Raw genomic sequence first — 41,895 nt, 5'->3', positions numbered from 1 at the left:
TTAGGCACGCCGCCAGCGTTCGTCCTGAGCCAGGATCAAACTCTCAGCTTCATTCCCTTACCTCTTCTACTTCTCCTCTTCTGCCTCACTGTTCATTTTTCAAGGTCCCTCTACCTGCTTCATCGCAGCCCCTCTATATTATCAAATATATCTCCTCTTGTCAAGCCTTATATCATGGAAATTTGTAACTAACAGATTGAATTTCTAAACAATAAATCGCTCTTGCGTGTATATACTATATCACAAATATATATCAATAACAACACTTAAAAATATTCATTAAACCCAAATAACAGCTATTTAATTGAATATATCTTATTATTGCATCATAATCCTCATTTTTATGAGTTTAAATCGGTGTAAACATTGTAGTAAAATAGAGCGGAGGCACAAGGCCTCCAAAAACTATTTTTTATTAGTAAGAACATTTTGTTGATTCTGCTGAGTTGCTTGTTGAGTAGCTTGAGACTGTTGATTAAGTTTGTTATGGTTATTTATATAATTTAACCTATTAGTGAGCATAGTAACATGTCTTTGCATATCTTGTTGCATCTGTTGGAACATTTGTTTTGCAGCAGGGTCCTCTGTGGAGCTTGCAAACTGCGCATAAGTTCCAAGGGCAGCTTGGGCTGTTGCAATAGCCTTTTCCATATCACTTTTGACAGTCATAAAAATCCTCCTTTTATTTGTTTTTCATAAATTATTATTTCAAAAAGGAGGATTTTTAAACTGTTTATTTTTGTATCAGCTTCAAGCAATATACTGAAGAATTATCAAAAGAATTATCCCAGGAATACCTAAAAAACCTGCAACAAGAGCAGTAACAGGATTTATAGCTATATATAATCCAATGGATTTTCCTAACAAATTTATAATTAACAAAATCAATCCACCAATAATTCCATTTATTATAATTTTTAACAAAAATTTTTTTGGCACAACTAATAGCCAACCTAAAAAGTAAAGGAGAAATAAGCCTATTAGATAAGCAATAATTATATTGTATTCAATGCTTATGTTCATATAAAAACCCCCTAAGAGTTCATACTGTTATATTTATACTTAGGGGAAGGACAATTTATGATAAAAGAGAGCTAAAATTATCAAAATTTATTCCCTCTTCTCTTGCTCTTTTTAACAAATATATGTACTTTCTCTTTAAACTCTCTAACCGATATATAGCATAATCTACTAAATCAGGGTCTGTAACATTTTGAAAATAAATTTCTGCATCTTTCAATTCTTTTATCGTTTGCTTTACTTCATTTACTAATTGATAGTTCTCGCTATTATAGTCATATATATTTTTTGTTACCGCTATTTCTTTTAAATAATCAAAAAGCATTCCCATAATATACCTCCTCAACCGTATTATTTCCTTAAATACGGTTGAGTATACATCAACACACTACTTCTTTTAAAATTTCTAAAGATTTTCTACTTACTTTGTTATTTTTTACTGATCTTGCAATAATATCTATAGCCTGTTTAGGTTCAAGACCTTTTCTATACGGCCTGTCTTCTGTCAATGCTTGATACATATCACATACTGCTATATGCCTATCAATCTCTCCAATTTCGTCGCCTTTTAATCCCTCAGGATATCCACTTCCATCTAATTTTTCGTGATGATTTGCAGCCCATTCGGCTATATCATCTATTCCTCCTATTTCTTTGAGTATTTTTTTAGTATAATAGGTATGAGATTTTATAACCATAAATTCTTCCTCAGTAAGCTTGTCCGGTTTGTCAAGAATAAAATTAGGTACAGCTAGCTTTCCAAGGTCATGGAGCAAACCTGCAATTTTTATTTTCCTTCTTGTTTCTTCATCATAGCCTATCACTTTAGCCATGTGATATGCTAAATCTGAAATACCTTTTGAGTGGTTATATGTAAATCTGCTTCTATTATCAATAATTTGCGCAAAAACCTCTGCTATATCTTCTAATTCATCAATTTCTATTGAAATCGTATCTTTAGGTTCAATTGTTTTTAATATACTTTTTATATCAAAATATTTATAATCAAGCCAAAATTTTTCTTGCCTTGTAAGCTCAAATAAAGCATTTGCAACCAAAGGATTGAACATTTTACCAGAACTATTTTTTATAAATTCTTTGATATTATTCCGAATATTATACTCCCTTTCTTTTCCAATCAATGATGTGTATCGTATATCCAATTGATCAGCTATAAAAATGATTTGGGCTCCTAACGGAATAGCATCTCCTTTCAGTTTAAAATATCCACTGCCATCGTAATTTTCGTGATGATATCTTATAATCTCTGAAAAATGTTTTCCAAAGGGAAGCTTCTTTACAACTTCACTGCCTCTCACGCTGTGTTTCCACCATTCATCCGTGTTAAAGTCTTCATATACATCTCCTTTTCCTATATCATGCAAAAAGGCAGAATAATATATTTTTTTTATATCTTCTTCATTTAAATTCAACATTTTTGCAATCCTTAAAGATATATAAGCCACTCTTCTTGCATGTCCCATGTTTTTATACTCTTGAACATCAAGAGCCAAGGATATGGCAGACAGGAGATCGTTATAATTTAAATTCACATTTTATTCCTCCTAACTGATATTTATTTTCTACTGATATCTATTATACACCAATCAAATTAAATTTCCCACACAATTTCCGATATAATATCCCACCACTCCTCCTATTAGCCCAAATACAATTGTTAAGGCCATATACTTAAAGGCTTGACAATATTTTTTGTTTTTAATTAAATCTATTGTCTCATGAGAAAAAGTTGAATATGTTGTAAAAGCACCTAGGAATCCTGTTGTTAAAAAAAGTTTAACATCATCGTCTAAATTTACATTTATTTTAGGACTTGATAAAAAATTTAATAAAAACGAACCTAATACATTTATAATGAAAGTTTCGATTGGAATAATTATCTGTCGCTTTTCTTTTATATGCCGTGATATTTCATATCTCAATATTGCTCCAAAAAATCCTCCAATTCCAACATACAATGTACTTTTAATCATTCCTTTTCCCTCTCCTCAAGAAACTCAAATATTTTGTCAGCAAATTCAAATCCTAAATAGGACATTAAAAGTCCTCCTATTATTGATAAAATCACATAATTTAAAGCAATATAAATTTCCCTCGCCTTTAATAAATTTATTGTTTCCATGCTAAAAGTAGAAAATGTCGTAAAAGCTCCAATAAATCCTGTTGTTATCGCTAACCTCAAATTAGTATTTATCTTGTATTTATCCATAGTAAAATTTGTGATAAAACTTAATAAAAACGAACCTAAAATATTTATCATAAAAGTTTCAATGGGAAACACCGTATGATGCATTTTTGTAAAGTAAATTGTTATTAAGTATCTGAGTACTGCTCCAAAAAATCCTCCAACCCCCATATAAATGTATTCCATGAAAATCTCCCTTTCTATTTACATTTTTAGACAATAAAAAACTCCTATTAGGCCTGTCATCCTAATAGGAGCCATTAGCGTTTCCGCATTTACGGCGAGCTCCATCGCCTTCTCAAATTTGTCATAATTTATTATAATAAACTACAAAGAAAAATGCAATACCCTTTACAATTCCCTTCTACCTTCTAAAGCCCTTGAAAGAGTCACAACATCAGTGTATTCAAGGTCACCGCCTACTGGCACTCCATGGGCAATTCTTGTAACCTTTACTCCTAATGACTTGAGTAGCTTAGCAATGTACATTGCAGTTGCTTCTCCTTCTATATCGGGATTTGTAGCAAGTATTACTTCTTTTACATTCCCATTTTTCACTCTGTCTAAAAGTTCTTTAATTTTTATATCTTCAGGTCCTATACCTTCTATCGGGGAAATAACACCATGAAGTACATGATACACTCCTTTATATTCTCGTATTTTCTCCATTGCCACAACATCCATAGGATGAGAAACAACACATATAAGAGAATTATCTCTTTCTTCATCATTACATATGTTACATACCTCTGTGTCAGTTATGTTGTAACAAATTTTACAATACTTTATTTTTTCTTTAGCATCTATAATCGATTGAGATAAACTTTTTACCTCTTCTGTCGGCATGTTTATTATGAAAAAAGCAAGCCTTTGCGCTGTCTTAGGACCTATACCAGGCAACTTTGACAATTCTTCTATAAGTTTTGCTAAAGATGCCGAATAATAGCCCATTTTTTCACCTCAAAACAGTCCAGGAATATTTAATCCTCCAGTTATCTTTGCCATTTCAGAAGCGATCATTTCTTCTGCATTTCTCAAAGCTTGATTAACCGCAGCTAATACAAGATCTTCCAGCGTTTCAACATCTTCTTTGTCTACTACATCAGGGTTTATTTCAATACTTACAAGCTCTTTTCTGCCATTAGCAACTGCTTTTACCATTCCACCACCGGCAGTAGCTTCCACCGTTTTTTGTACTAATTGTTCTTGCATTTTTTTTATTTCTTCTTGCATTTGCTGGGCTTGTTTAATCATATTATTTATATTAAACCCGCCCGGAAATCCTCCTTTTGCCATAATAATTTAACCTCCTAAAATTTATTCTAAAAACATTTATATGCTTTTTTGAATTATTTGTGAAAATTATATTATCTCTATATCTTCGCCAAAAAACTCTTTAACTTGCTGAACCAATAATTCTTCTTCATTTTTCTTTAATTCAAACTTTAAATGGATTGATTTACCAACCAGTTTTTTTACTATTTCTTCAATAAAACTCTTGTTTTCCGCTTTGTTCAATTCCTCTTTAAATAAAGCATTCTCTTCAGGATATTCTACCACAATTGTACCATTTTTAAAATAAGGAGTTCCTTTTTCTATAAAAGCGTACAAAGCTATTCTTTCTTTTTTTATCGTCTCTTTTACTTCATTCCAAACTTTTTCTAGATCTATATCCTCTTGTTCTATTATTTGTGTTGTTTTTTCTTTTTTTGGTAAAGTATTTCTCTCCTTATTTTCATCTTCTTCTTTTTCTTCTTTTAAAAAAAATTGGCCTTTTGTTAATTTATCCTCTATTTGCTCCACCCTTGATAACAAGCTCAACATATCATAAGAAATCTCCGGTTTTATCAACCTCAAAATAGTTATTTCTAAAAGAGTTAACGGAGATATAGCATATTTAATTTCTCGTTGGAGATTTGTGAATTTTTCTAAAGCATTAGTCAAAAAAGCAGTGCCAAAGTTTTGCACTTTTTCTTTTATCGTTTCTGCATTGCTATACAAAATTTCTTTTAATTCTTCTCCTCCTGTTTTGTAAAGGACCATATCTCTTAGAATATAAGTTAAAGACTTTAAAAAATTTCCTAAGTCTATTCCATAAGATAAAATTTTATCTAACTGTTTCAAAGAAGCTGCTACATCTTTAGCGTTTATATAATCTAAAAGGGAAAATAGCATTTCATCATTAGCTACGCCTAACATTTCACATACATCTTCATAAGTTATAAAACCTTCTTTGTAAGATATGCATTGCTCCAGTAGACTTATCGCATCTCGCATAGAACCATTTCCATAAAGGGCAATAGTTTTAAGTCCTTTATCTTCGATTTTTATTCCACTGTCATTACAAATTCTATCAAGATTTTGAGCAATTAACCGTGTAGGTATTCTTTTAAAGTCAAACCTTTGACATCTTGACAAAATAGTATCAGGCAATTTATCTGGTTCAGTTGTAGCAAGAATAAAAATCACATGAGAAGGGGGTTCTTCTAATGTTTTTAAAAGAGCGTTAAAAGCCCCTGTAGAAAGCATATGCACTTCATCAATTATATATACTTTGTACTTTGTTTGAGAAGGAGCATAAATTACAGACTCTCTTAACTCTCTTACATCATTTACACTGTTATTAGAAGCAGCATCAATCTCTAAAACATCCATAGTAGTGTTGTTATTTATAGCGTGGCAAATATCACAAGAATTGCAAGGCTCTCCCTCTGTATTATTTAAGCAATTAACTGCCTTTGCAAAAATTTTGGCTATACTGGTTTTTCCTGTACCTCTTGTACCTGTAAAAAGATAAGCATGCCCTATCCTATTAAGCTTTATTTGATTTTTTAAAGTTTTTACAATATGCTCCTGCCCCACTACCTCTTTAAAGCTTTTAGGCCTGTACTTTCTATATAAAGACTGATACATACTTTAACACCTCATTATCTTCAATTGTAACAAAAAAAAAGATATATTTCTATATCTTTTAAGAAGCATTTGAAAAAACTTGATTTTTTATCTCTTCTAATCTGTGCTTTTCATTCATGTAAAGAGAAATAAAAGCATCTACTACTTCAGGGTGAAATTGCGTTCCTTTATATTTTAAAAGCTCATTTATCGCTTCTTCAACATTCATTCCCTTTCTGTAAGACCTATCTGAAGTCATGGCATCAAAAGCATCCGCCACGCCAAGAATTGCTGCTTCTATAGGAATTTCCTCTCCTTTTAACCCATAAGGATAACCTTTCCCATCATATCGCTCATGATGCTTTGAAACAGCCTCTAATATCTCTTCTGGTAGATCTATAGGCATCAAAATTTTTCTTGATATCTCTGGATGGCTTTTAATTACTTTATATTCTTCATCTGTAAGTTTTCCCGCCTTCAAAAGAATAGCATCCGAAGTACCTATCTTTCCTACATCATGCAATATCCCAGCAATTCTAAGTTGTTCTATTTTTTCTCTTGAAAGCCCTATATATTCCCCTATCAACGCCGCGTATTGAGATACTCTCATTGAATGCCCTTTGGTGTAAACATCTTTCGCTTCAACTGCATAAGCAAGAGCTTCTATCGTTTTTATAAATAATTTTTTGACCTCATCATAAAGCCTAGAATTCTCAATTGCAACAGAAACTGCACTCGCTATCGACCTCAACAAGCTCATGTTTTTTACTGTTTTAGTAGAGGTCCATACAGTTAATATTCCAATTGTCTCATTTCTTGAAACCAAAGGAACAATAACAGCTGAAAAGACTTCTTTAGCAGCAAAAATAGGAGCTAAATTTTTATCATGTGGAAATTCCTCAACCCTCTTTATTTTTATTTCTTTCAAATTTATTAAATCATTCATATCCTCTCGTGGCAATTCTATTTCATTTAAAATAGGATAGTTTCTAAGCTTTCCCCCTTTTATAAGCAATATAAATTTTTGAGACTTTTTATCATACTCTCTTATAGTACACAGCGGTGAATTGAGCATATTTGCTACTTTTTCCACGATCGCATTTAACACTTCCTTCATGTCACTTCCTGATGTCAAAAGCTTTCCTACATCGTTAATGGCTAATATTTCATTGTTTTTTTCAGCTATTTGCTGTTTAACATGATAAACCTCTGTAATATCCCGGGAAATTCCTTGTATTCCTACTACCTCTCCATCAGTTTTAAGCCTTTTCACATGAGTTTCTGTTATGACCAGTAAGCCTTCTTTACTTTTAAAATTAATCTCCGAAAAATTGATTTTCCCTGCCATCATCTCTTTTAACGTCTCTTTACTTTCTTCATCCACAATCTCCAAAAGGCTTTTCCCTATTAACTCTTGAGGTGTATAATTTAAATATCTTACAACTCTCGAATTTACAAATTCAATAATAAAATTTTTGTCTGTCAACCACAGAATATCCCGAATATTATCAACTAACAATCTATACTTTCTTTCAGAAACTTCTAGCTCGTGAGCTAAAGCTTCTAATTGTTCATACGAAGCCTCCAACTCCGCATTAAATTCTTGCAATTCTTTGTTTTGACGCATTAAATTTTCAGTTTGCTCTTTTAGTTTTATATAACTTTGCGACAACTCCGTTGCCACAGAATTTAGATTTTTCGATAATTCTGCAAATTCTTTTGAGTTGGTAATATTTAAGCGAAAATTAAAATCCCCATCTGCTATTTTTTTTACCCCTTCATTTAATTTTTCAAGGGGTCGAGACAATACTTTAGACAAAATAGCAGATAAACCCATCGAAATTAATAAAATTACACCCCCAATGAAAATTTTATTTTCAAATCCTGATAAAAAATGTACAATAGATAATGCATAAACAGTCATCGAAAAACCAAATAAAACAAAAAATAACTTTTTATTATAATTACTAATCATAAAATCCCCCGTCTTTCTTCTTTTATAGAAAACGACTTTTTATATTATTTCGGATAAAAGCCATAAAAAGTTAAATAGAAATTTTGAGAAGAATTTTGTAAAATATGTATCCTAGAAAAATTATTAAGGTAGATAAAAACCCATAAAAAAATAATACACTCATTCTGAATAACTTTATAAAAACTCAGAATAAGTGCATTTCAAGCATCGGCACTTTTAAAGTCTTTAAAATATATAGGCAAAAATAAAAGGCCGTACACCCAGCTTCGACCTGCCACCATAAGCGTTACATAAGCAGTTGGCTCCACTCAAGCGCCCCTGCGGCACACGGAAGTGCTTGCTTACCGCTGCTTCCTTCCGGACCTGACGGGGTTCACAAGTTTCCGTTGCGCAGGACTCAAGTATCAACGCCACTTACCTATGCCAGACCTTACAATGGTCAGGCCTCAGCCTGGGAATTCAACCCTGCTATAGCGGATTGCAGGTTACAGGGCACCGCTACCTCCCCATCTAGTACGGCCCGAGTATTCCATCTTCCACTTTTCACACACTACTTGGCAATGATTGTGTTGTTTCTGTTTTTTTACCTAGACTTGTATTCAAACTGTAATAGACCATCCAATATAACACAAGATTCTTACAAAATGAAAATCGATAAAAATGGCGGAGAGAGAGGGATTCGAACCCTCGGTACCCCTTTTAGGGGGTACACACGATTTCCAGTCGTGCACCTTCGACCAACTCGGTCATCTCTCCACGTCTATTTTATGGCGGAGAGAGCGAGATTCGAACTCGCGAGGCGAAAAATTCGCCCACTCGCTTTCGAGGCGAGCGCTTTCGACCACTCAGCCATCTCTCCGCACTTATTCTCTTAAAGTCTTAAAGAAATTTTCTAAAAGCATCTTGCATTCATCTTCCATTATGCCAAAATATACTTCTGTTTTACTTCCTAAATCAGGATTGTTTAAAAGGTTTATGACTGTACCAGCAGCACCAGATTTATCACTTTCTGTCCCAATATATACTCTTTTTATACGTGCTTCTAAAATAGCTCCTGCACACATTGGACAAGGCTCTAAGGTGACATACATGCTACAGTCATCCAATCTCCAGCTGCCAAGAGTTTTACAAGCTTCTTTTATTGCCATTATCTCAGCATGAGCTGTAGCATCATTTGTAGCCTCTTTTTGGTTAAATCCTCTTCCAATTATTTGATCATCTTTTACAATAACAGCTCCAACAGGTACTTCTCTAAGTTGGTAACTTTTATTCGCCTCTAAAATAGCAGCTTTCATGAATTTATTAATCATACCACCAACCTACGGCCTTTATTTGTATTCTGCATAAAGGTATTTTACCAGAGAATTATTGTAGTGTCAAGTGCCTCTAAAAAGCTAGGTCCGTGTCAAAAAACCGAATAACAGGCAGTTTACAATACAATTTTAGCCCGGACTTGAACCGGGCTTTTAATATGGTCATCTTAATATGATAAAATTATTAATAGTGCTCAAAATCAGAAATAGGATCTTCAATTAAGGTAGCAAAAATGAATTCATGATAGTGATCATCATCAACAGTAGTTTTTCCTTCAACAAAGTGCACATGCTTATTATCCCCAACATCAATAGCAGGACCAGTTATTACGCCTATCTCATGATGATGATCCTCATAGAAGTCAGTACTGACCAATATTGCATGAACATGACTATCACCATCTGGTATAACTTGGCTGGTGACACCTGCAAAGCGATGATTGTGTTGTTCTTCTTTTCCCTCTTTTCTTTTTTTGTCTTCTGCTGCTAATTTTGTACTACCTAAAAACTCATGGTTATGAGTTTGACCATCGTCTTTTTTATTATTGAAATCAAAATAATTTTTAATTTCCTCAATTGATAGTTCCATATAGCTCAGCCTCCAATAATAATTTTTTTGACCAATAATATTATATGCTTAAGTAAAAAGATAAGTGTATAAAATGAAAAGATATTATAGCGAGCATAGTTAATCAACTTATTAGCTAGTTGATTTATAAAATTTCTAATAATTACATCAATTCTAAACAAAAGTAAAGGGCAGGTATTCAGAAAATACCTACCCTTCAATATATTCTATTTAGTGAGACTAATTCATAAGATGGCCCTTGTAAAATCTCTAAAATTAAAATTTTTTTTTTGCTAGTTTGGTTGCACACCTTCTATGATATCGAGACAATGCATACCATCAACTTCGTCTAAATTCTGGTGCGCCCGGAGGGACTCGAACCCCCAGCCTTTTGATCCGTAGTCAAACGCTCTATCCAATTGAGCTACGGGCGCTTAAGCTATAATATATAATAACACATTTTAATTTTAATTGCAATGTAACTTGCTTTATTTCCCTTACATTATTTTTTTACACTTTCATTTAATTCATTTAATATCTGCTTTAATTCATCCATGTATTTCCCAAAATCAGTCCAATTTCCATTCTTAACTGCTTCCATAGCGTTTTGATATGTTTCATGAGCCTTCTCTATAAGCTGCTTTTGTGTATCATTTGCTGTATTCGAAGGTACAGTTTGCTGAGATATTTGCTGAGCATTCAGGTTAAATAATTTATTCAAAGCATTTTTTAGAGTATCTTCCATTACAATCTGGTCTTTATAAGCTACTATCACTCTCTTTACTTCTGGCAACGCATTCTGATTTTGAGATTGTATATACAAAGGCTCTACATAAAGCATAGAATCATCAATTGGTATCGAAAGGAGATTTCCTCTATTGACTGTTGAGCCTTGTTGGTTCCACAAACTTAATTCTTTAGAAATATTAGGGTCTTGGTCAATCATGTTTTCTATTTGCAAAGGTCCATAAATAATGGTATTTTTAGGAAATTTATATACAATAAGTTTACCATAATTTTTTCCGTCCATTCTTGCTGCCATCCAAGCCACCATATTAGCTTTTGTGGCAGGAGTATAAGGTATCATTAAAATGTATTCCTCTTTAGTTTCTCCTGGCAGCTTCATTATCATATATTGAGATTCTTGATACTCTATTTTATCTTCAAATTTTTCTTTTGCAATATCCCATGCATCTTCTTTATTGTAAAACACTTGTGGGTCAGTCATATGATAATTTTTATAAACCTCTGCTTGAATGTCAAATAGAAATTGAGGATATCTTATATGTTGTTTCAAACCATAAGGCATTTCTTTTATATCTCTAAATAGTGTAGGGAAGATTTTGCTATATACTTTTACTAAAGGATCATTATTGTCTGAAATATAGTACTTAACATCCCCATTATAAGCATCTATAACTACCTTCACAGAATTTCTTATATAATTGATTCCCACACTTCCATAAGGCTGAGAATACGGATAATTAGTAGAATATGTGTAAGCGTCTATTATCCAATATAGTTTACCATTATCTATTACAATGTAAGGGTCATCGTCATAGAGCAAAAAAGGAGCTATTTTAGAAACCCTTTGCTCTATATTGCGATATATGAGTATCTTACTGTCTTTTGTTATATCAGCAGACAATAAAATTCTTGCATCCCCTGTATATATGCTAAAAAGAATTCTATTTATAAATGTCATAGGTATACCTGTAGTTCCTTTATAATTTGTCTGGACATTTTTGTCTCCAGAAGGATAATCAAATTCTCCAGTTTTCGTATTTACAATAGCATAATTGTTAGTAAGTTCTCCAAAATAAATTTCAGGCCTATCAATTTTTATATCAGTATTGGTAGAAGGTGGTACGTTTTTTATTATCATAGCCGGTTGGCCTGTTGGGGTAACATCATTGACTAGAGACATTACTACACCGTAGCCATGGGTATATTTTAAATGCAAATTTATCCATGTTTTTGCTTGAGGAGATAAACTCTCATGGTCCATCTCTCTTGCTGCTAAAAATACTTGCCTGTACTTTCCATTTATTGTATACCTATCTATATCAATGTCATTAAACTTGTAATAAAGTCTTATCGCTTGTAATTGATTATACGCCTGTTTAACTGGTCTATAGTCGTTAATCATTATATTATCAATAGTAGCCTTATTTTCTTCCAAAACTTTAGGAGTTAACTCTTTTTTCATATCATAATTTTTTTCTGTTACTCTATCTAACCCAAAAGCCTTTTTTGTGTATTCTATGTTATAGTTTATATATTTTTTTTCTTTGTCCAACTCATTAGGAGAAACAATTAAATTCTGAACGGCTGTTTCAGTGAGCACCATTATGGCTGCTAAAATTATTATAATAGCTGGAGCAGCAACTATATATTTTATATTTTTCCTATAAAATCCTACCAAAAGCAAAATTGCTGCTACAAAAGAAACTATTGCAAGTGCCCTGTAAAACTGCAGTGAAACGTGAATATCAGTATAAGTCGCTCCAAAAACTATACCTTTTGTAGAATACAAAAGTTTAAAAGTTTTTAAATAATACCCTATGCCCATGAGTACAAAAAAGATAAATCCTAAAAGTACAAGTTCTTTAAATGCTTTTATTAAAATGTCTTTGTTATAAATGGCTTTAAATAAATTTCCGTCTCTATCTGAAATTTCATAAAACCTTGTTTTGTCAGACAAGTATATTAGTCCATATGCAATTATTATGACAACTATCATCACAGGTATAAACACAATTAATAGATTATAAATATCATATAAAAGCGGTAACTTAAACATATAGAAGCTAATATCTTTATGAAATATAGGGTCAGTTTCATTAAAATTTACAGAATTTACAAAAAACAATAAATCATTCCACCAATTTGTTGCTGCATATAGTGTTATAAATAGTGCAGTTAATAAAGAAACAACAATACCCACTCTTCTATATATGTTAACATTCTTTTTAACGATTATATCCTGTGCAAAGTTAACATAATCTCTTATTATTTTGTCTGCATAAAAGTACAACACCATAAATACAAGAATGAAAATCGGCACACCCATTGTAAACTGAGTCAAAAATTTTTTAAAAAATACATCAAGATAATGCAAATCAGAAAACCATTGAAAATCTACGATGAAGTTTACCAAACTTACAATAATTCCTAAAATCGCAAAAATTAAAATGATCAAAGAAATTAAAAAGATATTAGGTTTTTTCAAACTTAGCACCCCTTTTTTTATAGCTTTTCTTTTTATTAATTATATCATAACCTTGACATGTATCTTTAAATAAAGAAAGTTAAATAAAGAAAGAAGAATAAAGTTAATAAATATTTAATAACTTGTAACATTCTATTAATTGACTTTTAATTTCTAAAATGCTATATATTCATTATATAAACAAAATATTGGTATGATAGTTATAGGAGGAAAAACCATGAAAAAAACATTGAAAATAATAATTTTTATTGTGATAGGTATCATCCTCTCCGTTGGTGTGGGAACTTATATATTTTATAAAAATATTCACGGCCTTGCTTCTCATGAAAAAGATACTTCTGCTGTCAACAAAAATAAATCTCAAAATAACAAAATAGAAAATATAAAAAGAAAAAATATTCTTTTTGTGGGCAGTGATGAAAATAATTTATCAGATACTATTTTAATAATAAATTATGACCCTTTAAATAAAAAAATAAATATATTATCAATTCCAAGAGATACATATTATCCAAGACCTGGATTTAACGCCCCAGAAGAGAAAAAAATAAATGCTGCATTTTCTGAAGAAAAAATAGATGGGTTAAAAAATGCAGTAGAAAATTTACTAAATATCAAAATTGATAATTATGTAATTTTAAATTATGAAGGTTTTAAAAAAATAATAGATACAATTGGAGGAGTAGAAGTTGATGTACCTTTTAACATGAAATACGATGACAATAGTGCAAATCCCCCTCTTCATATAGATTTAAAAAAAGGCAGACAAGTATTAGATGGAGAAAAGGCAATCCAGTTTATAAGATATAGACATGGTTATGTAGACGGTGACCTTGGAAGAATAAAGGCACAGCATCAATTTCTCGAAGCTTTATTGAAAAAAATACTGCAACCTTCAATATTACCAAAAGTGCCTTCTTTAGCAATAACAATAAGTCAATATTTGAAAACAGACTTATCTGCTTCTGAAATAACTCAATATGCTTATCAATTCATTAAAGATAAGCCTTCAACTATAGATGCAATTGCGCTTCCTGGAGAAGGGGGATATGAGGGCAATACCAGTTATTTCTTTGTAGATAGTATAAAAACTCAAGAAATAGTAAAAGAACTTTTCATCGATGAGGTCTCAAACTCAAATATTTCAACTACGTCTTCACTTGAAAATAAAAACATAAAAATAGAAATTTTAAACGGTGCAGGAATACCGGGACTTGCCACGAAATACGCTGAAATTCTAAAAAACGAAGGCTTCAATGTTGTGAAAATTGGAAATGTAGTCGGTATGACTTTCAATTCTTCTCGCGTATACGCAAGGACAGATGAAGAAAAAGCTAAAAAAGTTGCAAAAGCACTTTTTATAACTAATGTAGAAAAAGATATATCACCTGATGTAAAAGTAGATGTGACAGTAATACTTGGAAAAGACAAAAAATAATAAAATAGAGCAACCACATAATAAAATGGCGGAGAAGGAGGGACTCGAACCCTCGCGCCGGGTTATCCCCGACCTACAGTCTTAGCAGGACCGCCCCTTCACCATCTTGGGTACTTCTCCACACTGGTTGCTCATAAAAAATATTAATTTTATGGCGGAGAGGGTGGGATTCGAACCCACGGCCCCTTCTCGGGGTCACTGGTTTTCAAGACCAGCTCCTTAAACCACTCGGACACCTCTCCCTGCTGGGACGATATAAAGTATATCATACACCAGCAGTATTGTCAATATACATTTATTTCTTTATAATATCTACTCTCATGTAAGGTCTTAAAACTTCTGGTATGACAACTGAACCATCTTCTTGCTGATAATTTTCTAATATTGCAGCAAAGGTCCTTCCTACAGCGACGCCAGACCCATTTAAGGTGTGAACATATTGTGCTTTGCTTCCATCTTTAGGTCTGTACTTTATATTAGCTCTTCTAGCTTGAAAATCTTCACAATTGCTACAAGAGGAAACTTCTACATATCTTCCATAGCTTGGCATCCACACTTCTATGTCATATTTTTTTGAAGCAGTAAAGCCTAAATCACCTGTGCATATGGCCACCACTCTATAAGGAAGTCCCAACAGTTGTAAAACCTCTTCCGCATCTTTAGTCATTTTTTCTAATTCTTCATAGGATTTGTCTGGTTCTGTAAATTTGACAAGTTCAACTTTGTTGAATTGGTGCTGCCTTATAAGTCCTCTTGTATCTCTTCCCGCGGAACCTGCTTCTTGTCTGAAACATGCGCTATAAGCACAATGATATATTGGAAGCTTGTCACCATCTATTATTGTATCTCTGTACATATTGGTTACAGGTACTTCTGCCGTGGGTATCAAAAAATAATCAGTACCGTAAACCTTGAAAGCATCTTCTTCAAATTTAGGAAGTTGTCCTGTGCCAAGCATACTCCTTCTATGTACTATAAATGGAGGAAACACCTCAGTATACCCATGTTTTTCAACGTGTAAGTCCAGCATGAAATTTATAAGTGCCCTTTCTAAACGAGCCCCAAGACCTTTGTAAAAAGTGAACCTTGAGCCTGTTACTCTCGCTGCAGCTTCAAAGTCTAAAATATCCAGTTCTTCTCCTATTTCCCAATGAGATTTTGGTTCAAAGTCAAATTTTCTCGGTTCACCCCATCTTCTTACTTCAACATTATCTTCATCGCTATCCCCTATTGGCACACTTTCATGAGGTATATTAGGGATTGTCCACAAAATTCCCTCCAATTGTTCTTCTACCTCTTTTACTTCTTGCTCCATTTCTTTTATTTTGCTGGACAATTCTTTCATTTCAGCTATCAAGTCGCTGACATCTTTTCCTTCTCTTTTAAGTTTTGCAATATTATCTGATTCTACATTTCGCCTATTTTTTAATGCTTCTAATTCTACTAACATCTGTCTTCTTCTTTCATCTAGTTTTAAAAATTTATCTATATCCGCCTTGTCCTTTTTAAGCTCAATAGCCCTCTTAATAGCTTCAGGATTGCCTCTTATTCTTTTTACATCTATCATACAAACAACCTCCTTTAAAAGTAATTCCCGTCCCACAAAGGGACGGGAATGCCGTGTTGCCACCCTCTTTTGGCTTAAATAAGCCCTCCACATGATTTAACGGTCGCCCGAAGGTCATTACACCTTAGCTCCGGGATGGAATTCATAAGTAAAACTTACTGGTTCGCACCCACCACCAGCTCTCTTAAAAGTTTATACTTACTACTCGTCCCTTCATTGCCGACATATTTTTTTAATATTATACTACTTTATCAAACTACTTTCAATAGCTATTTTCCAGACATAGAACCAACTCTATTAGGAGGCCATATCCTAAAGACTATTTTGCCCAAAATTTGATCTTTAGATACGTACTTATGCTGCCAAAATCTGCTATCCATAGATTCATTTCTATTATCTCCCAACATAAAGTAATGACCAGGCGGAACAACATATGGGCCAAAATTTCCCTTCATTGGTTCTTTTATATAAGGCTCCTTCACCACCTCGCCATTTCTTATTAATACTCCATTTTTTATTTCAATTACATCTCCACCTATTCCTATCACTCTTTTTACAAAGTTAACCTTTGGGTTGTCAGGAAAGCGGAATACTACAATGTCTCCTCGCTTTACAGGTTCAAATTTGTATATAAACTTGTTTACAATGAATTTATCATTTAACTGAATAGTATCTAGCATTGAACCTGTGGGTACATCTACCAATTCGAAAACATACGTTCTTATAAACAGAGCAATCAAGAAAGCGAGAGCTATAGTAAATATCCAGCTTAATATTTCTTTTTGTACGTTTTTGTCCATATTTTCTCTCCTCACTTAAAAGTACAGTGATATTATAACATAAACTTCAAACAAATTCTAATTTTTTTATTTCGTATGTATAATTCTCTAATATATGTCAATAATTAAATTAAAGCACATATTGGGAGAGATGTAAAATGAGAGAAATAGAATATCTTTTAGATTTGGCGGAAATAAAAGATACAGAGTACAAAAACTTGCTAGCATTACTTTCCTTAATAGATTTGTTGGTAGAAAAAGGAATCATAACGCGACATGAACTTGCTCAAAAGTCAAAAGAAATAGCAAAAATAAAAACCGCCCTTTAAAAATCCGTTTCGGCGGATTTTTTATTTTTACAATAGACTTTCATTGATTCTCATATTATAATAAAGTGAAAGGAGGTTAATAGGGTGAACAATTATTTAAAATACAGCGATATAATTAAAAAAATAATACTTATTGTTTCCGTTTTTATTATATTTTATTTGGTCATATTTAAAATTATTCCTTTTTTGATGCCGTTTGTAATGGCTTTGATTTTCGCTGTAATAATTGATCCTGGAGTAAATTTCTTGGAAAAGAAATTAAAGGTGCCAAGAGGATTAGCATCCTTTATTTTACTTTTGATATTAATAGGTGTGATAGGATCACTTATTGCAATAATAGTAACACAACTTATATATGAACTAAGTTCTCTTGCAGAAATAAGCACAAATTACGCAAATACTATTAATGATGCAATTTTAAATCTTGTTGACAGAATAAGGACCTATTACATATCATTGCCTCCAAATATTACCTCCCTTATTGAAAGCAACATGCATTCTATTTTAAATTATATATCTTTATTTGCAAAGAATCTTGCTACATGGCTTTTGAATTTTGCAACAAAATTGCCTAATTTTTTCTTTATGACTTTGATAACACTCGTTGCTACTTTTTTTATAAGCAAAGATAAACAGCTTATACTAGATTTTATAAAAAGGCAGATTCCATCTCATTGGGCACAGCATGCAAAAAATATTCAGGTAGACCTTTTAAAGACATTTTTCGGTTATCTGCGAGCAGTAGCAACAATAATGCTTATAACCTTTTTGGAAGTCTCCATAGGCCTTGCAATGATAGGTTTTGACTATCCATTTCTATTGGGTCTTCTTGTAACCATTGTAGATGCATTGCCCGTACTTGGTTCTGGTGCTGTCATGGTACCATGGGCGCTTTATAACATCATAATGAAAAACTACATGGTAGGGATATATCTTTTAATACTGTACGGCTTGGTGGTAGTTGTAAGACAGATGATAGAGCCTAAGATTGTAGGTCAGAGTATCGGACTTCATCCTCTTGTTACGCTTTTATCTATGTTTATAGGTGCAAAACTTTTCGGTGCTTTAGGGCTTGTAATAGGGCCTGTATTTGTAGTAGTATTTAAAGCTCTTCAAAAAGCAGAAATTATTCCTCCTTGGAAATAAAATAAGGGCATTTTGCCCTTATTTTATTTCATCTATTAGATTTGCCATCTCTATTGCGGTAACGGCTGCCTCAAAACCTTTATTGCCACCTTTTGTTCCCGCCCTTACAATAGCTTGCTCAATTGTATCTGTGGTAAGAACACCAAATATAACTGGAACTTCTGTATCAAGAGATATTTTTGCAATACCTTTTGATACCTCATTTGCAACATAATCAAAATGGGGTGTCTCTCCTCTTATTACTGCTCCAAGTGCAATTACTGCATCATATCTTTTAGATTCAGCCATCTTTTTAGCTATAAGCGGTATTTCAAATGCTCCAGGTACCCACGCAATTTCAATGTTTTCATTTAAAGCACCATGCCTTTTTAGGGCATCAAGTGCCCCTTCGAGAAGTTTGTTCGTTATGAATTCATTGAATCTGCTTACTACAATTCCAAATTTCTTTCCTTCTGCTATAAGTTTTCCTTCATATATTTTCATAAACTATACACTCTCCTTATTAATATTCTTTCATTATATACTTAATAATTACATTTAATTCATTTTTTTGTAGCATTTTACACTTCCAAAATTAGATGTCCCATTTTTTCCTTTTTTGTCTTGAGGTATTTTTCATTATAATGATTTGGACAAATTTCTATAGAAACCCTTTCTACAACATCAAGGCCATAGTCTGATAATTCCGTAATTTTTTGCGGATTATTTGTCATAATCCTTATCTTTTTAACTCCTATATCTTTCAAAATCTGTGCAGCTATATTGTACTCTCTTAAATCGGGTGGAAAACCAAGCTTAATATTCGCTTCAACAGTATCAAGCCCTTGATCTTGCAGATGATACGCTTTAATCTTGTTTAAAAGTCCTATGCCCCTTCCTTCCTGCCTCAGATAAACTAGTACTCCTCCTTCCTGTCCTATTCTTTCCATTGCCGCATGAAGCTGGTCACCACAGTCACATCTTAGCGACCCTAATATATCCCCTGTAAGACATTCAGAATGTATCCTTACAAGTACAGGTTCTTTATTTACATCTCCTTTAATCAGAGCTACATGCTGTTTTCCTGTTAATATTTCTTCATATCCAACAATTTCAAAATTTCCATACTTCGTTGGAAGTTTCGCCTGTGCTACCCTTCTCACAAGTATTTCATTTTTCATTCTGTACTTTATCAAATCTTCAATAGATATGATTCTTAATCCAAATTTTTTTGCAAACTCTAAAAGGTCAGGCAACCTTGCCATATTTCCATCGTCTTTTATGATTTCGCATATTACTCCAGCGGGTTTGAGTCCTGCAAGAACTGCAAGGTCTACAGCCGCTTCTGTATGCCCTGCCCTTACTAATACACCACCATCTTTGGCTCTTAAAGGAAAGATATGTCCTGGCTTTGTAAAATCTTCCGGCTTTGAATTATCGTCTACTAATTTCTTCACTGTCAGCGCTCTTTCAAATGCAGAAATACCAGTGGTACATTCTTTATAATCTACAGATACAGTAAAAGCAGTTTCTTTATGGTCAGTATTATTCTCAACCATCTGGTAAATGCCAAGCTCATTAAGTCTCTTTTCTGTCATCGGAACACATACAAGACCCCGTCCATATTTTATCATAAAATTAATGTGTTCTCCTGTAACTTTTTCTGCTGCCATAACTAAGTCGCCTTCATTTTCCCTATTTTCATCATCTACCACAATAATCATTTTCCCTTGCTTTATATCTTCTATTGCATCTTCTATCCTATCAAACATTGGTCTTTCCTCCTTAACTTAGAAAAGCCATCAACATCTATATAAATCCATTTTCTTTTAATAAATCTTTTATATCCTTTTTCCCTATTAGTTTTTCTACATACTTAGAAAGTATATCAACTTCGATATTTACACTATCTCCTACCCCTTTATAACCCAATGTGGTCTTAAGCATTGTATGTGGAATAACTGAAACAGTAAAATAATCATATCCATCCTCAACAACCGTTAAACTTATACCATCAACCGCAATACTTCCCTTACGGGCAATGTATTTTGTAAATTTCTCATTGATAGCTATTTTAAATATAAAAGCATTTTTTTCCTGCCTTTTCTCTATGATTTTTCCAACGCAATCTATATGGCCAGTTACAATATGCCCGCCCATTCTCCTTCCAACTTGAAGTGCTCTTTCAAGATTGACAATGCTTCCAGTTTTCAGATCTTTTAAATTACTTGCCCTCATGGTTTCAGGCATAACATCAGCCGCAAAACTTTCGTCTGATATATTAGTAACAGTTAAACATACACCGTTAACTGCTATGCTATCACCTATTTTTGTTTCCTCAAGGACTTTGCTACATTTTATAACAATTTTTGTAAAAGTACCATGTGTAATATTCTTAACAGTTCCTGTTTCTTCTATAATTCCAGTAAACATACGCCATAACCTACTTTCTTACATATGCTGTTATTAGTATATCATCATCTATTCTATCAATCTCCACATCTTTTAATTCTATTGAATTTCCTATATCCGAAAAACCTATACCTTCTACAGGTGTTAAAGCATTTTTTCCTCCTATTATTCTAGGTGATATAAAAAACATAACTTTATCAACAATTCCCTCTTTAAATGCAGACCAATTTAATGTCCCACCGCCTTCAATCAATACACTATCAATTCCCCTCTCTCCAAGTTTTACCATTAGCTCTTTTAAAGGTACTTTTCCATTGTCATTCTTTAATATAATAACTTCAATATCCATGTCTTCAAGCTTCTTTCTCACATTGTTTGGCATAAGTTCTGTTGTAGCAATTATCGGTTTTGCCGTTTTGTCTCTTATTACATTTGAGTCAAGTGGAATTCTACCTCTACTATCCACAATAATCCTTACAGGATTTTTATACCCCTCCAACCTTGTTGTAAGCATTGGGTTATCCTTAATTACTGTATTTACCCCAACCATAATAGCGGATACCCGTCCTCTTATTTTATGAGCAAATTTTCTTGATTTCCTATTTGTAATCCATTTAGAATTTCCATTATAACAAGCAATCTTACCATCAATACTCATAGCAGATTTTAATATCACAAAGGGAAATTTTGTCGTAATATATTTAACAAATATTTCGTTGAGTTTCCTCGCTTCTTTCTCCATCATCCCCACATGTACTTCTATTCCCGCCTCTTTTAACCTTTTTATACCGTTCCCGCTAACCTTAGGATTTGGGTCTTCCATCGCTATATACACTCTCTTAATGCCAGATTTAATTATTTCTTCAACACAAGGAGGCGTTTTGCCATAATGGCTGCAAGGTTCAAGTGTTACAAACATAGTAGAACCTTCAACATTTTCAACTGCATTTTTTAATGCATTTACTTCAGCATGTGGCCCTCCAAAATATTCATGATAACCCTCACCTATTATTTTTCCATTTTTAACTATTACAGCACCCACAAGTGGATTAGGATTTGTGTATCCCCATCCTTTTTTAGCCAGTGTTAAAGCCCTTTTCATATATTCTTCCAATTTAATCCCTCCTATACTAAAAAATCCTGAAGGTTAAACCTTCAGGGTTAAAAAAACCCCCAGAGAACATATTCCCTGGGGAATATTTCTCCTTCTCCCATCCAGACTTTAACTGTCGGCCTCGGAATTTCACCGAGTCTGCCAAAAGGCTCGCGGGCTATACCGCCGGTACGGAATTTCACCGATCCCTGAAGGTTTTATCCAATTGTATTTTCAACAGTTCCACCTGCGGGGATAAATGGAAGCACCATTTCGTCTTTGTCTATAATACATTCTATCATAAAAGGTCTTTTTTGACTATAGGCTTTTTTAAAAGCTTTTTCAAATTCCTCTTTTGTTGTCACTCTTATTCCTTCTACTCCAAAATCATTGGCAAGATTTGCAAAGTTTAAATTTGCATTTAAATCTGTCTGCGAAAATCTTTTATTGTACAAAAGATTTTGCCATTGTCTTACCATACCTAAAGTCCGGTTGTTGAGTAATACCGTTATAACCGGAATATTGTATACTGCAGCTGTCTCCAAAGCATGTATATTCATTCTTAAACTTCCATCACCTGCAATGTTCACAACCCTTTTGTCTGGCTTTCCCACCTGTGCACCTATTGCAGCAGGAAGCCCAAAGCCCATTGTCCCGAGTCCTCCTGAGGTAACAAAAGTCCTCGGCTGCTTAAATTTATAATACTGCGCAGCCCACATTTGATTTTGTCCCACTTCCGTGGCTATTATAAGGTCATCGTTTGAAAGCTGTTGAATTTTTTCTACTATCCACTGAGGCCTTAAAACTTCATCGTTTTTATACTTTAATCCGTGCTTTTCTCTCAAGAAAGAAATTTCCTCTAACCATTCCTTTCTTTCAATGAATGAAAGTTTATTCATTAAGAGTCTTAAAACTTCTTTTACTTTACCTATAATTGCTACATCTACTTCTACATTTTTCCCTAATTCTGCAGGGTCAATATCAATATGGATTATTTTAGCATTTGGTGCAAGTCCTCCTGCTTTGCCAGCAACTCTGTCGCTAAATCTCGTCCCTATCGCTATCACAAGGTCTGATTTATACACAGCCAAATTCGCAAATCTGCTTCCATGCATACCAATAAGACCTAATGACAAAGGATGGTCTTCTGGAAAAGCTCCCAATCCCATCAAAGAAGTAGCAACAGGTATATTGGTCTTCTCGGCAAATTCTACGAGTTCGTTTGATGCTTCTCCCCAAATCACTCCTCCTCCTGCAAAGATTACAGGTTTTTTACTTTGTAAAATAAGCTCTATAGCTTTGTCTAATTCTTTTTGCGAAACTACTCCATTGATATCGTTTTTTATATCAATACTATCTCCTATTCCCTTTACATATTCTATATCGGCGTTTTGTATATCTTTTGGAATATCTACTAATACAGGACCTGGTCTTCCACTCTTAGCAATTGCAAATGCCTGTCTTATAGTATCTGTTAATTTATCAGGAGACTTTACAATAAAGTTGTGTTTAGTTATAGGCATTGTAATACCTGTTATATCTACTTCTTGAAAAGCATCCTTTCCTATAAGATTTGTAGGCACCTGTCCTGTTATCGCCACAACAGGTACAGAATCCATATAAGCGTTGGCTATACCCGTAACAAGATTGGTAGAACCAGGGCCAGAGGTAGCAAAACAAACCCCTACTCTTCCAGTAACTCTTGCATAGCCATCTGCCATATGTGCCGCCATCTGTTCGTGTGTTGCTAATATGTGTCTTAAATCAGAATCATACAGTGCATCATAGATAGGGATAACTGCTCCTCCAGGTATGCCAAATATGGTATCAATACCTACTTCTTTTAAAACTTCTATTACAACTTGTGCACCTTTTAATATCACAAGGCTCCCCCCTTAAAAACTGCTCCTTTACTTGCAGAAGTTACCTGTTTAGCATATCTTGCCATATAACCAGTTTTAATCTTCGGCTCAGGTCTCACCCATTTTTTTAGTCTTTCTTTTATTTCCTCCTCACTTAACTTGACATTAATTTTTCTTGCTGGTATGTCTATTTCAATTATGTCTCCATCCTGAAGTATAGCTATTTCTCCTCCTTCCATAGCTTCCGGAGAGACGTGTCCTATGGAAGCTCCTCTTGTTGCACCTGAAAATCTACCGTCTGTTATAAGTGCCACATCTTTGTCAAGTCCCATACCTGCAAGGGCTGAAGTAGGACTTAACATTTCTCTCATTCCCGGTCCACCTTTTGGTCCTTCATATCTTATTACAACTACATCGCCTTTTTGTATTTTTCCTCCATATATTGCTTTAATAGCTTCTTCTTCAGAATCAAATACTTTTGCTGGTCCTTCGTGTCTTAGCATCTCCTCTGCTACTGCAGATGCTTTTACAACAGCTCCCTCTTTTGCAATGTTACCGTACATTATCACAAGGCCTCCAGTACTGCTGTAAGGATTGTCTATTGGCCTTATCACATCATGATTTAAAATTTTCGCGTCTTTTATATTCTCTCCCAATGTCTTTCCCGTAACTGTTAACACTTCAGCATTTATAAGGTTAGCTTTCGTCAGTTCTTTTAAAACAGCCGATACTCCCCCTGCAAAATACAAGTCCTCTATGTGGTATTTTCCCGCTGGGCTTAACTTACATAAATTGGGTACTCTCCCGCTTATATCGTTTATTTCATCAAGAGATATTTCTACCCCTGCCTCATGGGCTATAGCCTTTAAATGCAAAATTGTATTTGTGGAACCGCCTAAAGCCATGTCTAAACTAAAAGCGTTTATGAATGCCTCTTTTGTGAGTATATCGGAAGGCTTAATTCCTCTCTCTACAAGCTCCATGATTTTCATTCCAGCTTGCTTTGCAAGTCTTATTCTTTCAGAATAAACAGCCGGAATCGTACCATTTCCTGGAAGCCCCATTCCTAAAGCTTCTGTCAAGCAATTCATAGTGTTTGCAGTAAACATTCCCGAACAGGAACCGCAAGTAGGACAGGCGTTAAGTTCTATTTTATAAAGGTCTTCATCCGAGATTTTCCCAATTTTATGGGCTCCTACAGCTTCAAAAACGCTGCTTAAATCGCACACATCACCATTACACTTTCCTGCAAGCATTGGGCCTCCGCTTACAACTATTGCAGGAATATTTAGGCGTGCTGCTGCCATAAGCATTCCCGGTACTATTTTGTCGCAATTAGGTATAAGCACAAGCCCGTCAAAACCGTGAGCTGTAGCCATGATTTCTATACTATCTGCTATAAGCTCTCTACTTCCCAGTGAATATTTCATACCTTTATGGTTCATGGCAATGCCATCACAAACACCAATAGTGGAAAACTCTATAGGAGTTCCTCCAGCCATTCTGATGCCTGCTTTTACAGCTTCAGCTATTTTGTCAAGGTGAATATGTCCTGGTATAATTTCGTTTTTCGAATTTGCAACTCCTATAATAGGCCTTTTTATCTCTTCATAAGTCAAGCCTAAAGCATATAAAAGTGACCTATGTGGTGCCTTTTCGACTCCCTTTTTTATGCTTTCGCTTATCAATATCCTCACCCCTTTATATACTCCACCACTTTATCTCCCATCTCCTGAGTATTTAAAATTATTCCTTCTCCCAAATCAAAAGTCCTATAACCTGCCTCTAAAACTTTATTTACTGCATCCTTTATGTCATTAGCAGCATCAAGTAGATTAAAAGAATATTCCAGCATCATAGCAACTGACAGTATTGTAGCTAAAGGATTTGCTTTTTTTGTTCCAGCAATATCTGGAGCAGAACCGTGTATAGGTTCATAAAGTCCTACTTTATCTTCTCTTAAACTAGCGGAAGGAAGTACTCCTATAGAACCTACAATTTGTGCAGCCTCGTCACTTAATATATCGCCAAACATATTGGAAGTGAGAATTACATCAAATTGAGAAGGATTTTTAACGAGTTGCATTGCGCAATTATCTACATACATATGATTTAATTCAACCTCAGGATATCTCTTACTTACCTCGTCTACTGTTTTTCTCCACAATCTTGAAGAATCCAAAATGTTTGCTTTGTCTACAGAAGTGACTTTTTTCTTTCTCTTTAAAGCCGCTTCAAAGGCAATGACCGCTATCCTTTCTATTTCTGAGGTTTGGTACACTTCTGTATCATAAGCCTTAAAACCATAATCTATAGTAACTGTTCCTCTCGGTCCAAAATAAATTCCACCAGTAAGTTCTCTTACCACAAGAATATCCAAACCCTCTTTTAATAGTTCATTCTTTAAAGGTGAAGCTTCTTTTAAAGGAGGATAAAGAACAGCAGGCCTTAGATTTGCATAAACCCCTAGGCTTTTTCTTAAAGCTAGAAGCCCTGCTTCTGGCCTTTTATCTCCCTCAAGGTTATCCCATTTGGGGCCTCCCACTGCTCCCAAAAGTACAGCATCACTGGAAAGACACGCATTTTTTGTCTCTTCCGGATATGGAACACCGTATTTGTCTATAGCTTCTCCCCCAAAGTGATATTTTTTTACATCAAATTTCAGTTTATATTTTTTTTCTATAGCAGATAAAACTTTTAATCCTTCTTCTATAACTTCAGGTCCAATTCCATCTCCAGGCAGTACTGCAATTTTAAACAATGTCACACCTTCTTTCTGACATAATTTATAAGTCCACCATATTTCATTATTTCTTTTATGAATTCAGGAAAAGGTTGAGCTTTAAATTCCGTTCCCTTAGTCAAATTTTTTATGATTCCATTATCTGTATCAACCAAGACCATATCTCCTTCTTCAATCCCATCTACCGCTTCTTTGCATTCTAATATTGGAAGCCCTATATTTATCGCATTTCTAAAAAAAATTCTGGCAAAAGACTTGGCAATTATACAGGATATACCAGATGCTTTAATAGCGATTGGCGCGTGCTCTCTGGAAGAGCCACAACCAAAATTTTCACCTACCACCAATATGTCTCCTTCTTTAACTTTATTCTTAAAGTCTTTGTCTAAGTCTTCCATACAATGCTGTGCCAATTCCTGTGGATCTGAAGTGTTTAAAAACCTCGCTGGTATTATAACGTCTGTATCTATATTGTCCCCATATTTTATGGCTTTCCCTTGCATCATTCCACCTCCTCTGGACTTACGATATATCCTGCAATAGCCGAAGCAGCCGCAACAGCTGGACTTGAAAGATACACTTCGCTTTCAGGATGTCCCATTCTTCCTACAAAATTTCTGTTAGTAGTTGTCAACGCCCTTTCTCCTCTAGCCAAAATTCCCATGTGCCCGCCAAGGCAAGGTCCACAAGTAGGAGTAGAAACTGCGGCGCCTGCTTTTATAAACTCCTCAATGTAACCTCTTTTGACACATTCAAGGTATATTTCCTGTGTGGCAGGGAAAATTAAAAGTCTTACATCAGGATGAACCTTTTTGCCTTTTAGTATCTTATACGCTATCTCCATATCTGAGAGACGTCCATTCGTACAAGAGCCAATAACTACCTGATCTATTTTCACTTTTCCAACCTCATCAATGCTTCTAGTGTTTTCAGGCAAATGAGGAAATGCTACTTGAGGTCTTATCTCATCTAAATTTATCTCATAAACTTCACTGTACTCGGCGTCTTCATCTCTTTCAAACACTTTATATTCTCTTTTTGCTCTCCCCTTAACATATGCCTCGGTAATTTCGTCAAAATCGAAAATACCGTTTTTAGCCCCTGCTTCTATTGCCATATTGGCAATTGTGAATCTATCGTCGATTGACAAAGCTTTTATATTCCCTGTAAATTCCATAGATTTGTATAAAGCTCCGTCAACTCCTATTTTTCCGATTATATACAAGATAACATCTTTTCCACTTACCCATTTTTGTAAATTGCCTTTTAATACAAATTTTATAGCTTCCGGTACTTTAAACCATGCCTTGCCAGTAGCCATTGCTGCCGCCATGTCAGTACTTCCTACACCTGTAGAAAAACAGGTAAGAGCGCCATAAGTGCATGTATGAGAATCGGCACCTATCACCACATCCCCGGGAAGTACAAGTCCTTTCTCGGGTAAAAGAGCGTGCTCTATCCCCATTTGCCCTACTTCAAAGAAATTCACTATTCCATGTTTTTTTGCAAATTTTCTCATTATATTCACTTGCTCTGCCGATTTTATGTCCTTATTAGGTACAAAATGGTCAGGAACAAGGGCAATTTTAGTTTTGTCAAACACCTTTTCTTTTCCTATTTTCTCAAATTCCTTTATAGCAACAGGAGCAGTGACGTCATTGCCCAACACCATATCTACATCTACTTCTATTAACTCTCCTGCTTTGACCTCTCTACCAATTTTTGCCGACAATATCTTTTGTGTCAATGTTAAGCCCAAGCTTCTCCCTCCTTAAAACTTCTAAATTCTTCTAATGTCTCCTCTACCACAAATCTTATATCCTCATCTATAATGACCTTTTTTCTGTCTGCCAAATCTTTAAACCTTCTAAAGGCCTCATTTAATTCTCCCGGTGAAAGATTGTACCCTAATTGTTTGGCTTTCAATTCAAAAGCATTTCTTCCTGAAAGCTTACCTAATGCAAAAGTATCGGGATTTATTCCTATATCTTCTGGTTTCATTATTTCATAAGTTGCCCTGTTATTAATAATTCCATGTTGGTGAATTCCAGCTTGATGCCTAAAGGCATTAGCACCTATAATCGCTTTATTAGGTGGAATATCAATTCCTGTAAGTTTGCTTACTAATTTGCTGGTATTGTAGATTTCTTTGGTATTTATTCCGTGAACGAGGCCAAAATAATCCTTTCTAGTATTTAACGCCATTATTACCTCTTCCAATGCTGCATTTCCTGCCCTTTCTCCTATTCCGTTCACTGCTACTTCTACTTGAGTCGCTCCGTTTTCTATGGCAGAGAGAGAATTTGCTACAGCAAGCCCTAGATCGTTATGACAATGGGCACTTATAATTACTCCATCTATGTTAGGAACATTATTTTTGATGTATTTTACGAGTTCTCCAAATTCTCTTGGCATCGCATACCCTACGGTATCCGGAATATTTATTACATTTGCTCCTGCCTCAATTACTTCGCTAAAAACTTTTACTAAAAAGTCCCAGTCGGTTCTTGAAGCATCTTCTGCTGAAAACTCAATCTCATCAAATTTCTTTCTTGCATATTTTACCATTTCGACAGCTCTTTTAAGTGTTTCTTCTCTCGACATCTTAAGTTTGTATTTAAGATGTATATCAGAAGTTGCGATAAAAACGTGCAATCTCGATCTTTCAGCGTTTTTTAAAGCATTACTGGCTCTATCTATATCTTCCTTTACAGCCCTTGCCAGTCCAGCAATAGTAACACCTTTTATTTTATCAGCAACGTTTTTTACCGCTTCAAAATCTCCATTGGAAGCTGCTGGAAATCCTGCCTCTATAACGTCAACCCCTAAAGTTGCCAATTGTTTTGCTATTTCAAATTTTTCGTTAATATTAAAATTGACGCCGGGAGTCTGTTCACCATCTCTTAAAGTAGTGTCAAAAACAATGACTCTTTTTACCCCCATTAACATTTACCTCCTTATTCATTCTTTTTTAATCCAGGCCATCATTTCTCTCAAACTTTTGCCGACTTTTTCAATAAGATGACTTGCCTCTTTATCTTTCATAGCATTATACTGCGGTCTTCCCACTTGATTTTCTAAAAGCCACTCCTTTGCAAATTTACCCGATTGTATCTCACTCAAAACTTTTTTCATCTCTTTTCGAGTTTCTTCTGTTATTATTCTTTTGCCTGTCATATAGTCTCCAAATTCTGCAGTATCAGAAATAGAATATCTCATATAACTAAATCCACCTTCGTATATGAGGTCAACTATGAGTTTCATTTCATGCACACATTCAAAATAAGCTATTTCTGGCTGATAACCAGCCTCTACTAATGTTTCAAATCCAGCTTTCATGAGTTCAGTAACTCCACCGCAAAGAACAGCTTGTTCTCCAAAAAGGTCTGTTTCTGTCTCTTCTCTAAATGTAGTCTCAATAACACCTGCTCGTGTGCCTCCTATTCCTTTTGCATAGGCTAATGCTATTTCAAAAGCCTTTCCTGTGTAATCTTGGTACACTGCTACAAGATTTGGAACTCCCTTTCCTTCTTGGTATACTCTTCTTACAAGGTGTCCTGGACCCTTTGGAGCTACCATAAACACATCTACATTTTTTGGAGGAATAATCTGTTTAAAATGTATGTTAAAACCGTGAGCAAAAGCCAAAGCTTTTCCTTCTGTAAGATTTTTTTCTATGCTTTCTTTATAAACTTCTGCCTGCTTTTCATCTGGTATCAGCATCATTATGATATCTGCTACTTTAGCCGCTTCTTCCACCGTTAAAACTGTAAGCCCTTCTTTTTCTGCCCTTTCTTTCGATTTACTTCCCTTATATAGGCCAACTACCACATCAAGTCCAGAATCTCTTAAATTAAGCGCATGAGCATGACCTTGACTTCCAAACCCTATTATTGCTATTTTCTTATTCTTAAGTAAATTCAAATCCGCATCCTTATCATAATACATCTTTGCCATTACAATTCCCCCTTATATTCTTTTAATGTTTTACTACCTCTCTCTAAAGATACAAGTCCTGTTCTAACAAGCTCTTTTACATCAAATTTATTAATTAAATTTATAAAAGCATTTATCTTTTCATTATCTCCTGTAAGTTCTATGATTAAGGAGTCAATAGAAATGTCTATAACTTTTGCTCTAAAAGTATCCACAATATGCATTATGTCATCTCTTGTATTTGAATCATAACCTACTTTAACTAACAGCAATTCTCGAGAAACATTATCCCTAGCTCCTATGTTTTGTACTTTCAACACATCTACAAGTTTATTAAGTTGCCGTATCACCTGAGTAACTGTATATTCATCTTCTCCCACTGTCAAAGTTATCCTTGAAATGTCTTCTCTTTCTGTCGTACCTACTGCAAGGCTCTCAATATTATAACCTCTCCTAGAAAATAGACCTACTACTCTTGATAAAACTCCTGGATGATTGTTAACAAGGACAGAGATAATGTGCAAATTACCACCCCCCTATATAAAAATCAATCCCCACCCTAAATTACAGGGCGAGGATTTTCTCCACGCGGTACCACCTGTTTTCGCTATTACCTCACGGCAATAGCCTCACCAAGTTTTGCAACTTGAACTGTAACGGGTAATCCCGGTATAGCCTAATAAGCTTATCGCCCTTCAGCTATACAGCTCCAGTGCGAGGAAATACGCGTCTTGGCACCGGTTTGCACCATCCACCGGCTCTCTTGAGCCTCAACGCATACCGCTCACCTTCATCACTTTTTATCTTTATCAATTTAAAAATGTAAACTTGAATAAAGTTACTTGTTATTTTATCAGCAACTTTAACTTTAGTCAACTAAATTATTTGTAAATTTTCAATAATCTATCGTTTACATTTACTAAAAAATTTTAAATACTTTCCAAAAAAATTGCTCTTTTTTTAACTATCATTAAAATTGCTTCAAACACATTAAGGTTAAATACTTTTTTAAATGTCTGGGTAAAATTTCAGTAGGTAATACTTGCAAAATCTTGACACAGACTTTTCAAATTTGGTTTTTGAAAAGTTATGTATTATGATTAAAATTAGAAAACTCAAGAAAGGAGAATGTTTATGAGTATTTTACATACACCTTTAAAGATAAAGGACATTACAATAAAAAATAGAATCATGATGTCTCCCATGTGTATGTATACAGCTTCTACAGAGGGAATACCAAACGACTGGCACATAGTTCATTATGCCACAAGGGCTATTGGTGGAGTAGGACTTATTATGCAAGAAGCCACAGCTGTTGAGAGTAGAGGAAGAATAACTGACCGTGACCTTGGAATATGGAATGATGAGCAAGCTAAAGAATTAAAAAAAATTGTAGACATATGCAAAGCAAATGGCGCTGCGGTGGGAATACAGCTTGCTCATGCAGGAAGAAAATGTGATATACTTTATGAAGATGTTGTAGGTCCTTCCCCTATTAAAGCAGGAGACAACTACAAACTTCCAAGAGAATTATCCATTGAGGAGATAAAATCTATAGTCAAAGCTTTTGGAGAAGCTGCCAGAAGGGCTCACCTAGCAGGATATGATGTGGTTGAAATACATGCAACTCACGGCTATTTAATCCACGAATTTCTTTCTCCTCTTTCAAATAAGCGAAAAGATGAATACGGTGGTAGCATTGAAAATAGGGCAAGATTTTTAATTGAAGTGATAGAAGAAGTTAGAAAAAATTGGCCCCAAACCAAACCTATTTTTGTGCGCGTATCTGCAGATGATTACATTGAAGGCGGAATAAATATAGATATGATGGTAGACTACATCAACATGATAAAAGACAAAGTTGATTTAATTGATGTAAGCAGTGGAGGACTTTTAAGTGCTGATATAAACCTATATCCCGGATATCAAGTTAAATATGCTGAAACAATTAAAAAACGCTGTAATATAAAAACTTCTGCAGTAGGATTAATAACAACACAAGAGCTTGCAGAAGAAATTCTTTCAAATAAAAGGACAGATTTAGTTGCACTAGGAAGAGAACTTTTAAGAAATCCCTATTGGGTTCTGCATACCTACACTTCAAGGGAAGACTGGCCAAAACAATATGAAAGAGCATTTAAAAAAGGTTCTTTACTATAGAGGAGTATTTAACAGCTACAAATTTAAAACCATAAAGAATCATCTTTGGAATTTTCGACAAATAAGTAAGAAAATTTTTATGAACCGGAAGAAGGATTTTTGTAACTAATGTAGAAATATAATAAAGAATGTCAATTTATACAAAGTTTATTTTTAAAGGAGGAATTTACTTGAGAGCAAAATTTATATTTGAAATAGCAAATCCTAAGACAGAAATCTTTGAACTTCCTATCTATTATCGAACGCTTTTTATGAGCTTTTTAAAAAATGCCCTATCGGAATATAATCAGGAATATTTTAAAAAACTTTATTGGTGGAAAGACAAAAAGAACAAATGGCAAAAGCCGTTTGTGTTTGCCGTGAATCTTCCTAACATGAATTTTGCTGACGATAAGGTTATGTTCAGGGGCGACATAGTTTTGAACCTTTCAACTTCTGATTATGAATTTCTTGTTAACATGTATAATAGCCTAATTAATAATCATCTTTACCCATACAATCTAACTGACAATTGCAAAATTAAACTAAAGCGGATGTATTTAGTAAAAGAGCCAGAGCAATTTAATAGAGTAATGGCATTCAAAACTTTTTCACCTATCTTAATTGAGAAGAAAGGAGAAAGCAAAAAGATACCAGTTTTGCCTTATGAGGATGGGTTTGAAGATGTGTTTAATGAGGTTATTGATTTTGAAATAAGAAATATTCGTAGTTTGCGTGGGCAAAATAGAGGTTTGCAAAAGAAGATTATTTTCAAGCCAATAAATGTTCAAAAAACGGTTATCAAGCACAGAATTTCTGAATTTGTTGAAAATACCAATAAAAATTATATGTATCTCACAGGCTTCATCGGCTTATTTGAACTATCAGGAACCCCCGAAGACCTCAAAGAAATTTATCAAAATGGAATTGGCTTCAGACGAGGTCAGGGCTTCGGGTTTATAGAGGTAGCGAAATAACCAAAAATAAAAAGGAGTATATTAGGCTATGAAAGAAAGGGTATATTTAGGTGATTGGGCTTATAATGCAGGGATTATTGGATTTATTGATATTATGCTGGATGGAAAAGATATAACTTCTCAAAATATTATAACAATTGGACCAAACTATATAGAGTTTGACAGAAATAGTTTACAAGGTTTTTCTGACAAGTTTTTCAAAAAAGCTTATCAGAGGTATCCCAGAACAGATGAGTTAATTGATTTGGGGAATAAATTATTGCAAAGATTAGAAAATAATGATTTTGATAAGAATTTAAAACAAGAAGTAAGCAACTTTAAAAAGAGAGTAGAAGGATTTTCCAAGTTAAAGCAATTGGTAGATAGCCGTAAGCTAACGTTGCCAAGAAATTTTAATAAGACTGACGCTGAACAATATGTATCTCAAATAACTGATTTATTGAATGCAAATAAACAAGGGTTAATCGAAGACAATGTTAAAACTTATCTTAAAAATGCAAGTTCAATATGTGGTGACAGAAGTTTTCTAAATAGAAATTTTAAAGGAGAATTAAAAAAGAAATTTTTTGATGATTTTGAAGGACCAATAGTTAACCAAACGAATAGACAAGACAAAAATCATGATTGTATATTTTGTGGGTTAAGACCTGCTAAAAAAGATGCTTTATTAGACACTGGACTTGTAAGCTTTCTGGGTGCTAATAAAGATAACAAGAATTTTTTCTGGAATTTCAAGCCGCAGCTGCCCATTTGTGAGATTTGTGAATTGATATACTTTTGCATATTTGCAGGATTGACCGAATTTAGAATAGGACAAACCAAAAAGTTTTATTTTGTAGATAGAAATACCTCTGTGTTGGAGCTTTATCAAACAAATAAGCTGTTTATGGAGATGATGTCAAGGGAAGAAAACATATTAAAGGAAAAAGGAATTTTGAATTTTATCAATGATTATTTGTTATTGAAATTAAAAGAAGAAAGTAAGTTTAGATTAGCCAATATTATGTTCATCGAAATAGATTTAACTTCTTCTGTAACACCAAAGCTTTATGGTTTTAGTATTACAAAACAGAAGGCAGAATTTATAAATTCAAATTTTGATATCTTTAAAAAGATTACAGGAAGCTTTATAAAGTTCAAAGATAATAATATTTATCCTTTCAGCGAATTTATGCAAAAATTTATGAATAATACACTGAGTTTTCAATTTTTATCATTCTTAGAAGGGGAATATTTGAGTTCCCAAAAACCAAATTCCAAAATAAATACAAATCTTTCTCCTTATAGACTCCAAATGTATAACATCCTTACGTATAAATACTTAAAAAGTATAAAAAGAGGTGGAGAATTAATGGATGAAAAGTGGTTGTGGAAAATGTACTTCTTTGGCCAGGAGCTAAAGAAAAAGTTCTTGTCTTCAAAAGCTGAAAACAAAATAACCAGTCTTGCTTACAGACTTATTTCGGCACTCAGAATTGGCGACGTAAATACATTTATGAATCTGATTATTAGAACCTATATGAGCTATAACATGGAAGTTCCTGCTTTGTTTGTGTCGTGTATAAATGACAGAGACAATTTTTGTGCGCTGGGGTACAGCTTTGTAAATGGGCTGCTTGGAAGCGAAAAAGATGAAAAAGTAGAAAATAGTGAGGAGGTTGTTGGTAATGAATAAAAATGCAGGGATTACAATTACAGTCGTATTTGAGGCAATGAGCTTAAACTATGGAGAGAGCTTAGGGAACATCTCCGAGCTTAAAAAACTTACAAGAGAAAATAAAGTATACACTTACATGTCAAGGCAAGCTTTAAGATTTGAAAAATACAGATTTATGGTAGAGAACGCAGGTATGAAGGAAACTCCAGTGACAGGTGATGAACAGGTAGTTCAATTTAAAAAAGAAGCAACAATTGCTGAGTATCCAGAGATAGACTTGTTTGGTTACATGAAAACTTCAGGGCAACGTCAAAATGCGCAAACACGAACAGCAGTTGTAAAAATTACTCCAGCCGTGTCTTTGGAAGAGTACAAAAACGACGTAGAATTTGCTACAAACTTAAATTTAGCAAAAAGAGCAAATACTAATCCAAATCCATATCAGCTTGAACAGCACAAATCCTTATATACCTATACAGTGGCAATTGACTTAGACAGACTGGGCAAAGATTTTAATGAAAAAGGAGAAGTGGTTGAAGAGATATCAGCTGGTGAAAAACTTAAGAGGCTTTATAGCTCATTTGATGCAATAAAGTTTTTGAGCAGAGAAATCAAGGGAAGAAGGGAAAATTTAAGCCCGCTTTTTGCAATAGGTGGTCTTTATCCAATAAAAAATCCATTTTTCTTAAATAGAATTAGACTTATAAAAGAAGATTCAGCCTATGCAATTGATCCAAGGCTTCTTCATAGCACATGTGAGCTGACCCTACCAAATGGCAAAAAGGTCTTTGATTACACTCTATTGGGAATATTAGAAGGCTTTTTTGTAAATGAAGAAGAGCTCAAAAAACTTCTCCCAGCTTCAAGTGGCACAATTGATTACTTCTTTGAGAATTTGAAAGAGAGAGCAAGAAAATATTACGAAGAAGGGACAGTTTAAAGATGCTCAATAGCCTTTTAAAAATTAAGATTTATCAGCCTTTTGCAAACTTCAGGAAACCATTTTCTTATGGAATAGTAGACTCTTATCCGCTACCACCGCCATCTACCGTGAAGGGATGGCTTCACAATATTTTAGGTGCAAGAGAGGGAAAATATTACAAAATGGCAGTGTCCATCTGTGGCAAATTCAACTCTGTTGTTTATGATATTCAAAGGATAATAAAGTTTGATAGACTAAGGGGAGAAAATGACAATGCTCCTGTTGTAAATGAGGTTTCTGCAAGAGTAGTGAATGGCATTATATATGTGACAAACCTTGTTGATGTGCAGCTGTGTATTCATGTAAATGCTGAAAGGGATGTTTTGGAAAAAATATATAAAAATATCTTTGACTCTTACTGGGGTTTGGGCCGAAAAGAGGATTTGATGAGGATAGACGAGATAAAACTCTTTGAGCCAAGAAAAGTAGAGTACAGAAAATATATAAAGAAAAGACCTCCAGAGATAGGGATGTATTTGAAAAGCTCAACTGCTGAGACACTTATGATTGATGGAATCAGGTTCAGGCTCAACAATAGATATGAAAAGACAAAAGATGGTTTGAGGATATTTACTGACAAAAAAGATATAGTTTTTATTGAAACATTAGAGCAGTTAAATCCTATGGCAATGGTTGACAAAGAGGTTATGGTAGATGATGAGAACATAATCATTGATTTAATAGGTGATGAGGAGTATGAAAATTGAAAGTTATAAGGATATAGAACTTTATGCAAAGAGATTTAAAGGTGACAAAGGAAGTGAATATCAAACCATATACCAACACACGGTGGATTTGTTAAATAACATGGAAAAACTGTTTGAAGAATATGAGGAAGAAATTGGAGAAGGTTGTAAAAAGCTACAAATAGACTATCAAAAGCTCAAATATCTCCTAAAATTAGCGATAATATATCACGATTTAGGCAAGGCAAATTCGAAATTCCAGCAAAAAATAAGGGAGAGAACAAAAGTGCATGAGGTGCCTCAGGTTAAGGGCTTGTCCAAAGAGGTGCCTCATAACTTTCTATCTACAGCTTTTGTCGACTTAGAAGATGAAATTGAAAAAGGTAATATAACCTATGAGGATTTCCAAAATTTACTTTTCATAATTGCGTTTTCGCATGACAGAGATTTTGATGTTGATTTTCAATATTTCAATAAATACATTTGTGAGGATGTTTCAAAGTATATAGAAAATCAAACGTTGAAACCTCTATTGGAGTTACTTCCTTCTGTTCCTGACAGATATAAAATGGTGGAAAGTTCAAATTACACGTATAGAGTAATTAATCAATTAAGAGAATTGATGCTGAAAGATTCATATGACCTTTCGGACAAAAAAGTGGTTTTTAGAATATTGTTGAAAGGGCTTTTGCACAGGCTTGACCATTCAAGTTCTGCAGGAATCAATGCAGAAGAGGCAAAGATTAATGATTTCCCTGAAAAGGTTGAAGTTTATTTAAAGAGAAAGGGAAGTTTTACTGGATTTAAAAACTTCCAGAAAAAGGCGATAGAACTTTCTGAAAAAAGCGTAGTTTTGTTTGCTCCGACTGGCAGTGGAAAAACAGAGTTTGGGCTAAACTGGGCATTCAAAAGTAAACTCATTTACACTCTTCCAATTCGTGTTTCTATCAATGCAATGTATGAAAGATTAGCAAAGGTCTTTGGAGAGGATAAAGTTGGGATTTTGCATTCTGATAGTATGATATATCTACTTGAAAAACATATGGATTTGGAGCGCGGAAATCAAGAATTAGAAGCTTTGTTTGATAGCGTTGATCTTGCTAAGAATTTGAGCCTTCCAATAATTGTTACAACAGGAGACCAGATTTTCACATCTGCTTTGAAGTGGCCGGGCTTTGAAAAAATTTATTCATTGTTTTTGTACTCAAAAATCATAATAGATGAACCACAGAGTTACTCTCCCGAATCTTTGGCAATTATAATAAAGACTTTAGAAGAGATCATAAATTTGAATGGCAAGTTTTGTTTAATGAGCGCAACAATTAATCCGCTTATTCTAAAATACCTTGGAGATTATGCTGAGTATGTGCAAGCATATTCAGATGAAGACCTGAAAAGGAGGTATTCTCATATTATTTCAATCAAAGAGCTTTCAATTTTAGACTGCGTAGCTGAAATAATTGAACATGCAAAACAAAAGAATGTGCTTGTCATATGCAATACTGTAAAAAGATCACAGGAAGTTTACCAAGTTATAAAGGAAAATTTGAAAAAGTTTGAAGAGATTCCTGTTGAACTTTTACATTCAAGGTTTTTAGAGGGACAAAAGAGGCAAAAAGAGCAAATTGTTATCTCAGATAAGAGAAAAAACGGTATCATAATATCAACTCAGCTTGTAGAAGCTTCACTTGACATAGATTATGATATTTTATTTACAGAACTTGCATCGGCAGATTCGCTACTTCAGCGAATGGGAAGGGTATACAGGAAAAGAACGTATAATGAATTGCGTCCGAATGTTATCATTTTGACCAAAGACCCAAGTGGAGTCGGAAAAGTTTATCAGAAAGAGATTGTCGATAGGACAGAAGCATTTTTGAAAAAATTTGATGGAAATAAAATTACAGAATATGACAAGAAAGAACTAAATGAATATGTATACGATATTGATGCACTCTCAAGTACAAATTTTATAAGTAAATTCAAAAAGGCATATGAACTTTTAGAACTTGGCTTCAGAGCAGATAGAAAAATTGAAGCACAAAAGATTTTTAGAGATGTTGTTACAATTTCTGGCATACCGAGGGAAATATTCGATAAAAATATCGAAGAAATAAATGAAGCTCTTAAAAAAATAAATTCAAAGTCTACAAAATCTATTGAAAAATTGAAATTAATTTCCTCAATCAAAAAATATACAGTTACAGCTCCGGCATATTTTTTTGCGAGAGGCGGAGCAAGTTGTTATGACAAAGACTTAGGGCTCTATATACTTGATTGCGAATATGATGACCAATTAGGGTTGATACCACCAAAAGAATTAGAACAATCTGACATATGGTAAAAAAGCGAGTGAAAGCAAAATGGAAGACATTCAAGAGATTTCAGATGTAAGATTCCAAGGCATAAAAATAAACTATCTATATGTGTGCAAAAGAAAACTCTGGCTATTTAGCAAGAACATAACTTTTGAAAATACGTCCGACAAAGTGCTTTTGGGCAAAGTGTTGCATGAGTATTCGTATCCGAAAGAGAACGCAAAGGAAGTCCTGATTGACAATCTTATCATGATTGATATTTTATCAGACGGCAGCATCAGAGAAGTAAAATACAGCAGTAAAATGAAAGAAGCTGATATAATGCAGGTTATGTACTATCTTTACTATCTCAAACAAAAGGGAATTCAAAAACAAGGAATAATCAATTATCCGAAAGAAAAAAGAAAAGAAGTGCTGGAGCTGACCCCTGAGTATGAAGAAAAGGTAAAGCAGGCCTTAAAAGAGATAGAAGAAATTACAACAAAACCCATTCCACCACCTGTACAAAAACAAAAGATTTGCAAGTCCTGCGCATATTATGAGTTTTGCTGGGGGTAAATGATATGCAAAAGAGCTTGTACCTTACTTCCAATGGAAGACTCAGAAGACACGAAAACACCTTATACTTTGAGACTGAAGTGGAAAAAAGGTCTATTGACATTGAAAATGTTGAGCAAATTCATATCTTTGGAGAGGTAGACTTGAACACCAAAGCCCTAAATTATATCTCTCAGTACGGCATTGTTCTTCATTTTTACAACTATTATGGCTTTTATGCCGGAAGTTTCTTACCACGCAAGAAAAATGTATCTGGAGATGTTGTTGTAAGACAAGCTCTTCATTATCTTGATAGAGAAAAGAGGCTATTTTTGGCATATTGTTTTGTTGAGTCGGCAGTTTACCACATGATGCGAAATTTGAGAGAAAGAAAAGAAGCTGAGGCTTTTTTGATTACAATTGAAGATGAGTGGGAAAAAGGCAGGTTCAATATATCAAGCATTGCAGAACTGATGGGGCTTGAGGGAAGGATTCGCAATATATATTATCAGTCATTTAATCGGTTCTTGCCAGAAGATTTTGTAATGGAAAAAAGAGAAAAAAGACCACCCACAAATCCTATCAATGCCTTGATTTCATTCGGAAATAGCTTAATTTATAGTCACACTTTGTCTCAAATTTATCAAACTCAACTTGACCCAACAATAAGTTTTTTGCATGAACCAAGTGAAAAAAGATTTTCACTGAGCCTTGACATCTCTGAAATTTTCAAACCGTTAATTGTTGATACAGTGATATTCAAGCTTTTAAACAATAGTAAACTTACTCTTGAGCATTTTGATGAGGATTTGAATTATTGTTACTTGAACCACGAAGGAAGAAAGATATTCCTCAAAGAACTCCAAAACAAGCTTGATACTACGGTTCGCCACAGACAGCTAAACAGAAATGTCTCATACAAGAGCTTTATAAGACTTGAGTGTTACAAGTTGATAAAACATTTTATAGGCGATCAGGTTTATTCACCACTCAAAGCATGGTGGTAATTTGATTGAGAAGTAGCCAATAAAATCTATTATGCCTCACTGGTTATAAGTGTTGAGGAGTACAGCTCGATAAATGTTTTATGAAAGGTTAATATCGTGGTGGTAAGCATTGTTTCTATGGGACATTAGCTCACGCGAACACGACAAATATTCCTTGATGATGAATTTTTGCCCAAAGGAGTGATTGAGAATATTTGTAATAGTCACATACGACATCAACGAAAAGAGAGTAAACAAAGTAAGAAAGATTTTAAAAAAATACTTTACATGGGTGCAAAACTCTGTATTCGAAGGTGAAATCACATTTGGGAAGCTTGAGAAATGCAAACGAGAACTGCTTTCAGTAATAAAAAGAGATGAGGATTCAGTATATTTTTATGAAATGGAGTTTAAAATTGTCTGCAACAAAAAGGTATTAGGGCAAGAAAAAAATTATGACTCCATAATATTGTAATTATGACAATATAATCAATTTTGCAGCGAACTTCGCCATAGGGTATACAACAGCAAGGCCTTGACATAACTAAAAAAAGAAGCTATTTAACAAAAAATGCTAAATCCAGACCACCCCTTCGCTGCAAATCATCCTTGTTGCAAATAATTTTGAATTTAGTATAATTGTAGATGATATCTGAATTTAATAGTTCTGTTATTAAAGTGGGTTTTATCTGAACTATGAGGGATGTAAATTGTGGGGTTTGTATAGTCAATATGAATTCATCTGCAAGTTTTATCTGAACTATGAGGGATGTAAATGCTGCTGCAAGTAGTGGCAATGTAAGCCCTACCGTTGTTTTATCTGAACTATGAGGGATGTAAATATTGTTCTTCTAAAACAATATCCACCTTCCAATACTCGTTTTATCTGAACTATGAGGGATGTAAATGCGGGTGTAACTAGCTGTACCTGCAAAATCTCATTGTTGTTTTATCTGAACTATGAGGGATGTAAATGCTTTTTATTTTTGACAGAAAGGAAGGATGCGGATGAGTTTTATCTGAACTATGAGGGATGTAAATCTATTACGACGTTGTTTAACACTGCCAAAAATAACGGTTTTATCTGAACTATGAGGGATGTAAATTTTTGAGCGGTAGTCCT

At 34.1% G+C, this 41,895-nt stretch carries 39 protein-coding genes, 5 tRNA genes, 1 other RNA gene, 1 CRISPR repeat array, 2 riboswitches and 2 other annotated features; of the genes, 12 read left to right on the top strand and 33 right to left on the bottom strand.

What is annotated here, in order from left to right:
• Nucleotides 1-405 precede the first annotated feature (405 nt).
• From I4N53_RS06440 to I4N53_RS06360, 17 genes are all read right to left on the bottom strand, one after another.
• A complete protein-coding gene (locus tag I4N53_RS06440; RefSeq protein ID WP_012994222.1) occupies nt 406-669 on the bottom strand; it encodes a DUF1657 domain-containing protein in 264 nt (87 codons plus the stop codon).
• An 81-nt stretch (nt 670-750) separates the two neighbouring features.
• Entirely contained in the window at nt 751-1,023 is a 273-nt protein-coding gene (locus I4N53_RS06435; RefSeq protein ID WP_012994221.1) for a pro-sigmaK processing inhibitor BofA family protein, read from the bottom strand.
• Nucleotides 1,024-1,078: 55 nt separating this feature from the next.
• A complete protein-coding gene (locus I4N53_RS06430; RefSeq protein WP_012994220.1) occupies nt 1,079-1,351 on the bottom strand; it encodes a DUF2508 family protein in 273 nt (90 codons plus the stop codon).
• A gap of 49 nt (nt 1,352-1,400) precedes the next feature.
• Nucleotides 1,401-2,573, bottom strand: a complete 1,173-nt coding sequence (locus tag I4N53_RS06425) for an HD-GYP domain-containing protein (protein ID WP_028992416.1) — start codon at nt 2,571-2,573, stop codon at nt 1,401-1,403.
• Nucleotides 2,574-2,627: 54 nt separating this feature from the next.
• A complete protein-coding gene (gene crcB, locus I4N53_RS06420) occupies nt 2,628-3,014 on the bottom strand; it encodes a fluoride efflux transporter CrcB (protein ID WP_214495872.1) in 387 nt (128 codons plus the stop codon).
• Nucleotides 3,011-3,412 (bottom strand): fluoride efflux transporter CrcB, encoded by a 402-nt coding sequence (crcB, locus tag I4N53_RS06415; RefSeq protein ID WP_214495871.1) that lies wholly within the window; start codon nt 3,410-3,412, stop codon nt 3,011-3,013. The genes crcB (I4N53_RS06420) and crcB (I4N53_RS06415) overlap by 4 nt, the downstream gene beginning before the upstream one ends.
• Before the next feature lie 58 nt (nt 3,413-3,470).
• Nucleotides 3,471-3,530: riboswitch (Fluoride riboswitch) on the bottom strand.
• Nucleotides 3,531-3,577: 47 nt separating this feature from the next.
• A complete protein-coding gene (gene recR, locus I4N53_RS06410) occupies nt 3,578-4,177 on the bottom strand; it encodes a recombination mediator RecR (protein ID WP_214495870.1) in 600 nt (199 codons plus the stop codon).
• A 9-nt stretch (nt 4,178-4,186) separates the two neighbouring features.
• Nucleotides 4,187-4,522: a YbaB/EbfC family nucleoid-associated protein gene (locus tag I4N53_RS06405; RefSeq protein ID WP_012994215.1), complete on the bottom strand. Its 336-nt coding sequence runs from the start codon at nt 4,520-4,522 to the stop codon at nt 4,187-4,189.
• Nucleotides 4,523-4,588: 66 nt separating this feature from the next.
• Nucleotides 4,589-6,139: a DNA polymerase III subunit gamma/tau gene (dnaX, locus tag I4N53_RS06400; protein WP_214495869.1), complete on the bottom strand. Its 1,551-nt coding sequence runs from the start codon at nt 6,137-6,139 to the stop codon at nt 4,589-4,591.
• A 58-nt stretch (nt 6,140-6,197) separates the two neighbouring features.
• Entirely contained in the window at nt 6,198-8,093 is a 1,896-nt protein-coding gene (locus tag I4N53_RS06395) for an HD domain-containing phosphohydrolase (protein WP_214495868.1), read from the bottom strand.
• Between the two features lie 252 nt (nt 8,094-8,345).
• An RNA gene (ffs, locus tag I4N53_RS06390) (signal recognition particle sRNA large type) lies at nt 8,346-8,612 on the bottom strand.
• A gap of 142 nt (nt 8,613-8,754) precedes the next feature.
• Nucleotides 8,755-8,849, bottom strand: a tRNA-Ser gene (locus I4N53_RS06385).
• A gap of 12 nt (nt 8,850-8,861) precedes the next feature.
• Nucleotides 8,862-8,952 (bottom strand) — tRNA-Ser (locus tag I4N53_RS06380).
• A gap of 4 nt (nt 8,953-8,956) precedes the next feature.
• On the bottom strand, nt 8,957-9,403 hold the full coding sequence (gene tadA, locus I4N53_RS06375; protein WP_013149559.1) for a tRNA adenosine(34) deaminase TadA: 447 nt from the start codon (nt 9,401-9,403) through the stop codon (nt 8,957-8,959).
• A 187-nt stretch (nt 9,404-9,590) separates the two neighbouring features.
• Nucleotides 9,591-9,995, bottom strand: a complete 405-nt coding sequence (locus I4N53_RS06370; protein ID WP_012994211.1) for a YmaF family protein — start codon at nt 9,993-9,995, stop codon at nt 9,591-9,593.
• Nucleotides 9,996-10,331: 336 nt separating this feature from the next.
• Nucleotides 10,332-10,408: transfer RNA gene (locus I4N53_RS06365), tRNA-Arg, on the bottom strand.
• Between the two features lie 68 nt (nt 10,409-10,476).
• Nucleotides 10,477-13,206 carry a UPF0182 family protein gene (locus I4N53_RS06360; protein WP_214495867.1) on the bottom strand — a complete coding sequence of 910 codons (2,730 nt, stop codon included), beginning with the start codon at nt 13,204-13,206 and terminating at the stop codon, nt 10,477-10,479.
• Nucleotides 13,207-13,423: 217 nt separating this feature from the next.
• Between I4N53_RS06360 and I4N53_RS06355 the strand changes: the two genes are divergently transcribed.
• Complete coding sequence (locus tag I4N53_RS06355; RefSeq protein WP_028992427.1) at nt 13,424-14,644, top strand: LCP family protein; 1,221 nt, start codon at nt 13,424-13,426, stop codon at nt 14,642-14,644.
• 26 nt (nt 14,645-14,670) lie between these two features.
• Here the strand turns inward: I4N53_RS06355 and I4N53_RS06350 are convergent.
• From I4N53_RS06350 to lepB, 4 genes are all read right to left on the bottom strand, one after another.
• Nucleotides 14,671-14,764 (bottom strand) — tRNA-Ser (locus I4N53_RS06350).
• A 32-nt stretch (nt 14,765-14,796) separates the two neighbouring features.
• Nucleotides 14,797-14,886, bottom strand: a tRNA-Ser gene (locus tag I4N53_RS06345).
• Between the two features lie 53 nt (nt 14,887-14,939).
• Nucleotides 14,940-16,211, bottom strand: a complete 1,272-nt coding sequence (gene serS, locus I4N53_RS06340; protein ID WP_013149512.1) for a serine--tRNA ligase — start codon at nt 16,209-16,211, stop codon at nt 14,940-14,942.
• Between the two features lie 35 nt (nt 16,212-16,246).
• Nucleotides 16,247-16,437 (bottom strand) — a binding site (T-box leader).
• Between the two features lie 43 nt (nt 16,438-16,480).
• Nucleotides 16,481-17,011, bottom strand: a complete 531-nt coding sequence (gene lepB, locus I4N53_RS06335; RefSeq protein WP_012994207.1) for a signal peptidase I — start codon at nt 17,009-17,011, stop codon at nt 16,481-16,483.
• 137 nt (nt 17,012-17,148) lie between these two features.
• On the opposite strand from lepB, the gene I4N53_RS06330 reads away from it, so the two are divergent.
• The gene (locus I4N53_RS06330; RefSeq protein ID WP_013149511.1) at nt 17,149-17,319 is read left to right on the top strand and encodes a hypothetical protein; all 171 of its coding nucleotides are present in this window, start codon (nt 17,149-17,151) and stop codon (nt 17,317-17,319) included.
• 84 nt (nt 17,320-17,403) lie between these two features.
• Entirely contained in the window at nt 17,404-18,465 is a 1,062-nt protein-coding gene (ytvI, locus tag I4N53_RS06325; protein WP_214495866.1) for a sporulation integral membrane protein YtvI, read from the top strand.
• A gap of 18 nt (nt 18,466-18,483) precedes the next feature.
• Here the strand turns inward: ytvI and ribE are convergent, their stop codons facing one another.
• From ribE to ilvN, 12 genes are all read right to left on the bottom strand, one after another.
• Entirely contained in the window at nt 18,484-18,948 is a 465-nt protein-coding gene (ribE, locus tag I4N53_RS06320) for a 6,7-dimethyl-8-ribityllumazine synthase (RefSeq protein WP_214495865.1), read from the bottom strand.
• Nucleotides 18,949-19,025: 77 nt separating this feature from the next.
• Nucleotides 19,026-20,216 carry a bifunctional 3,4-dihydroxy-2-butanone-4-phosphate synthase/GTP cyclohydrolase II gene (locus I4N53_RS06315; protein WP_013149509.1) on the bottom strand — a complete coding sequence of 397 codons (1,191 nt, stop codon included), beginning with the start codon at nt 20,214-20,216 and terminating at the stop codon, nt 19,026-19,028.
• Nucleotides 20,217-20,253: 37 nt separating this feature from the next.
• Complete coding sequence (locus I4N53_RS06310; protein ID WP_009052038.1) at nt 20,254-20,877, bottom strand: riboflavin synthase; 624 nt, start codon at nt 20,875-20,877, stop codon at nt 20,254-20,256.
• 10 nt (nt 20,878-20,887) lie between these two features.
• Nucleotides 20,888-21,970, bottom strand: coding sequence for a bifunctional diaminohydroxyphosphoribosylaminopyrimidine deaminase/5-amino-6-(5-phosphoribosylamino)uracil reductase RibD (gene ribD / locus I4N53_RS06305; RefSeq protein WP_214495864.1), 1,083 nt, complete (start codon nt 21,968-21,970; stop codon nt 20,888-20,890).
• Nucleotides 21,971-22,055: 85 nt separating this feature from the next.
• Nucleotides 22,056-22,170: riboswitch (FMN riboswitch) on the bottom strand.
• Nucleotides 22,168-23,832 (bottom strand): biosynthetic-type acetolactate synthase large subunit, encoded by a 1,665-nt coding sequence (ilvB, locus tag I4N53_RS06300; protein ID WP_013149507.1) that lies wholly within the window; start codon nt 23,830-23,832, stop codon nt 22,168-22,170. Its footprint overlaps the riboswitch before it by 3 nt.
• The gene (gene ilvD, locus I4N53_RS06295; protein ID WP_013149506.1) at nt 23,829-25,508 is read right to left on the bottom strand and encodes a dihydroxy-acid dehydratase; all 1,680 of its coding nucleotides are present in this window, start codon (nt 25,506-25,508) and stop codon (nt 23,829-23,831) included. Before ilvD ends, ilvB begins: the two co-directional genes overlap by 4 nt.
• Nucleotides 25,505-26,572 (bottom strand): 3-isopropylmalate dehydrogenase, encoded by a 1,068-nt coding sequence (gene leuB, locus I4N53_RS06290; protein ID WP_012994198.1) that lies wholly within the window; start codon nt 26,570-26,572, stop codon nt 25,505-25,507. The genes ilvD and leuB overlap by 4 nt, the downstream gene beginning before the upstream one ends.
• Nucleotides 26,573-26,574: 2 nt before the next feature.
• Nucleotides 26,575-27,057, bottom strand: coding sequence for a 3-isopropylmalate dehydratase small subunit (leuD, locus tag I4N53_RS06285; protein ID WP_012994197.1), 483 nt, complete (start codon nt 27,055-27,057; stop codon nt 26,575-26,577).
• The gene (gene leuC, locus I4N53_RS06280; RefSeq protein ID WP_214495863.1) at nt 27,057-28,313 is read right to left on the bottom strand and encodes a 3-isopropylmalate dehydratase large subunit; all 1,257 of its coding nucleotides are present in this window, start codon (nt 28,311-28,313) and stop codon (nt 27,057-27,059) included. Before leuC ends, leuD begins: the two co-directional genes overlap by 1 nt.
• Entirely contained in the window at nt 28,304-29,497 is a 1,194-nt protein-coding gene (locus I4N53_RS06275; protein ID WP_214495862.1) for a 2-isopropylmalate synthase, read from the bottom strand. Before I4N53_RS06275 ends, leuC begins: the two co-directional genes overlap by 10 nt.
• A gap of 18 nt (nt 29,498-29,515) precedes the next feature.
• Nucleotides 29,516-30,511, bottom strand: coding sequence for a ketol-acid reductoisomerase (ilvC, locus tag I4N53_RS06270; RefSeq protein ID WP_013149504.1), 996 nt, complete (start codon nt 30,509-30,511; stop codon nt 29,516-29,518).
• Nucleotides 30,511-31,014 (bottom strand): acetolactate synthase small subunit, encoded by a 504-nt coding sequence (ilvN, locus tag I4N53_RS06265; protein ID WP_013149503.1) that lies wholly within the window; start codon nt 31,012-31,014, stop codon nt 30,511-30,513. The genes ilvC and ilvN overlap by 1 nt, the downstream gene beginning before the upstream one ends.
• Before the next feature lie 40 nt (nt 31,015-31,054).
• Nucleotides 31,055-31,293, bottom strand: a binding site (T-box leader).
• Between the two features lie 331 nt (nt 31,294-31,624).
• Between ilvN and namA the strand changes: the two genes are divergently transcribed.
• From namA to cas2, 9 genes are all read left to right on the top strand, one after another.
• Nucleotides 31,625-32,650, top strand: a complete 1,026-nt coding sequence (gene namA / locus I4N53_RS06260; protein ID WP_214495861.1) for an NADPH dehydrogenase NamA — start codon at nt 31,625-31,627, stop codon at nt 32,648-32,650.
• A 170-nt stretch (nt 32,651-32,820) separates the two neighbouring features.
• On the top strand, nt 32,821-33,606 hold the full coding sequence (gene cas6 / locus I4N53_RS06255; protein ID WP_013149501.1) for a CRISPR-associated endoribonuclease Cas6: 786 nt from the start codon (nt 32,821-32,823) through the stop codon (nt 33,604-33,606).
• Between the two features lie 28 nt (nt 33,607-33,634).
• Nucleotides 33,635-35,281 carry a type I-B CRISPR-associated protein Cas8b1/Cst1 gene (cas8a1, locus tag I4N53_RS06250; protein WP_214495860.1) on the top strand — a complete coding sequence of 549 codons (1,647 nt, stop codon included), beginning with the start codon at nt 33,635-33,637 and terminating at the stop codon, nt 35,279-35,281.
• Entirely contained in the window at nt 35,274-36,203 is a 930-nt protein-coding gene (gene cas7i, locus I4N53_RS06245; protein ID WP_013149499.1) for a type I-B CRISPR-associated protein Cas7/Cst2/DevR, read from the top strand. The genes cas8a1 and cas7i overlap by 8 nt, the downstream gene beginning before the upstream one ends.
• 2 nt (nt 36,204-36,205) lie before the next feature.
• Complete coding sequence (cas5b, locus tag I4N53_RS06240) at nt 36,206-36,952, top strand: type I-B CRISPR-associated protein Cas5b (RefSeq protein WP_013149498.1); 747 nt, start codon at nt 36,206-36,208, stop codon at nt 36,950-36,952.
• Nucleotides 36,942-39,275: a CRISPR-associated helicase/endonuclease Cas3 gene (locus I4N53_RS06235; protein ID WP_028992565.1), complete on the top strand. Its 2,334-nt coding sequence runs from the start codon at nt 36,942-36,944 to the stop codon at nt 39,273-39,275. Before cas5b ends, I4N53_RS06235 begins: the two co-directional genes overlap by 11 nt.
• Before the next feature lie 19 nt (nt 39,276-39,294).
• The gene (cas4, locus tag I4N53_RS06230; RefSeq protein ID WP_013149496.1) at nt 39,295-39,807 is read left to right on the top strand and encodes a CRISPR-associated protein Cas4; all 513 of its coding nucleotides are present in this window, start codon (nt 39,295-39,297) and stop codon (nt 39,805-39,807) included.
• A 5-nt stretch (nt 39,808-39,812) separates the two neighbouring features.
• Nucleotides 39,813-40,793: a type I-B CRISPR-associated endonuclease Cas1b gene (gene cas1b, locus I4N53_RS06225; protein ID WP_214495859.1), complete on the top strand. Its 981-nt coding sequence runs from the start codon at nt 39,813-39,815 to the stop codon at nt 40,791-40,793.
• 190 nt (nt 40,794-40,983) lie between these two features.
• Entirely contained in the window at nt 40,984-41,247 is a 264-nt protein-coding gene (gene cas2, locus I4N53_RS06220; RefSeq protein WP_041591677.1) for a CRISPR-associated endonuclease Cas2, read from the top strand.
• Nucleotides 41,248-41,454: 207 nt separating this feature from the next.
• Nucleotides 41,455-41,878: a CRISPR direct-repeat array (repeat unit 29 nt; unit sequence GTTTTATCTGAACTATGAGGGATGTAAAT).
• Between the last annotated feature and the right edge of the window lie 17 nt (nt 41,879-41,895).

The organism is Thermoanaerobacter sp. CM-CNRG TB177, from assembly GCF_018588165.1.
Taxonomy (GTDB): domain Bacteria; phylum Bacillota; class Thermoanaerobacteria; order Thermoanaerobacterales; family Thermoanaerobacteraceae; genus Thermoanaerobacter; species Thermoanaerobacter thermocopriae.
Note: the sequence above shows the minus strand (reverse complement) of the source record. Positions and strands in the feature narration are given on the sequence as shown.

Excerpts from the sequence above, each read along its gene's own strand:
- I4N53_RS06440 (WP_012994222.1), bottom strand. The coding sequence starts at position 669 with ATGACTGTCAAAAGTGATATGGAAAAGGCTATTGCAACAGCCCAAGCT.
- I4N53_RS06435 (WP_012994221.1), bottom strand. The coding sequence starts at position 1,023 with ATGAACATAAGCATTGAATACAATATAATTATTGCTTATCTAATAGGC.
- I4N53_RS06430 (WP_012994220.1), bottom strand. The coding sequence starts at position 1,351 with ATGGGAATGCTTTTTGATTATTTAAAAGAAATAGCGGTAACAAAAAAT.
- crcB (WP_214495872.1), bottom strand. The coding sequence starts at position 3,014 with ATGATTAAAAGTACATTGTATGTTGGAATTGGAGGATTTTTTGGAGCA.
- crcB (WP_214495871.1), bottom strand. The coding sequence starts at position 3,412 with ATGGAATACATTTATATGGGGGTTGGAGGATTTTTTGGAGCAGTACTC.
- recR (WP_214495870.1), bottom strand. The coding sequence starts at position 4,177 with ATGGGCTATTATTCGGCATCTTTAGCAAAACTTATAGAAGAATTGTCA.
- I4N53_RS06405 (WP_012994215.1), bottom strand. The coding sequence starts at position 4,522 with ATGGCAAAAGGAGGATTTCCGGGCGGGTTTAATATAAATAATATGATT.
- dnaX (WP_214495869.1), bottom strand. The coding sequence starts at position 6,139 with ATGTATCAGTCTTTATATAGAAAGTACAGGCCTAAAAGCTTTAAAGAG.
- I4N53_RS06395 (WP_214495868.1), bottom strand. The coding sequence starts at position 8,093 with ATGATTAGTAATTATAATAAAAAGTTATTTTTTGTTTTATTTGGTTTT.
- tadA (WP_013149559.1), bottom strand. The coding sequence starts at position 9,403 with ATGATTAATAAATTCATGAAAGCTGCTATTTTAGAGGCGAATAAAAGT.
- I4N53_RS06370 (WP_012994211.1), bottom strand. The coding sequence starts at position 9,995 with ATGGAACTATCAATTGAGGAAATTAAAAATTATTTTGATTTCAATAAT.
- I4N53_RS06355 (WP_028992427.1), top strand. The coding sequence starts at position 13,424 with ATGAAAAAAACATTGAAAATAATAATTTTTATTGTGATAGGTATCATC.
- serS (WP_013149512.1), bottom strand. The coding sequence starts at position 16,211 with ATGATAGATGTAAAAAGAATAAGAGGCAATCCTGAAGCTATTAAGAGG.
- lepB (WP_012994207.1), bottom strand. The coding sequence starts at position 17,011 with ATGGACAAAAACGTACAAAAAGAAATATTAAGCTGGATATTTACTATA.
- I4N53_RS06330 (WP_013149511.1), top strand. The coding sequence starts at position 17,149 with ATGAGAGAAATAGAATATCTTTTAGATTTGGCGGAAATAAAAGATACA.
- ribE (WP_214495865.1), bottom strand. The coding sequence starts at position 18,948 with ATGAAAATATATGAAGGAAAACTTATAGCAGAAGGAAAGAAATTTGGA.
- I4N53_RS06315 (WP_013149509.1), bottom strand. The coding sequence starts at position 20,216 with ATGTTTGATAGGATAGAAGATGCAATAGAAGATATAAAGCAAGGGAAA.
- I4N53_RS06310 (WP_009052038.1), bottom strand. The coding sequence starts at position 20,877 with ATGTTTACTGGAATTATAGAAGAAACAGGAACTGTTAAGAATATTACA.
- leuD (WP_012994197.1), bottom strand. The coding sequence starts at position 27,057 with ATGCAAGGGAAAGCCATAAAATATGGGGACAATATAGATACAGACGTT.
- I4N53_RS06275 (WP_214495862.1), bottom strand. The coding sequence starts at position 29,497 with ATGGGGGTAAAAAGAGTCATTGTTTTTGACACTACTTTAAGAGATGGT.
- ilvC (WP_013149504.1), bottom strand. The coding sequence starts at position 30,511 with ATGGCAAAGATGTATTATGATAAGGATGCGGATTTGAATTTACTTAAG.
- namA (WP_214495861.1), top strand. The coding sequence starts at position 31,625 with ATGAGTATTTTACATACACCTTTAAAGATAAAGGACATTACAATAAAA.
- cas8a1 (WP_214495860.1), top strand. The coding sequence starts at position 33,635 with ATGAAAGAAAGGGTATATTTAGGTGATTGGGCTTATAATGCAGGGATT.
- cas7i (WP_013149499.1), top strand. The coding sequence starts at position 35,274 with ATGAATAAAAATGCAGGGATTACAATTACAGTCGTATTTGAGGCAATG.
- cas5b (WP_013149498.1), top strand. The coding sequence starts at position 36,206 with ATGCTCAATAGCCTTTTAAAAATTAAGATTTATCAGCCTTTTGCAAAC.
- I4N53_RS06235 (WP_028992565.1), top strand. The coding sequence starts at position 36,942 with ATGAAAATTGAAAGTTATAAGGATATAGAACTTTATGCAAAGAGATTT.
- cas4 (WP_013149496.1), top strand. The coding sequence starts at position 39,295 with ATGGAAGACATTCAAGAGATTTCAGATGTAAGATTCCAAGGCATAAAA.
- cas1b (WP_214495859.1), top strand. The coding sequence starts at position 39,813 with ATGCAAAAGAGCTTGTACCTTACTTCCAATGGAAGACTCAGAAGACAC.